This window comes from Kribbella sp. NPDC051936 (assembly GCF_040680955.1).
In the GTDB taxonomy this organism is placed as follows: Bacteria; Actinomycetota; Actinomycetes; order Propionibacteriales; family Kribbellaceae; genus Kribbella.
Genome location: NZ_JBFAXS010000002.1, coordinates 170,308 through 227,041, shown reverse-complemented (window position 1 = coordinate 227,041; position 56,734 = coordinate 170,308). Strand labels below are relative to the sequence as shown.

The window sequence follows — 56,734 nt, the reverse complement described above, 5'->3', positions numbered from 1 at the left end:
GCGCTCAAGAAGATTCCGGACGCGGTCCCCACGCCCTCGGGGTACAGCCGTTGGGCGATCGAGACGCCGAGGGCGCCGACACACGCCCACAACCCGGCGGTCAGCGCCTGGCCGACGAACAAGCCGACGACCGACGTACTGAGGGCGTAGGCGAGGTTCCCGGCCAGTCCGAGGACGGCGCCCGCCGTCATGGCACGGATCGCGCCGTACCGGTCGGCGAGCCGCGCCACGACGGGCAGCAGCAGGAGTTCGAGCAGTGGCTGGATGCCGATGACCGCACCCCGCACCGAGTCCGACACGTGTAACTGCTCGGCCATGTAGATCGGCAGGTACCCGAACTTGATGGTGTCGCCGGTCATCGCCAGCACACAGACCGCGGTGAAGGCCAGCAGCGGCATCATGTGGTCGATCCGCCGGCGCTCGGACGGTGCATCCGCGTCGGGGTCGTCGTACCGCTCGACGCGTTGCCGGCCGAGCGGGATCACCTGTGCGAACACGCAGACAGCTGTTGCCATCAGCAATGTACGCAGGCCGAAGACGCCGCCGAACCAGCTGCCGAACACCGGACCCAGGATCCAGCCGGTGGTGAACGCCATCCGGACCATCGCGACGACCCGGTTCTCGGCCCTGGTCGGGTGCCGGCTCAACTCGTCACGGCAGGCCGCGAACAGCTGTGCCATCGAGCCGCCGGCCACGCTCAACGCGAGCGCACTGATCACGAACGGCATCCAGACCGCCGTCGCCGACGCCATCGCGGCCCAGCCGAGCGCGCCGACCACCGAGCAGATTCGGAACCACAGCAGCCGGTCCTGAGTGCGGTCCGACCATCGCCCGACCAGGAACCCGGCGACCGGAGCGGCCAGGTTCGTCACGTAGTACAGACCGGCGACAGGCAGCGGTGTGTGCAGTTCCCGCACCAGGAAGAGCGTCAGTTGCGGGGTCGCGGCCGAGAGACCGACACCGGCGATCAGCAGGGACAGGAACGCCGAACGGTAGAACCGTGATCGGAGGACGATTCCCAGCGCGGACTCGGACCGGTCGAGCATCACTCCATGCCTCGGACAGCGAGGCGCACCGTGCCGGTGAGGACAGTCACCGGGTAAGTTCATCATGTCCCGATAAAGTCTGGACATGGACCTGCGCGCCCTGCCCGCCGCTGCCTCGTGGACGCACCGTGACGCCCGGGTCGGTTTCGAGGTGCTGTTCGCGGAGCCAGGCCGGTTGCGCGGCCGGACGTCGGCTCGCGAGGACGACTCGACCTGGTACGTCGGGTACGAGATCACCGTCGGCGCGGACTGGGCGACCGAGTCCGTGCACGCGGCGAACTCGACCGTGACCGGTGATCATCAGGTCGTGCTGACCCGCTCGGCGGAGGACCGCTGGAGCGTCGACGGTGTCGCCCGGCCGGATCTCGACGGCTGCCGGGACGTGGACTTCGAGTCGTCGGCGGTCACGAACACGCTGCCCGTCCACCGGCTCGCGTTCGTCCCCGGCGCGACCTTCGACGTACCGGCGGCGTTCGTCCGGGCCGACGACCTGAGCGTCGTGCGGCTCGAGCAGTGCTACACACTCACCAGCTCGGCCCCGGACCGGCACGTCTTCCACTACGAGTCCGCGACGTTCGGCTTCGAGTGCGAGTTGGTGTTCGACGGGTCCGGGTTGGTGGTGGACTACCCGGGGATCGCGACCCGGGACCGCTAACCCCAGATCGCTTCGCTGACGGCCACACCCAGGAACACGCTGCCGAGGCCGGCGACGATGCTCGCGGTCACGTTGGCGATCGCGAGGAACCGTGCCCGGTCCTCGTAGAGGCGGATGGTCTCGTAGGAGAACGTCGAGTACGTCGTCAGCGCGCCGCAGAAGCCGGTGCCGACGAGCAGCTGGAGGTCGTGGGGGAGGGCCGCCGCCGCGCCGGTCAGGAACCCCAGGACGAGGGATCCAAGGACGTTCACGCTGAACGTGCCCCACGGGAACAACGAGTCGTGCCGGGCCTGGACAGCACGGTCGGCGACGTACCGCAGCGGTGCGCCGACCAGGCCGCCGGCGATCACGAGCAGCAGCCGCGTCATCGGGTCCTCCAGGTGATCAGCGCCCGGGTCGCGGACACGGTCGCCCACACCGCGAGCAGCGCGCCGGCGACCGTCACCGTGAGGTAGAGCAGCGCGTTCGCGGCGTGGCCGGCCGTGACGAGTCGCTGGATGTCGACGGCGTACGTCGAGAACGTGGTGAACCCGCCGAGGACGCCCGTGCCGAGGAAGGGGCGCAGCAGGCGTTGCCGGGTGAAGACGTCGGACACCATCACCATCAGGATCCCGATCAGGCCGCAGCCGACCACGTTGATGATCAGCGTGCTGATCGGGAACCCGCCCGCCGGCGTGGGCCAGCCGAGCCCGATCAGGTACCGGGCCGACGCGCCGATCGCTCCGCCGGCCGCGATCGCGCCGAGGACCAGCGGGTCGTGCGCGCGCCCGGCGCGGCCGTCGATCCGCAGGTCGACGTCAGGGTCGACCGGCCCCTTGGGCAAGGGGTTGACGGGGTGCTGCTGCACAGACAGTCCTCCTACCGGAATCGACCTCGCGGCGCGGCGCCACGAGGTTCCTCGGGTAGGGACTGTTGGCCGCCGGACGGCGACAGTTGGATCCGGCGAGCCCCACCGCCGGTCGAACTCGCACCAGCATAGCTGCCGCCGCCACCGGCCGGCTCAGCGGTCCACGGGAACGCCGCCCCCGGCCGGAGCCGGAGGGCGGCGTTCGGGTGACAGGTCAGCCGCCGTTGAGGACGTCGTACTTCGGGGCGATCCGGAAGTACTGCGGGCCGGAGAAGGTCAGCGGGACCTTGCCCAGACCCTTGATGACGGTGCTCGTTCCGTTGGCGTGACCAACGGCGTACAGATAGCCGGATCTGGTGTCCCGGTCGATGCCGAGCAGCAGCGTGCCGGTCGCGCCGCACTTGGTCGCGATCAGCTGCTCGAAGCCCTGCCAGGTCGAGCCGCGGACGACCCGGCTGGTCGGGCCGGACATGTACTTCGTCGGCCAGGTGACCGTGACCAGCGTGCCGGTGCGGGTGTTGGCCAGGAACGTCTCCGAGGTCGCGGTGCGGCCGATCAGCGCGATGCCCTTGACGGTGCTGAGTCCGCCGGCGCCGGCATTGACGCGCCAGGCGGAGCCGTCCGAGATCCAGCGGTGCGTGGTGCCGTCGGTGCGCTGGCCGTACAGCAGCTTGCGGGCCGGCTGTCCGGCGTCCGACGGCTGCAGGATGGACTGCTCGATCCAGCGGTAGTTGGACCAGCCGCCGCCGATCCGGAGGTTGTTGTGCGGGTAGTGCGGGTCGAGCTGGCTCTGGCCGTCGACGACGAACGAGCTGGAGTACAGCGCGCCGCCCATCACGGTGAGGCCGGTCCGCGCCTCGCCGTTGGTGCCGACCGGCGTGCCGGTGAACGTGCTGATCTTCTGGACCTGGTTCGCCCCGAACACCCCGGCGGTGCCGCGGACGCCGCCGATCGTGATCGGCGCGGTGGCGTTGATCATCCTGCTGGTGAACGCGCCGGTCGACGTCACTGAGCCGAGCCGCAGCGAACATGCCGCGGTGGTCGCCGTCGTGCCGGCGGCTGCGGACTGTGCGGCCGGCCCGGCCTGCGCCTGCGGCATCATGGCCGCCCCCAGGCCGAGCGCGAGCACGCCGGCCGAGGCCAGACCTACGGTCTTTCGAAACATCTGGATCGTCCCTCCCCTTCACGCGGAGGCACCCCAGCCTCCGTCGTACCGCGTTGGAGTCCGGCCGCGGGAGAAAAGTTCGACGTCGATGTGACGTCCGCGACAGCGCTGCGCGGGCTCCGGTGGCGCTGCGTACTGGTAGACACGGGAGTACGCACGCGAAGTGGACTGGGGAAGCGGATTCGATGGTGATGGCCTGGCGGTTCGGCGCCGTCGACGTCGACGCCGTCATGACCGTGATCCGTGACCCGGCAACGTTCGCGGACTGGATGATCGCCGTACCGCCGGAGCTCCGCGCCGCGGCGAACTGGCCGCAGGCCGGCAGCGTCATCCAGCGGGACGACGGCCGCGCGCCGCGCGCACGCCACGCCCACAACCGGCAGCTGGTCGTCGCGATCGTCGAGACCTGGCGGCCCGATCACGAGCTGGTCGTCCGGCTGCGCAGCGGTCTGGGCGGCTGGGTCCGGATCTCGGTGAACGTCCAGCCGCGGCCCGGCGGGGCGCTGATCGAGGTCCGCGCCGATCCGCTGACCGCGACCGCGCGGCTGCGCTTCACCGGCTCGGCCCGTGGCCGCGCCGAGGAACGCTGCGCCGAGGTCGCCGAACGCCTGATCGAGCTCGCCACCACGCCTGAAATGTCGTGATCACCCTTCCTGCAGCAGGCGCCGCAGCCGATTGGTGGCGCGGAACTGCAGTTGTTTGACGGCGCCGTCGGTGCGGTCCATCGCGGCCGCGGTCTCGCTGATCGACAGGCCGGCGAAGAACCGCAGCAGCAGGCACTCGCGCTGGTCGTCGGGCAGGTGGGTGAGTGCGCCGCGCAGCGACGCCTCGCTCACCGACGCCAGCGCGGCCTGCTCGGGCCCGATGGCGTCGTCGATCTGCGGGTCGACCTCGTCGGTGACGATCGCCAGCCGGCTCCAGCCGGAGCGGTGATGGTCGATCACCACGTTCCGGGCGATGGTCGCCAGCCAGGCCGCGAAGTTCAGGTGCGCCCGCGGCCGGCGGGCGATCGCGCGGAACGCCCGCAGGAACGTCTCGCTGGTCAGATCCTCGGCCGCACTGCGCGACGAGGTCTTGGAGTAGGTGTAGCGGTAGATCGACGGCAGGTACCGATCGTAGAGCCGCCCGAAGGCTGCTCCGTCGCCCGCTTGCGCGAGCCTGATCAGTTCGTCCTCGTCGTCGGCATCGTTGGATACAGCGGCGGTGTGTGTGGACATGTGCCGGTTACGCACCGCCCGGTGCGAAGTGGTTGATGGCCATGCGCTTCCTAAGCCCCGTTCTCAGTCAGCTACGCCGTGAACATCACGAAAAGGTTACCGAATGTCGCTCACCGTGTCACCACCTGTCCGCACAGTTGCCGACGGCGCGGGCGGCCGGTAGCTGCAGGGGCGCTGACCGGTCGGTCACCGGCGGTGCAAGATGGGCGCATGGATCTGTCTCTCGCCACGTCGTACGACGCCTCTCCGGAGGAGGTCTTCGCGATGATCACCGACATCACGTTCCAGGAGCAGGTTTTCCAGCGGCTCCGGGCGCAGTCGTACGACGTGGTGGTGGGCGACGACGGCGACGACCTGGCGGTGCAGTTCCACTGGCAGACGCAACTGGCCGACGTACCGGTGGTGGCCCGGAGGTTCGTCGGGAACAGCTTGCAGCTGGAGCAGTCGAAGATCTGGCACCGGCCCGACAACGACGGGGCGCGACAGGCCGACGTCGACGGAGCGGTGACCGGGGTGCCGGTGAAACTGACCGGCACGACGCGAATCGTGCCGGAAGGCCGCGGGACGACGCAGGCGTTCGACCTGCGGGTGACGGCGTCGGTCCCGGTCGTCGGTGCGCGCCTCGAGCAACTGGTCGCGGACGCGGTCCGGTCCCGGCTGGAGAAGAAGTTCGAGGTCGCCTGGTCGTGGCTGTCGGGCTCACTCTGAGTCCCAGTCCCAGCCCGTGATCGCGGCGCGCAGGAGTCCGGCCGCGGCGGACAGGTGCGCGTCGGCGTTCCAGAGCAGGGTCAGCGTACGGCGGCACTCCGGGTGGTCGACCGGTACGGCCGCGACCGGGTAACTCGGGATCGCGCGACGGGCGAAGACCGGGTTGAAGCCGATGCCGAGACCCGAGCGGATCAGTTCCTGGATCGCGGCTGCCTCGTCGCTCTCGCACACGATCCGCGGAGTCGCGCCGGTCTCGGCGAACAACCGGTCGAGCAGGCGGCGCTGCCAGTGCCCCTTGCGGGCGATGACGAACGGCTCGTCGACGAGGTCCGCGACCGTCACCGACGGACGGCTCGCCAGCGGATGGTCGAGAGGTGTCACCACGAGCACGGCCTCGTCGAGCAGCACCGCCGATTGCAGGCCGGCGTTCGGCACCGGCTGGGACGCGACGCAGAAGTCGACGTCCTGGGCGCGCAACGAGCGCGGCATGTCCACCGCGGACAGCTGCTGAAGCTCGATCTCGACGGACGGGTGCTCGCGCTTGAAGGCTGCTATCGGCTCGGTGAGCGCGAGGAAGGTCTCCGCCGCGAGCCGCACGCTGCCCGAACCCTGCGCGGTCGCCTCCGCGACCGCGCGGCGGCCGGCGTCGAGTTCACCGAGCGCGCGCTCGACGTATCCGCGGAACAGTGCGCCGGCCGGATTGAGCCGGAGCCGCGCGGCCCGGTCGAACAACGGCGTACCGAGTTCGTTCTCCAGCCGGGCGATCGTGCGGCTCAATGACGGTTGCGCGACGTGGAGCTCGTCGGCCGCGCGGCTGAGGTGCTCGAGCCGGGCGACGACCGCGAACTGGCGGAGCATCGTCAGGTCCATCATGACCCTTCCGTCATCACGAGATAGCGATATTGGTCTTGGACGCTCATAACGCGTGAATCATAGTGTCGCGGCATGGTCAGTGGTTGGGCTCTGCGCGGGCTCGTGAGCGCGCATCTGGTGGCGATCGTCGGTCAGCCGGTGTTCGCCGGCGTCTATCTGAGCGGCGACTTCGACGGGTTGCGCCTGCACGCGGTCGGCGCGGACATCGTCACGTCGATCGGCTGTCTGCAGGTGATCGCCGCAGCGGTGGTCTGGGCGCGGCTCCGGCGGGTCTGGCCGTTCTTCGCGTCGCTCGGAGTGGTGGCGGCCGAGACAGTGCAGTACTTCGCCGGACAGGACGGCGCCCTGTGGTTGCACCTGCCGTTGGGCGTGCTGACCGTCGCGGCGGTGGTCGTGTTGTTCATCGCCGTCTGGCGGGAGGCCGCGCATGCGTGAGCGGATGAGCCGGCGTCAGGTGCTGGGCATCGGTGGCGCGCTCGGGCTGGTCGCCGCGGGCGGGTTGTCGAGCGCGGCCGCACTGTCGCGGCGCCCGGCGTCGACGGGGGCCGAGTTGCGCAGCGCCGTACCGTTGCCGCCCGCGTTCCAGGTGCCGTTGCCGTTGCCGCCGGTGCTGTCCGGTGCCGATCGGTACGAGATCGTGCAGCGGGAGGTCACCGCGGAGATCCTGCCCGGCGTGCCGACCCGGTTGTGGACGTACGGCGGCACGTTTCCCGGGCCGACGATCGAGTCCAGGCGAGGGCACGCGATCACGGTTGCCCACCGCAACGAGTTGCCGGTGCCGACGGTGGTCCACCTGCACGGCGGGCGGACGCCGGCGGAGTCCGACGGGTATCCGACCGACCTCGTGCTGCCGTCCGGCTGGGAGCACCACGCCCACGGCATGCACGATCCGCGGGCGGTGACGAGCAACGTCACGCGGGAGTACACGTTCCCGCTGGATCAGCGGCCGACGCTGCTGTGGTACCACGATCACCGGATGGACTTCACCGCGCCGGCCGTGTGGCGCGGCCTCGCCGGGATGCACCTCGTCCGCGACGACGCCGAGGAGTGCCTCGGTCTGCCGTCAGGGGCGCGCGAGCTGCCGTTGCTGATCGCGGACCGCGCGTTCGCCGCCGACGGTTCGTTGGCGTATCCGTCGATCGACCCGTCGTTGACGATGCGGCCTGGTGTCGAGGAACCTTACCTGGCAGGTGTTCTGGGCGATGTCGTCCTGGTGAACGGCGCGCCCTGGCCGGTGCACGAGGTCGATGCGGCGCGGTACCGGCTGCGCATCCTGAACGCGTCGAACGCGCGGCACTACGACCTCGAAGCGGTGCTCGACGACGGGCGCCGGCTCGACCTGATCCAGATCGGCGCCGACCAGGGTCTGCTCAGCACCCCGGTGACGCATCGCCACCTGCCCATCGCCCCGGCCGAGCGGTACGACGTGATTGCCGACTTCGGCCGGGTCGCCGTCGGCGGCCGGGTCCGGATCGTGAACCGCTCGGGCACCGGCCGGACCCGTGACGTGCTGGCGTTCCACGTCGTACGGAAGGCGGCCGATCCCAGCCGGATCCCCGACGTGCTGTCCGACGACCTGCCGCGGTGGCAGCGATCGGAGGCCGTCCGGACGCGGGACTTCGCGTTCCGCGCCGGGCAGCTGGGCGACGGCCACGGCTGGTTGATCGGTGGCCGGCCGTTCGCGCCGGACCGGACCGACGTCACCACCCGGCTCGGCGACGTGGAGCTCTGGCGGTTGGTTGCCGACGTCCACCATCCCGTCCACCTGCACCTGGCCGGCTTCCGGATCCTGTCACGCGGTGGCCGCGAACCCCTCCCGTCCGACGCAGGTCTCAAGGACACCGTGTCGCTGCGCCCGGGGGAGTCCGCCGAGATCATCACCCGCTTCGACGGGTACCGCGGCCGCTACCTCTTCCACTGTCACAACGCCGAGCACGAGGACATGGGGATGATGGCGAACCTGGAGATCACCTGATCACTCGCGCCAGCCGGCCAGGTCCACCGACTTGCCGGTGTCGACCCGGAACGCGAACTTGACGACAGTTTCGGCGCCGGGCCCGAGGTCGAGTTTCCAGGTGACGACGCCGAGGTCGGTGGTCTCCGCCGGCTCGGGGTCGGCGGTCAGCTGTTTGACGGTGATCTCGTGGTCGCGGGCGACCGGGAACTGGTCGAGCACCGTGACTCGGGCGGCCCGCGGGGTGTGGTTCTCGATCTTCGTCTCGTAGTCGACCTGCCGTCGGCGCGTCGATCCGAGCGTTGCCTTCGTCGCGCCGCGCCGGACCATCTTCCGCTCCACCCGGATGCGGTCGTCGAGGCCGAGGGCGAGTTCGACGTCCTCGCCGGGCGCCCACAGTGGCAGCGCGGCCGAGCCGACGAAGTCCGCGTCGTGGAAGACCGCGGCCTTCCCGGCCGGGAGGGTGTGGACGGACGAGTTCACCACGGTGGCCCGCAGGTGGACGTCGGTGGATCGAACCGGGGCCGTGATGTAGTCCAGTTCGGCGTCGAGGTCGATCGCGGCGATGGTCGCGCGGTGGGTCGCGCCGTCCGCGGGTACGGCGACGGGGCGCGGCGGGGTGTAGCTGGCCGCCGTCACGCCCTGCTCGACGATCGCTTGTTGCTCCACGAAGGCGGGCGCGGCCGACTGGAGGGTCTCGGCGAACGCGTCCGTCCGCGCCGCGCCGCGCATCATCGGGGCGGCGGCGACAGGCACCGGCGGGTGGAAGCGGTCGAGGTACCAGGGATCGAGCTCGGGGACCTTCGCCGTCACGGTCGGTCGCGCCGTCGACAGGGTGAGCTCGCACTCCGGCCAGTCCTCGCCGGTGGCCTGCGTGATCACCCCGTACCAGTTGAGCGTCAGCCGATCGCCCCGCAGACGGACGTCGTACGAGCTGGACCAGCCGGCCGCGGGCACGACGTACGAGAGCTCGACCTCGACCTCCGCCTCGGACTCGGCCTCGAGCGTGACGGCCGCGGACCGCCGGTCGGGTGTGCGTTTCTCCGAGAGCGCGGCGAGCTGCCGGCCGATCGCAGCGAGACGGTCGTCGACGTCCCGGCGCTGCGCGGTCAGCTCCCGGCGGGTCGCCCGTACGGCGGCCAGTCGGCTTGCGAGCGATTCGGTGAACCCGCCGAGCTCGGCGGTCGAGTCGCCCGCCGCGAGCGTCCGCGCGAAACTTCCGCCGGCCCGCTTGGCCAGCTGCGCGAGGAACGTCTCCAACTGGACCTGTACGTCGTCCGCGTCGGTCAGCGCAGCGATCTCGTCCTGCGCCGCACGCCGCTGCCGCTCGAGCTCGCCGACTGTCTCGTCCGGAGCCTGCGGATGGTGCTGAGTCGCCACGTCCACCCCGAGTACGGTCGCCGGCCCGCGCCCGGACACGCGCACCGAATCGTCCTGCAGCAACAGCGGCAGCGGCTCGACGTACACGGTCTGATCCCCGGCCAGCACCACCACCCGCCCACGCCGGGTGACCCGTGCCCGATCCGGATACACGGTCACCGCGACGATCGGCGCATCCACCAAAAGTTCGCTCATGTGTTGACAGTAGCCGCGAGGAGTTCGAGTTGGCGGCGGTAATCGTCGAGGCCCGCGGCCGCGAGCCTGCAGACGAGGTGCGTGGCGCCGGCTTCGACGTACGCCCGGAGGTGTTCGGTGACGTGGGACGGGGGGCCGGCGACGACCGCCTGGATCTTGCGGAGGTCTTCGAGGTCCATACCGTAATTGGTGCGGGCATAGCCGCGGAGGCGGTCCTCGCCTTCGGCACGTGAGTTGGTGATCGCGACCGAGACGAACAGCGCGGGCGTGACGGCGCGGCCCGACTGTTGCACGACCTTCAGGCCGGTGGCGTAGTCGTCGGCGCGTGGGGGATAGGGCAGCCAGCCGTCGTACAGCCGGCCGGTCCGTTCCAGCGCGGCCGGGGTCGATCCGCCGAGCCAGATCGGCGGTCCGCCCGCGGTGTGCGGCCGGATCGTCGGCGGTACGTTGTCCAGCCGCAGTACGTCGCCGTGGAACGTCACCGGCTCGTCCGCACTCCACAGCCGCCGCCAGAGCGCGACCGTCTCGTCGAGCCGCGCGAACCTGCGCTCCCACGGCACCTCCGACAACCGGTGCAGCGGTACGCCGAAGCGCCCGGGGAATCCCGCACCGACGCCGACCACCAGCCGGCCGCCTGACAGCAGGTCGAGCGACGCCAGGCTGTGCGCCGCGTTCACCGGACGGCGGGTGACCGGCATCAAAGTCGCCGTACCGATCGTCACGCGTTCGGTGGTCGCAGCCGCTGCGGTCAGCACCGTCAGCGCTTCGATCCGCGGTGTCAGCACCGAGTCGTTGGTCCACACCGAGTCGTACCCCAGCTCCTCGGCCGTGAGCGCCAGCCGCACCACCTGCCGCGGCTCGTCGCCCGCCGCCCACTGCGCTTTCACCGTCGGCAGCAACACGCCGACCTTCGCCTCCAAGTCCATACCGCCGATCGTCGCGAGCGCCGTCCGCCTGGGCAATTCCCGCCTGGGAATCGGCCGCTCGGAACGATAGGTAGTTCGCCGTTTCGCCTTGCAGGCATGGGATTTCGTGGGCTCGGTGGATTTGGCGAAATCGGCATGCGTTTCATAGAATCGAACACATGTTCGATAATGATCTGGGTGTGTTGCCGACCCGCGACCTGCTGGAGGCCGCGGCTGAGTGCCGTGCGGTGGCGAGCCGGGCCGACGCGCGGGTGCTGGAGTGTGCCCAGGTCTACGCTGACCGGTTTCATCCCGCGGTGTGTGGGGTGCGGCCGGGTCGGCGGGTGGGTGATGGGCGGGAGCGTGCGGTGGTGCTGGGTGGTGAGGGTTGCCCCGAGATTGCGGAGTTCGCGGTGGCGGAGTTCGGTGTCGTGGTCGGTGTCTCTCCTGGTGTGGGGCGTCAGATCATCGCCGATGGCCTGGCGTTGCGGCATCGGTTCCCACGGATCTGGGCGCAGGTTCAGACTGGTGAGGCGACTGCGTGGAAGGCCTGTCAGATCGTGCGGTGCTGCGGGAAGCTGGACCTCCAGGGGGCGGCGTATGTGGACCGGCGGGTGGCGCCGGTCGTTGACACGATCTCGCCGTACCGGCTGGACAAGATCGTGGCCGCAGCCAAGAAGCAGGCCGATCCGGGGCTCGCTGAAACCGACGCCGCGGAAGCAGCCGCCGAGCGTCGCGTGTTCGTCGGGCGCGGGGACGGGCACGGCAACAAGACGATCTACATCAAGGCCGCGGCCGGCGGGGTGAATCGGTACAACGCGGCCATCGCCGCGATCGCCGAGGCTTTGAAGACCTTCGGTGACACCCGCCCGGTCCAGCACCGCCGCGCCGAGGCCGTCGGCATCATCTCCGACCCCGCCTTCACCCAAGAACTCCTCACCCAAGCCCGAGCTCAAGGCGCCGCGGCAGGGCACGACAACGCCCCACCTCATGCCGCCCCACAGACCGAAGCCGACCCGACAATGGACGTTCGGGCCGGAGCCGACCCCGCAGCGGACGCCCAGGGCGAAGCCGACGCGATACTGGATGTCCGGGCCGGAGCCGACGTAGCGGCCACGAGCGAGGCCACGATCAAGGCTGCCGACGAGCGCGTGCGTTCGGGGAGCGGGACGTCTGTGACGGCCGACGGTGCCGGCGTCGCGTGGGTCGACGTCGCGTGTGCGGACGGCGAGGACGATCTGCTGGAGCCGTCTGATCCGCGGGAGCCGGTCGGGCCGATGGAGGATCCGTGGTTGGAGGCGTCGGGGCCACGCGACCTCGATCTGCCGGTTGATCCGTACGACGGCCGCTCGCCCGACCCGAGGACCCGGACCGCTGAGGCGCAACCGATGGACGCTGCCACGCTCCGGGCGCTCGACGCACGACTCGCGCAAATCGAACAGGACGCCTACTCGGCAGACCCGACCAGGGCCGGCCGAGTCAGGGGCCACGTGCGTCCAGGACAGACCGAGGTGATCGTGCATCTCACCGACAAGACGCTGGCGAGTGGTGCCGGCGTCGTACGGGCTGAGGGCATCGGGCCGCTGCTGGCCAGCCAGTTGGCCGAACTGGTCGGGCACGGTCCCTACACGGTGAAGCCAGTCATCGACCTGAACGACGCGGTCAGCGTCAACGCCTACGAAATCCCCACCCGGATTCGTGAGCGGGTGCGACTGATCCACCCGGTCGAACTCTTCCCGTACGGCACCCGCGAGACCAGCGACACCATCGACCTCGATCACATCGAGCCCTACGACCTTCACGGGCCAACAGGCCAGACCAGCACCACCAACCTCGCGCCGCTCGGACGGTTCGGTCACCGGGTGAAGACGCACGCCCGCGGATGGTCTGTGCACCGCATCGACCACAAGACGCTCGAATGGACCACACCGCACGGCTTCACCTTCCATGGAGACCCCGACGGCACCCATCGAATCCCGTCTGGGCGTGAGTTGCTGGAAGGGTTCGTCAGAACGTTGCTGTTCGCGGACGCCGACAGCGTGTGCGGTGCCGCGTCCGGGACGCGTGGTCCAGGTCGGGTGAACTCCCGCAACGGCTGTCGCCACCGCGAGCTTGAGACCCGGGTCGGCACGCTGACGTCGCCGTGTCCAAACTGCGCGAGAGCGCGAGCTCGTTTCCCGGACTGGCTGCTGGAACGCCGCCGCCAGGCGGAGGCGGCTCTGACGTCAGTGGTCAGGTCAGTGTGATGGCCAGGAACCTCGACGAGCTGGCACCGACGGGTTCCGCGAGATCCTCGGCCATCGACGTCACGGCCACCTCCGCCGCCGAGTCCGGGACCTGGCTGTAACAGCTCCTTCAAGGACCTGGTCGCCCGCGGTCTGAACGGCGTCGCGTTGGTGACCTCCGACGCCCACGCCGGGCTGGTCCTTGCGATCGGCGCCTCCCGCACAGATCCTCCTCGAGCCGCCTTTCTCGGCGATCTTGGGCATCGGCACATGCACCAGGCCCTCGATCGTCACCTGCACGTTGTGCTCCCAGCGACCTTCGTCAGCTCACCTAGCGTCCGCGGCTCGGCGGGCTGCGCCTCCTGCCCAGCGCGTCATGGCGGTGCTGCCGGACCCACTACACGGCCAACCTCACATCCATGTCCCAAGCACGCCTTGGGCAGGGACAAGGCCATGCTGCACTCGGTGTTCGGCCAGCTCGACGCCGCCGCCGTGCACACCCAGTACGACTGGCCCTGGTGGCCGCTAAGCCGCCCGGGGCACGAGGATCAGCTTGTCTCTCGACCCGTGCCGGCCGGGGTCCGGTTCGGTCTGCGGGGCGCGACCGACACCTGGTGTCGCTGCACTAGACCGGTCGGCTGCACCTGCACCTGTCGGACGACCAGGGCTGGCGGATCCAGATAAACCCTGGCCAGGCCTCACGGAGTATGGCGGCAGTCTGCAGGTCGGTGGCGGTGTGGGCGGGGCGTACACGAAGGAGGACTACGCCGAGCCGATCCGCTACGCCGGGGAGCACTACGTCACCGAGATCGACACCCAAGGGCACACCAACGCGGCGCTGGCGTCGTACCCGGGAGCAGAGCAGGGTGACCTCGCGCCGGACCTCTACACGGAGACCGAGGCCGGGTTCAGCTCGCTCGCCCTCGACACAGAGACTGCCCCGCCTGAACCGCCGGCGACCTGGGAGACCCTCGGGCGAGGCGCCCGCAGGGATCGGGCGATCATGCGGCCTTCGGGATGGCGTCCAGCTGCTCCAGGGCCTCGGTGAGTGGGGGGACCTCGTGGAGATGGAAGGTGCCGGTGGTGTAGTCGGTGACCTGGTGCCACTCGTTGTCGATCACGTAATACACGTGCGGGCTGACTGCGCCCGGGCTCGTGGTGAAGAGTTCGGCGGTGCGGCTCACCATGGCAGCCAGTGCGTTCAGCGCCGTCTGATCTCGCAGCACATGAATCACGAGCTGGTCGCGCGCGGGCATGGCGACAAGACAACCGTGGGCAGGGTCTTCGACCCGGAGCGATTCGCGCAGCACCGTGTCGAACACGAGCGCTCTCGACGCGGTGAACATGCCTCCGCCGACCACGGTCAGCTCGGCCCCGGCCAGCTGCACGGTCTCGACCTCGTCCTGGATCCGGCGAAGGTTCGCGAGGCCGATCCGGGTGGCCTGATCTCGTGTCAGACCGAGCCTGTCGACGTCGAAGTACATCGCTGCCGCGCGCCCCACGTAGACAGCCGGCACCACGACGACACCCGGCACGAATTCAGGCGTGTCGCGGACCATGTCAGGATCGTGGAACGCTGCACGCGCGAGCCTGAGACAGAGCTTGTTCTCCAGGTCGTCCGGCACCGTGATGACTTCGTCGGGTCTGGGCATCTGATCGAAGTGATCACTGACCTCGGCGTGCCACTGCTGTCGTGGCAGGTTCGCGACCTTGAGGGCGAGGTTGCCCAGACCGGCGGTCATTCCGTCGGCCGCGTCTGCAGACACATCCCCGGTTCCGACCGGCACCAGGGCCGCGACGCCGTCGTACCGCATCGCGAAGCCGCGCTTCGCCGCTGCTGCCTCTGCGAGGCGCACCAATCGCGCGGCCTGCCCGACGGTCAGCGGCCTGAGCTGCGGATGCGGGTGCTGGTCGGCTCCGAGCGTCTGCCGGCCACGCCGGCGGTGATTCCTGTGCTTGTTCATTCGAGCACCTCCTTGCCCCAAGAACGTACGGTTTTCCGCCGGCCGCGGACGGAGGAACCTCGCGGCCTGTGGATAACTGCCTGGGGATAGGCGGCTGTTAGCGTTAAAACCATTGACTCCGCTTCAGCTCTTGACGATGCCACTCGCGACTCAGTAGCTTGCAGGCAGTCTTTTTAACGTTAATATCCCGGGAGTGCCAATGCAGCACGCCAACCGTGGGCCGGCTCCGCACGGTCATGTCACGCTGGTGCAGGTCGCTCAGCGGGCGGGTGTGTCGGCGCAGTCGGTGTCGAACGCGCTGAACAACCCCGACCGGGTGGCGCCGGAAACCCGCAAGCGGATCCTGGCCGCGGTCGAGGAGCTCGGGTACGAGCCGAACCTGTCCGCCCGGGCGCTGCGCAACCGGAGCTCGTCGCTGATCGCCTTCAAGATGCGGCCGTCCCGGCCGGACAAGGCGTCGCTGCTGATGGACGACTTCCTGTACGTGCTGAACGCTGCCGCGGTCGAGGCGGGGTACCACCTGATCCTGTGCCACGCCGAGGACGGACCGGCCGGCGAGATCAAGGCGTACCGGGACCTGCTGAAGAAGACCTCCATCGACGCGTTCGTGCTGGCCGAGACGCATCACAACGACGACCGCGTTGCGGCGCTGCGTTCGTGGGGCGTGCCGTTCGCGTCGTTCGGCCGCTCTTGGGACGGCGACGACAGCCTGGCCTGGGTCGACGTCGACGGCCGCGCCGGAACCCGGGCGGCGACCGATCACGTGGCGGCCCAAGGGCACCGGCGGATCGGCCACATCGGCTGGCTCGCGGAGTCCGAGCTCGGCCAGGACCGCCGCGAAGGGTGGCTCGACGCCTGCCGCGCCCGGGAGCTGGAGACCGACCTGCAGGCCGCGGTCGCCGACTCCCTCGAAGCCGGCCGGCAGGCCGCGCACCGGATGCTCGACGCCTCCCGCCCCGCGACCGCCCTGGTCTGTGCGTCCGACACGCTCGCGCTCGGCGTGATGCGCGCGCTGCACGAGCGCGGGTTGCGGCCGGGCGCCGACGTCGCGATCACCGGGTACGACGACTCGCCGACCGCCGCCCTGGTGAGTCCGGGACTGACCACCCTGCGCCAGCCGATCGACGAGGTCGGACGGCAACTGATCCAGGCCATCGACAACCTGATGGCCGGCGATCCCCGTGAGCCGCAGCACGTGCTGCTCGAGCCGGAGCTGGTGGTCCGCGGATCCAGCCTCCCCGGGCCCCGCACGTCCGCTGTGCCAACCTCCTGAAGGGACACAAGATGAGGCACGGAACCAGAATGCTCGCGGCGGTCGGCGCCGCGGCACTCGTGGTGACCGCAGTGATCTCCGCCCCGGCCGCTCCGGCGGCCACCCCGCCCGCCGACCCGTTCGTGGTCGGCGTCGAGAACCTCCCCAACGGCCGCGGCGTCGGCGGCGCCATGGACCTGACGTCGTACGGCGACCTCGACTGGGTCCATGTGACAGGTTCAGGGGTCGACCGGAAGGCCGGCGTACCGCAGGCGCTCACCGTCGACGACCTGAACCCGGCGGGTGGCCGGACGACGCTCGACGACAGCCCGATCTCGTTCGGGTGGTCGGACGGCGCCTCGCCGGCGACCGGCGTCACCACCGGCGGCGTCTTCAACTACGACACGACGACGGTGGGGGACACGACCGCCCACGACGCCGGGTACCGGATCACGGTCCCGGCCGCAGACTCGCCACGACGCCTGGTGTTCGTGGGTGGGATCTGGCAGGCCCGTGGATCGGTGACCGTGACCGCGACCGACGGCAGCAGTCCGTACACCACGCAGATCAACGCGGGCGGCACCGCCGGGGCGAAGCGCTACACCGTGACGATCCGGCCGGGCCAGGGCGTTGTCGTGACCGGTCGCTTCGCGAGCAAACTCAATGCCGCCGGCAACCTGTCGTTGTCGGCCGCGACGCTCTCGACGCTGGGAACCGGGTTCTCGGCGACCGCTGCGCCGGTGTCGATGAACCTGACGGCCGAGGGGGTCAGCGACTGGATGCACCTCGACGGATCGACGATCAACCGCCGGGCCGGTACGCCGGTGCTCGCGGTCGCGAATCGGCAGTCCGGGGGAGCGATCGGCTCGCAGAACGACAACCCGGTGAGCTACTCGTGGACCGACGGTACGCCGACTGCCTCCGAGCCTGGCACCCGTCACGGCGGCATCTTCTTCGCCGACGGCGCGAACACAGGCGTGGACCTCACCGATCCGTACGGCTACGACCTTACGGTCCCGGCGGCAGCGGACCGTCGTACCCTGCACTTCGTCTCCGGCGTCTGGCGCGCCGCGGCGAAGATCTCGGTCTACCTCGACGGTGCGTCGACGCCGACCTACGTGAGCACCGAACTGGTCAGCACCGACCCGTCGGTCACCCGGGTGTTCGAGCTGAACCTCCAGCCAGGGCAGTCGGCCCGCGTCAGCGCACAGCTGACCCGCAAGACGCATGCCTCCGGCAACGTCACACTCGCGGGTGTGACTCTGGCGTCGGCCGGTAGCTACCGAGCTCTGGTGCAGAACATGCTCGACCAGGCCGCGGCGGCGGACGTGTATGCGGCGAGCGAGTCCGCGCAGCGGCAGCTGGACAACGAGATCGCGGCGGCGACCGCGACCCTCGCGGACGGCGGCGCGCAGGCGGACGACCTGCGGCTCGCGTACGACTTCCTCAAGGCGGCGTTCGACGAAGCGGTCTCGTCCGCGGCGAACGCGCAGTACACCTACGTCACCAACCCGGGTCTCACCTCCTCGTTCGGCTGGGAGGGTGACCTGAACGCGCCGATCGCCTTCATCGACGGCAGCTACCGGCTGCGCAGCCGGGGCGACGCGATGATCACCTTCGGGGTGCCGAACATCCCGGGCAAGATCAAATGGTCCAACGCCGAGGGATACCTGCCCGCGTTCATCAGCGAGTACTCCAAGGACGGGCTCGGCATCAAGGTCGAGAACTTCGCCGACCTCGTGGTTGTCAACGGCAACCGTTTTGAGATCGCGTACTCGCGGATGACCGTCACCAACACCACGTCGGCGCCGGCTCGTCTGCCGCGGGTGTCGAGCCTGCTGACGCCGCTGAACGATGCCGGTGAGACGGTCGGCGCCGGGCAGACCGTCGTCCGCGACTATGCGGTGGCAGCGGATCGGTTCGGCGGCACGTACGACTGGCCGACGGCTGAGCAGGTGCGGCCCCTTGGCGGCTTCGACGAGCACTACCGGCACATGCGGCAGTACTGGAACAACCGGCTGTCGGCGATCGCGGACATCACGGACCTGCCCCACCGGCGGCTGATCAACGCCTACAAGGCCGGGTACATCTACACGCTGATCATCCGCGACGACATCAACGGCGCCAAGGAACTGCACGTCGGCGAGAACGGGTACGACGAGATGTTCGACCACGACACGATCGGCATCGTGTCGACGCTGCTGACGGTCGGCGACTTCACCTACGCCCGGGACTACCTGTCCACGCTGCCGGCGCAACTGCAGTACGACGACGCGAAGTGGAAATACAGCTGGCCGTACGCGCTCTATCTGCAGCGCACCGGCGACAAGGACTTCATCCGCAACCGGTTCGAGACGATCAAGAAGAACACGCACACGATCGAGACCGACCGGATCGACGGCGGCACGGGCATCATCAAGCAGACCGACGCGATCGACTCCCACGGGTACTGGACGATCGACAACTGGTCGGCGCTGACCGGGCTCACGACATACCGCTATCTCGCCACGGCACTCGGCGAGACCGCGGAGGCGGCGTGGGCGAAGGCCGAGTACGACGATCTGCTGAAGGTGGCGACCGCGCGCATCGAGCAGACGATGAAGCAGTACGACCTGGACTACCTCCCGATCTCGATGGTGGAACCGAACGAGACCGGGCCGCGCAAGGACCCGCGGGACGCGAACTGGGCCTCGATGTTCCTGTTCGGGCGCTGGGCGTGGGACGGGTACCTGTTCGGCGCCGACCAGCACGGGACGATGTTCGACAAGATCGACGACACGTACACGCACGGGTTCGAGCGGCGCAAGGACGTCTCGGACACCATCTACAACTTCGGCGGGTACCCGCACGGGTACTTCTCGAGCGCGTACAACGCCGGGTACGGGAGTGCGGCGCTGCGGGGTGAGGAGTACCGCGACCTCGGGATCAAGTCGTACCAGTACATGATCGACAAGACGATGAGCGGGCCGTTCGGCTGGTGGGAAGGCGTCGACTACCCGAGCGCCGACTCGCCGTGGAACATCGACCACGCCCGGGGCGGCGGCGGTTCGAACCAGCACATGTGGGGCCAGTCCACCGCGACCAAGGTGCTGTTCGACTCGCTGATCGCGGAGAAGTCGGACGGGACCGTGATCATCGGCCGCGGTGTGCCGAACGAGTGGATCCGCAACCGGCAGCAGATCGCGCTGAACAGCTACCCGGTCACCGGGGGCCGCATCGGCTACCAACTCACCACGTCCGGCAGGACGGTGACGCTCCGGCTCAGCGGTGACACCGCGAAGCCGACCGGTTACAGTATCGAACTGCCGGTGCTGCGCGACAACATCGCCCACGTCTCGACCGAGGGCGCCGTCGTCGACCAGGTCACCGGCACCGTCCGCCTTCCCCGCGGCACCACCCAGGCGACCGTGGTGCTGCGCCGCGCCCCGTAGGTCGGCGAAACGGCTCCGGCTGGCGCATACTGGGGCCAAATGGAGACAACACGCGCGAAGCGCCGCCTAGCCACAAGTCCCTTCAAGCAGCCGGTGCCCGCACCGATCAAGACGTTCGAGGTCGGTGGCCGGGTTTCCCACGACAAGGAAGGCATCGGCCGGATCACCGCGGTCGAGGGCGCCGAAGCGGTGGTGGTGGACCTCGGGAAGGGCCGTCTCCTCCGGGTCCCGGCCCCCTTCCACAAGCTTCACCAGCTCTGACCGGATACCGAGGCGATCATCCGCTCGGCCGGACGACCTCCACCGGAGGCCGTCCGGCCGGGCGCGGGTCCGCACGCATCACGACCATCAGAAGCTGAGCTCGACGCGGGTCCCGGCGGGATCACCTGGATGGCGAAGCCACAGCACGCCGTCCTCGTACTTCGACTCGCTGACGCCCTGCACCGCCGTCGGCTCGGACGGCACGCGGAGCGCCGTCGTGACCTGTACGCCGCGCGGCGCCTCGCAGCTGAACCTGATCGTGGTCGCGTCCCGCTGCCAGTCCACGACGCGGCCCGCGGAGGCGAGGAGCGTCTCGTCGTCGTAAGTGAGGTCGCGCAGCCAGGCCAGCTGTCCGGGCCCGAGCTCGCGGCGCCGGACGATCGGCAACTGCGGGTCGAGCAGATCGAGGTAGGTGCCCTCGAGAAGCTGTGAGCCGCCCGCCTCCTCCAGCACGGCGCCGATCAGGTACGGACCGCGCTGCACCGACAGCCAGTTGCTCGACTTCCAGGTGTGCCCGCCCGCCTCGGCCAGCTCGCGGATCGCCGACACCAGCTCGGCCGCGCGCTCCGGCGACTCGGTGAACTCGGCCGGCCGGGACGCGATGAACCGCACCCGCCCCCGACCGCTCGCCTGGACGCCGTCACGCGAGCGGTCCGCCCCGAGCGCCTCGGCCAGATGGTCGGCGCAGGTGTCGTATCGCCCGGTCCACCACGAGCGGATCTCGTGGTACGGGTCCGCGCCGTCCCCGACGTACAGCAGGCTGCCGCCGCGACTGACCCATCCAGCCAGCGCGTAGTGGATGCCCGGCGCCAACGGCTTCTGGAACTCGTAGCTCAGAACGAGTACGTCGACGTCGTCCAGCGCGTCCGGAGTGTCGATGACGTTCTCCAGCTGGACCGGGCAGACCCGCTGCCCCTCGAACAGCGCGGGCAGCGCCAGTCCGTAGAAGTCGGAGAAGTGCAGCTGCTCACGGCCCTCGAGCGCCAACGCGTCCTGCAGACCGTCGTAGTGGCCGCTCTCACCACCGGGCGCCCAGCGCTGGAACATCGCGGTGTCGGACAGTGCGATCCCGATCCGCGGACCCTCCTGGGACCAACGCACGTCGGGCTGCTCGAGATCGCGCAGGCTGTTCATCGCGATCAGGTAGCTGGTCGCCGTGTCCGGCGGGATGAGCTCGCGCTCGGCGGATCCCTCCCGCAGGTACGGGCGGTTGAAGATCCGGTGCGGCCACGGCGCCACCTCGTACCGCGCGACGCCGGGGTGCAGCAGCGACGCGACCAGCGTGCGCCGGTAGTTGGCGAGGTAGTCCTCCCAGGTGCGGTCCGGGTGGTCCTCGATCGGGTCGTGCAGGAACCACATCCGCCGGTCCGTACCGCGGGTCAGGTCCTGCGCGATGCCGTACTCCAGGTACGCCGTCTCGAAGGTGCGCTCGGCGACCTTCCCGGCGTACACGTTCGGCGTCCGGGACGTGCCGGTCCACACCTGCGCGATCGCACCGTCGATCGACGGCAAGGTTCGCAGCCGCGATTCGGGGCTGATGATCTGCCACTGCGTGTAGTTCAGAAGGCTGTGTGTCGGGACGTAGAAGCGCACTTCGCGGCCCTGGGCGAGCGCCTCGTCGCGGAGCACGGACGTCACACGGTCCAGGCTGCGGGAGAGCAGGTGCTGCTTGAGTTGCCCGGAGCGGAAGTGCGCCTCGGGTGTGCTGTGCGGCGCCTGCCACGGCTCCTTGAAGAAGCCCTGCCACTCACGCTTGAACGACTCCGAGTAGCCGGCCCGCGCCCAGAACTCCGGCTCCTCGAGGTGGATGCCCTCGACCCCGAGCTCGATGATCGGGCGGAGCTTGTGCACCAGGTACTCGGTGAAGGCGAAGGTCGGCACCATGTACGGAATGTCGGTGCTCTCACCGTGCAGGATCGGCGAGCCGTCGCCCGCGGTCTGCGCGTCGGCCCAGTGGCCGGAGCCGTCCCATCGGCCGTCCAGGTAGTCCTGGTACGTGCCCCAGGAGATCCCTGTCATCAGGTGGATCCGGTACCCGGCGTCGCGCCACCGGGCGATCCGCTCCGGCGTGCTGTCGTTGAGGCCGTAGACCATCACGAAATCGGTGCGGAGGTCGATCGATTCGTCGTACGGCGCCTGCTCCTGGAAGCCGGTCGCCTCGCCGTGCTTGTCGGTGCTGTCGGTCATGCGCTCTTCCGTTTCCTCGACGTCCGACCACCCTTTCCCGCCGGAGCGGCCGGGCGCCAGGGTGCTGTCAGGAACTGGACAGCGCGCGCTAACCGAGCAGGTCCGCCTGCTGGAGTTGGCGCCAGATCTCGGACTGGTCCACGACCTCGACGCCGAGTTTCTCCGCCTTCGTGAGCTTGGCGGCGCCGACGTCGGCGCCGGTGATGAGGTAGTCGGTGCTCGCCGAGACGGAGGAGGCGATCGTCGCGCCTGCCTTCTCGCAGAGCCGCTGGAAGGCGGGCCGGGCCACCTTCTCGCCGGAGCGCGGGTCGCTGATCGCGCCGGTGACCACGACGGTCTTGCCGGCCAACGGCGCGCCGGCGGCGACGACCGGCGGCAGGTCTTCTTCGCGGACGTCGAGTGACACGCCGGCGGCGCGCAGCCGCTCGAGCTCGGGGCGCAGCCGGGTGAGGTGCTCGATCAGCGAGGCGGCGACCTTCGGACCGATGTCGTCCACGGCGACCAGGCCGTCGACACCCGCGTCGGCGACCTCCTCGAGGGAGCCGAACCCGGCCCGGCACAACCGGGCCGCGGTGCCCTCGGACGCCATCGGGATCGCGAGACCGATCAGCGCGCGGCGCAGGCCGACCTGCCGGCTGGTGTCGATCGACTCGATCATCCGGGCCGCCGAGATCTCGCCGATCCGGTCGAACTCCAGCAGCCCTTCGGCGGTCAGCCGGTAGAAGTCCGACGGGTTCTCCAGGATGCCGGACTCGGCCAGCCGCTCGATCCAGACGCCGCCGATCGCGTCGATGTCGGCGGCCGCGCGGGACGCCCAGTGGATCAGCCGCCGCACGGTCTGCGCCGGGCAGGAGACGTTGGTGCAGAACAGTTCGCGGCTGTTGCCCTGCTCGGTCAGCGGCTGGTCGCACGACGGGCAGGTGCCGGGCGGCACGATGTCGCGCTCCTGCCCGGTGCGCTTCGACGCGTCGAGCACGCCGGCCACGAACGGGATCACGTCACCGGCCCGGCGGACCAGCACCGTGTCGCCGATCTTGATGTCGCGGGCGCGGATCACCTCCTGGTTCGCCAGGGTGGCGCGGGTGACCGTCGTACCGCCGACGAAGACCGGCTCGAGCCAGGCGACCGGCGCGATCTTGCCGGTCTTGCCGACGTCCCAGACCACGTCGGCGAGCAGCGTGGTCTTCTCCTCGGCGGCGAACTTGAACGCCAGCGCGCCGCGGGGCGAGCTCGACCGGGTGCCGGCGGCGGCGAAGGCGTCCCGGTCGGCGAGCCGCAGCACGGCGCCGTCGAGGTCGTAGTCGAGCTCGTTGCGCTGCTGCTCGATCGTGGTGATCACCGCCTGCGCCGCGGCGGCGTCATTGCAGTGGCGCATGTCCGCGACCGTGAACCCCATGGTCTGCAGGGCGCGCTCGAGGTCGGCCTCGGCCTGGTCGCTGAGGAGGTCGAACGCCAGGAACTGCAGCCGCCGCTCGGCGACGGTGGCCGGGTCCTTCGCGCGCAACGTCCCGGCCGCCGCGTTCCGCGGGTTGATCAGCGGCTTGTCCGGATGTGCGGCGTTGTAAGCGGCGAAGGTGGAGCGCAGCATGACCGCTTCACCGCGCACCTCGGTCCGGTCCGGCACGTCGAGGCGGTCCGGGACGCCGTCGGCGAGCGCGCGCACGAGCGGGGTCACGTCGTCGCCGGTGGTGCCGTCACCTCGCGTGACTGCGCGGGCGAGGCGCCCGTCCTCGTACACCAAAGCCAGGGACAGGCCGTCCAGCTTCGGCATCACGACCACCGGCTGGCCGGGGAAGCGGGCGAAGAACGCCTCGACCTGCTCGGGGCGGGTCGCCTTCTCCAGCGACAGCATCGGTCGCGAGTGCCGGACCGGCGCGTGCAGCACCGCGGGCGCGCCGACCTGGTCCAGCGGGTTCGGGTCGGGGGTCAGCTCCGGGTTGGCCTGGACGAGCGCCCGCAGCTCGTCCTCGATCGCGTCGTACTCCGCGTCGGCGACCGACGGCGACCCGCGGTAATAGGCGTCACGCAGCACCACGATGCGATCGGCGAGTTCCTGAATCCGCTCCCCAATATCCACGCCAGGACCCTACCCGGGACGTCCGACAATCCGCGGGATCTCCTGTGCCGGGTGGGAATCGCCGGCGGTCACTCGATGACCGCGCTGCCCTCCGTCAGGTGCGTCTCCTCGCGTTTGCGGGGCAGCATCAGGGCGGGGATCAGGGTCAGCACGACCAGCACCCACGCCACCCAGAACGTGCTCGCGAACGCGGCGGCGGCGTCGGCGAGGCCGCGGGCGAGCGCGACGGGATCCAGGTGCAGCGCGGCGATGATGACCGGGCGGGTGTTGGCCAGGATGGCGGCCTGGGTCTCGCGGAGCCCGTCGCCCAGCCCGGGGATCTGGTCCGTCCCGGGGATGATCGGCGAGTCGTTGAGGTGGTTGGTGAGGATGACCGACATCGTCGCGACACCGCACGACGACGCGATCTGCTGGCTGATGTTGAGCAACGTCGAGCCGCGTGCCACCTGGGGCCCGGCCAGCGTCCGCAGCGCCGACGTGAACAGCGGCATCATCGTGCCGCCCATCCCGAAGCCCATCACGACCAGCATCACGATGATGATGCCGTACGGCGTCGTCGCGGTGAGCTGCGTCAGGCCGAACATGCCGATCACGATCAGCCCGAGCCCGAACGGCACGATCCGGCCCACCGGCACCTTGTCGACCAGCCGTCCCGCGATCGGCATCGTCACCATCGCGCCGATCCCCTGCGGCGCGACCAGCAGACCGGCCTGCAGCGTCGACTCGCCGCGGATCTGCTGGAAGTACGTCGGCACCAGGAGCAGCCCGCCGAAGAAGGCGGCCGCGAACAGGAACATCGTCACGATCGACACCGTGAGGTTGCGGTCCTTGAACAGCCTGAGGTCGAGCAGCGGATGTTTCGGCCGGAACGAGTGCCAGACGAACGCCGCCATCAGCAGCAGCCCGGCCAGGATCGAGACCCACACCCGGGGCGCACCGAAGTCACCGTTCTCGGCGGGCAGCGACGACACGCCGAACAGGAACAACGCCAGCCCGGGCGACATCAGCAGGACCCCGACGACGTCCAGGGTCTCCGAGCGGTGCGGCGTGTCCCGCTGCAGCGCGAACCAGGCGTAGACGATCGCGATCACGCCGAGCGGGACGTTGATCAGGAAGATCCAGTGCCAGCTCGCCACCTGGATCAGCCAGCCGCCCAGGATCGGGCCGAGGATCGGGCCGAGCAGCATCGGGACGCCGAGGATGGCCATCAGCCGGCCCATCCGGTGCGGTCCGGCGGCCCGCGTCATGATCGTCATGCCGAGCGGCATCAGCATGCCGCCGCCGAGACCCTGCAGGACCCGGAACGCGATCAGCATGTTGATGCTGGTCGCGGTGGCGCACAGCGCGGAGCCGGCGGTGAACAGGAAGATCGCCATCATGTACAGCCGCTTGGTGCCGAACCGGTCGGCGGCCCAGCCGGTCAACGGGATCACCGTCGCCAGCGCGAGCGTGTACGCCGTGACCGTCCAGGCGACCGTCGAGTAGGAGACCGGACTCTGGGGCGTGCCGAACTCGTCCTGGAACGTCGGCAGCGCGACGTTGACCACGGTGATGTCGAGGATCGACATGATCGCGCCCAGCACCACGACGCCGGCCACCTTCAGGACCGCGGCGTCGATGTGGTCGGGATACTCGGAACGGGTCGCTGCTGGATCGCTCACGGTCTGGCCCCCCTCGCACGATGCGCTCTGTGCAGACACTACGCCCCTCCACCCTCCGGATGGCCAGACTTTTCCCATGGCTACGCAGAGCGACGTCGTCAACGGCCCGTCTTCGGCCTGAAGCGGGCGATTGCCCGGGCGGCGGGGCGAGGCGGCCGGCCGGGCAGCGGATCGCGCAGGGCACACTGATCCTGTCGGTCCCCGCGAACAGATCTACTCGGCCACTGCCCGGCGCTTCTACCGGATTACGAGCGTTCCGTCGGCGGGTGCTGTTCGAACGAGGTCTTGATGTCGGCCAGGGCTTGTTCGAGTTCGCGGTCGACGTCCGTGGTGGCGGTGGTGTCCAGCTGGACGGTGAGTTTCGACGTACCGTCGGCGACGAAGTCGACGGCCAGTTCGCCGCGGTAGGCGTGCGGTCCCTCGATCTGCCAGCGGAGGATGCGGTCTTCGTCGAGGACGTCGATCCAGCCGTCGCGGTGACCGTCGCCGGCGGTGACATCGACCTCCTCGTGCACCGCCTGGTGCGGCCGGCGTGCTTCGGGGCCCTGCGCCTCGACAGGCATCGCCTCGGTACGCCGCAGCGAGGTCAGCCACGGCAGGTAGTCGGGGAGATGGTCCAGGTCGGACAGCCGGTCGAACAGGACGTTCGGCGCGACGTCGACGGTGGTCCAGGCTTGGTGGCTACTCATGGGACTGCTCCTTGCGGAGACGGAGTTCGGGGAGGACCTCGGTGCGGTAGAGATTCATCATGTCGACGCTGTGCGGGCCCATGTTCGCGACGTACACCTCGTCGAACCCGGCGTCGACGTACGGCGTGAACGCCGCGACGTGGGTCTCGGCCTTCGGCCCGCAGGCGACCGACTGCGCGGTGGACTCCTTCGTGACCAGCTCACTGGCCTGCTCGAAGTGCCGTGGGGAGGGGAGGACCTGGGCGAGCTCGCCGGGAAGACCGGAGTTGCGCCAGATCCGGTGCGCCTGCTCGACGCCCTCGTCCTCGGTCGGCGCGTAACTCACCTTGAACCCGGCCTGCGCCGGCTTGTCGAGGCCGCCGTGGTCGCGGAACCGCCGGAGCAGGTCCCGGTCGGGCGACGTCGTGATGTACCCGTCCGCGATCCGCGCCGCGACATCGGTTGCCTCGGGCCCGAATCCGGACATGTAGATCGGCAGCGGGTCCGGCGGCCGGGTGTAGATCCGCGCGGTGTCGACGGTGTAGTGCTTGCCGTGGTGGTTGACGAACCCGTCCTCGGTCCACAGCCGGCGCATGATCTCGACCGCTTCCTCGAGCATCTCCAGACGTACGTCGAGGGAGGGCCAGACCGATCCGAGGATGTGCTCGTTGAGCGCCTCGCCGGTCCCGACGCCGAGCGTGAACCGCCCGTTCAGCAGGACCGCGCTGGTCGCCGCCGCCTGGGCGATCACGGCCGGGTGGATCCGCACGGTCGGACAGGTGACCGCGGTCGTCACCGGCAGCTCGCACACCCGGGAGACCGCGCCGATCGTGGACCAGACGAACGCGCTCTCGCCCTGTTCGTCGTTCCACGGATGGAAGTGGTCACTGATCCACAAGGCGTCGAACCCGGCCTCCTCGGCCATCCGTGCCTGCTCGATCAACTCCGCCGGCGTGTACTCCTCGCTGGACAGGAAATATCCGATCTTCACGCGCACCTCCGCGTCGTCGCTTGGCTTTCGGGTGCCCGATGCGGCGTTGTCCAATCAGATCCGCTACCGCCGGCCCCGGGCGAAGTACAGGGTCACCGCGGTGACCCCGGCCGCTGCCGCGCCGATCAGGCCGCGATGCCTCGACGCCCACATCTGGTAGCTGCGCGCCGACGAGCGCTCGTCGAAGGCTCCGTGCGCGCCGTAGTCGCGACTGCGGTCGTCGGCCGGACCCCACAGGTTCGCGGCCTGTTCGTTGGGCATGTTCGTCTGCTGTGACTTGTAGCCGGTCCGGCCGAGGTAGTGGTCCAGCAAGCCCGGCGCGAACTTGTTGGCGATCAAGGTCGCGGCGGTCGGTGCGCCGACCCAGTACTCGCGCCGGCGCGGATGGTCGGCCGCGTACACGATCGCGTCCGCGGCCACCTCGGGCTGGAAGATCGGCGGCACCGGCTGCGGGTGTTTCGGCAGTCTGGACAGCACCCAGGAGAACTGCGGGGTGTTGACCGCCGGCAGTTGGACCATCGTCACGCGCACCCGGGACTTGTCGTGCAGCAGTTCGCAGCGCAGCGAATCGTGGAAGCCCTGGATCGCGTGTTTCGCCCCGCAGTACACCGATTGCAGCGGGATCCCGCGGTAGGCCAGTGCCGAGCCGATCTGCACGATCGTGCCGTGGTCGCGCGGTTTCATCCGCGTGAGCGCCGCCCTGGTCCCGTAGACGTACCCGAGGTAGGTGACCTCGGTGGCGCGCTTGAACTCGCTCGGCTCGATGTCCAGGAACGGCGCGAACACCGAGGTGAAGGCGACGTTCACCCAGACGTCGATCGGGCCGAGTTCCTTCTCGACCTGATCCGCGGCGGCCTCGACCCGCGCGGCGTCGGAGACGTCGACCGGGATCGGCAACGGCGTTCCACCGGCCTCGGTCACGTCCCGCGCGGCGGCCTGCAGGCCGGTCTCCCCGCGGGCCAGGAGTGCGACCTTGGCGCCGCGCCGCGCGAACGCGACCGCGGTCGCGCGGCCGACGCCGGCGCTGGCCCCGGTCACCACAACAACCTGTCCCATCGATGACTCCTCAGTTGGTTGCCCGGGGCCAGAACCCGATCCGTACCCAGGCGTGGTTGAACGTGCGGGGGAGCTCGCGGCCGAGCTTCGCGCGGGTGGCGGGATCGACGTCGAGGTCGTAGCGATCGGCGATATGGCTGACCGCGGCGCTGGCGGTGAGCAGGACGACGTTGCGCCCGGGACACTCGGCCGGACCTTCGCTGAACGGGATGACCGGCCACGCGCCGTCGGTGCGGCCGTCCAGCCACGCGCTCGGCTCGAAGCGGTTCGCGAAATCGAGCGCGTCGTCGTCGCGGTGGAACACCGAGCTCACGATCACGAACTCGGTACCGGCCGGTGCGGAGCGTCCCCGCCACTCGGTGTCCGCCGACGACTGGCGCAGCACGACCAAGGTGGTCGGCCAGAGCCTGAGGGATTCCTGCAGCGCGGCTCCGGCCTCGGCCAGCAGCGGCGAAGCCTCCGGGTGGCGGGCCTCGGAGACGATCGTCCGGAGAGCCGACGGATGAGTGCCGAGAACGGCGAGCAGCCGCCACAGCGCGATGCCGGCGGCGTCGAACGCGAACAGCCAGTGCGGCACCTGGCCCGCAGGATCCAGCGTCCCGGGCCGGTGGTCGAGCCCTTCGACGAGGCTGCCGGGTTCCGACTTGTCGACGTACTGCGACAGCGAGGCCAGGAACCGCGAGCGCTGCTCGTCGTGGCTCGGACCGAACTGGGCCCAGTTCGCGTCGGCGCGGAGCTGGTCGAGGTGTGCGGTGAGCTCTACGTCGTCGCGGGCGCCGTCGCCGAGCACGATCCGGCGTACGACCCGCGACCAGACCTCGCGGAACTCGTTCCAGCCGAGGGTCGCGTGCAGGTCGGACAGCTCCTCGCGGACCACCTCGACGAACCGATGGCCGTGGCGGTGCACAGGGCTGTGGCTGTCGAGCGCCTGTTCGTTCAGCTCCCGGCGCGCGGCGCGGAGCGGGGGATCGGTCACCAGGACCGCGTGCGGCTGGAAATGCTTCAGCGCGTCGACTTTCTCGTCGGTCGCGGCGGCGAACGGATCAGGTGTCTGCGCGAGCAGTCGATGGACGTCGTCCGCGGCGAGAACGAGCGCGAGCGTACGGCCGGGGATGCGGAACAGCACGGGTCCGTCACCGTACGTACGACGCAGGCGGCGGACACAGCGCAGTGCCCGATCGTCGACGCGCAGCCTCTCGGCGAGCGCGCCCAGAGCAGGTCTGCGCAGGATCGCCCCTTGGGCCACGACAGGTCCCAGGACGTCGCGCAGGATCCGGCCGCTGTCCGGCGCGGAGGCGGTCGGCAGGAGTGTCGGCATGCCTGTCCGGTGTCCGCCGGTCCGCCACCGAAACGGTCAGGTTTGCGCCCGGATCGCGCGGGCACCGAAAGGTCGCACGGGGATTTCAACTGCCGGGCGTGCCCGGTGTCGGAAAGGGAAGGGCCATGGAGTTTGTTCTGTGGATCATCGCTGTGATCCTCGTCGTGTCCGGAATCGTGTCGCTGTTCCGCGGTCAGATGTTGTGGGGCGCGGCGCTCATCGTCATCGGCCTGCTGGTCGGCCCGGGTGGCGTCAGCCTGTTCACCTGACCGAAGCCGGCGCGGCGTCACCCCCACGGAGTTCGTCGTGGGGGTGACGCGGCTGCCGTTCAGCCGTGCCCGCCGTCGAGCAGCTCATGGATCTGCTCGAGGGCCCGCTGGATGTCGGGGTGGTCGTACTGCGCGGCGCGCGACTCGGCGCTGATCACGCCGCAGCGGTGCACCCGCCGGAAGTCGCCGTACGGGAACTCGTAGTGGCCCTTGGTCTCCTCGTCCATCTCGGTGTCGATCCCGAGGAACCACAGCCCGTAGTCCTGCCAGCCGTGCTTGTCCAGGTACGCGTTCTGCTCGGCCGCGGTCGGGGCGTGCTGCCTCCAGTCGTCCCGCTCGTCCTTGGCCGTCTGCCCCTTCCGTACCAGGGATTTCGCGTGTTCGAAGGCCTTCTCGTTCAGCTTCACAGTCATGACCGGCCGGTGCCCGATCGGACGGCATGCACGCACCTCGATCGTGGTCAGTGGGTACGGAAGTCGATGCGGCGGGCCACGACGTGCTCCGCGATCTCGTTCAAGGTCGTGTCGTGGGCGAACGCGTGGGCGCGCAGCATGGCGAGTGCGTCGACGGGGGAGACCTGCAGTTGCACCGACACCATGCCGGTGGCCTGATAGACGACCGACCGGCTCGACCAGATGTCATCCGTCCCGGGGGCGGACGCCTCCCGCAGTACGGCGGTTCCGATGACGTCGGCCAGGAACTGTACGACGTCGTCCGGCTCGGTGAGTTCGTCGTACGCGTAGACGGCGTAGACACCGAACGGACGGCTCGCCGCACGCATCGGGAAGCAGTGCAGGGTGACTTCGCCCGCCGACTCGAGGGCCGAGCGGCTGAACTCCGGCCACAAGGTGCTGACGGCATCGTCCAGGTCCGTCACGATCGCCTCGTCCTGCCGGTACGCCTCCCGGCACGGCCCCTCGCCGAGGATGTCCTGCAGGCTCTCGAGCTCGGCCGCCACCTCGTCGGTCGCGGCCAGCGTCAACCGGGCCTCGGTGTCGTCGCTGTTCACACTGATCGAGCCGCCCCGGCCGCCCACGAGCCGCCGGCTCGCGTCGCACAGGCGGGTGGCGAACTGCTCTCGGCGATCAGTGGCAGCAAGCAGCCTCCCGAGTCGTCCGAGCACCGCCGCGCGATCCACTGCGTCTCCGTGGGGTCAGTTGGGCTTCTCCGGTCCCTTGTGCCTGACGTACGCCGGCAGCGCGAGCCACAACGCCAGGAACACGATCAGCACACCGCCGACCATAGCGCCCGCAGCAGGTCGGGGGAGTACGACGTCCAGCGCGATCAGGACGCCGCCGGACATCGAGGCGAGGAGCAGCGTCATGCCGCCGCGCGCCAGTCGGTCCGTGACGGTGACCAGACGATCACGCAAACCACGCCCGTACAGCACCCGGTGCAGTGCGACCGGAGCCAGGAAGAACGCCGCCGCCAGCGCGCACGCGACGAGAGTGCCCGCATACACCGCGTGCGTGAAGGCGTCCGCCGAGTGAAACTGATTCTGGAACGCGATCCCCAGCAAGAAGGCGAACAGGATCTGCGTCCCGGTCTGAGCGAGCCGCAACTCCTGCAGCAGCTCGTTCCAGTGCCGATCGAGGCGCTCACCGGAACTCTCGTCGTCCCGCACGTACGTCACGAGCGAGCCGGTACCCACCGAGACCAGCCACCACACGCGATTGCGCAGGCCAAGACGGGGCGCGCTATGGGACTACCGAGCCAGAGCGACGGCGATCCGGGCCGCGACGGCGGCGTTGTTGCGGGCCAGCGCGAGGTTGGCCGGGATGCTCTGGCCGTCGGTCTCTTGCTCGATTCTCGCGAGGACGTACGGCGTGACGGCGGGGCCGGTGATTCCGGCCTGGGCGCCGGCCTCCAACGCGGCTTTCATCTGGGCGTCGATGCGGGCCGCCGGGATCTCGTCCTCGACGGGGATCGGAACGGTCAGCAGTACGCCGGTGTCCTGCCTCGACCGGAAGCGCAGGACGTCGCAGACCGTGCGCTCGTCGTCGACGCGGTGCGGCACCGGCAGGCCGCTCGACCGCGTGTAGAACGCAGGGAACCAGTCGTGCTGCCAGCCGAGGACCGGGACGCCCGCGGTCTCGAGGTACTCCAGCGTCCGCGGCAGGTCGAGGAACGCCTTGGCGCCCGCGCAGACGGTGACGACCGGATGGTTGGCGAGGGCATCGAGATCGGCCGAGATGTCGCCGGTCAGTTCGGATCCGCGATGGACGCCGCCGATACCGCCGGTGGCGAACACCGAGATCCCGGCGACGTGGGCCAGAGCCACGGTGGCCGACACCGTGGTGACGCCGACGTCCCAGCGCTGCGCCTGCGCCACCGCGAGATCGCGTTCGGCGACCTTGCGGGTGCCGTTGAGCACCCGCTTCTCCTCGTCCGGCGACAGCCCGAGGTGTGGCCGGCCGTCGAGGATCGCCGTGACGGCGGGTACGGCGCCGTGGGCGACGACGGCCTGCTTGCACAGCTCGAGCGCGTCGGCGTTGGCCGGGGCGGGCAGGCCGAGGTTCGAGAAGATCGTCGACTCGAGCGCCACGACCGCGCGCCCGCCCGACAATGCTTGCGCCACGTCGTCGGACAGGATGGGTTCAATCACCTGTGGTTCCGTTCTTCTCGGCCTTCGCGGACACCATGGACAGGGTCGCGCCCGGTTCGGCGAGGACCCGCTGAGCCAGCCTATGACCTGCCGCGACCGCGTCGACGGCGTCGACCGTGCCGGCGTCAGCGAGGACGGCGGTGAGGAGGTGCGGCGGGGCACCGGGACAGTTGACGTCGAAGGAGGTTCGTCGTGCGGATCGGGTTCAAGTTGATGGCGGAGGCGTACTCGCCGGGTGACATCGTCGACCAGGCGGTGGCGGCGGAGGAGGCCGGGTTCGACTTCGTGGAGGTGAGTGACCACTTCCATCCGTGGGTGAGCGAGCACGAGCACTCGGGCTTCGCATTCTCGATGCTCGCCGCAATCGCCGTGCGGACCTCCGCGATCGAGCTGGCAACCGGTGTCACCTGTCCGTTCCTGCGCTACCATCCGGCGATCGTGGCGCAGGCCGCCGCGACCACCGCGCTGCTGTCGGACGGCCGGTTCACACTCGGCCTGGGCGCGGGCGAGCGGCTCAACGAGCACGTCGTCGGCCGCGGCTGGCCCGCGGTCGCGACCCGGCACGAGATGCTCCGCGAATCGCTGGAGATCATCCGTCTGCTGTGGAGCGGCGGCTACCACTCGTACGACGGCAAGCACCTGCGCCTGGAGGACGCCCGGGTCTTCGACCTGCCCGCCGAACCTCCCCGGATCGCGGTCGCCGCGGGTGGATCCGAAGCCGCGGAACTCGCCGCGCAGTACGGCGACGCGCTGTTCGCCACGGAGCCGAGCGCGGACCTCGTCACGGCGTACCGGCAGGCGGGCGGCGACGGACCGCGGTACGCCGAGGTCCCGCTGTCCTGGGCCGACTCGGTGGAGGCGGCGGCGGAGTCGGCACGGCGGCTGTTCCGGTTCGGCGTGACCGGGTGGAAGGTGCACGCGGAACTCCCGACCCCGGTCAACTTCGACGCGGCGACCGAACTGGTGACGGCGGCACACATGGCCGAACAGTTCGGGTGCGGTCCGGACGTCAAGCGGCACATAGAGGTTGCGAGTCGGTTCGCCGATGCCGGCTTCGACCGGTTGGCGCTGATCAACGCGGGGCCGGACATGGACGGCTTCTTCGACTTCGCGCGGACCGAGCTACTGCCGGTCTTGCAGGAGGTCTGAGCTCAGGTGCGGGGGAGCCGGCGGTTGTCGACGAGTTGCTGGGCGACCTCGCGGAGCTTGGTGTTGGTGTCTTGGGAGTAGCGTCTGAGGACCTGGAAGGCCTCGTCGCCGGTCAGGTTGTAGCGCTCCATCAGGATGCCCATCGCTTGGCCGACCAGCTTGCGGGCGTCGACGGCGACCGACAGGTTCTCCTCGCGCCGGGCGGTTGCGACCGCCACCGCCGCGTGGCGGGCCAGGATGTAGGCGATCGCCTCCTCGTCCGCCCCGAACGCGTTCGTCTGCTTGCTGTACAGGCCGAGGACGCCGACCGTGCCGCCGCCGGCCCAGAGCGGTACGTCGAGCACGCTGTGGACGCCGAGCTCGAGAACCTTCGCGGACCACTCGGGCCAGCGGAGTTCCTGCACCGTGTCCGGCACCCGAATGGTCGACCGGTCGCGCATGCACTGCACGAGCGCGCCCTCCGCACCCGCCAGCTGGAAGTTGTAGATCTCGGCGACCACCGGATCAGTGACTGCCGGAACTTCCGGCCTGCCGTCGGCAGTGCGCAGCGCCACGCCTGCGTAGTCGCAGTGCAGCGCGTGCAGAGCGAAGTCGACGACAGCCTGGACGGTCTCCTCCACACCCTCCGCCTTGTGCATCTCCATCGCCAGTTGCGCGAAGGTCGCCGCGGTCGGGGTGGCGTCACCGGCGTTGGTCCCGCTGATCTCGTCCACGTGTTCATGATGCATCGCCGTTGTCCCCGGCCACAGCAGATGAGCATCTGAACTCATCGAGCGTCCCCGCCGGTCAGGGCGTCGCGGAACTTGTCGATCATCCCGGTGCCCGAAGCCAGGACGAGGTCCTGCGGTGGGGTGTCCGGGGCGGACGGATGCGGCCGGGTCGGTGCCGCCGCGTTGGTGCGAGCAACGAGCTCGCCGAGCTCCCGCAGTTCGTCGGCGTCGCACGCGTCCTGCACGCGCGGGAGCACCTCGCGTTCCTCCTGCGCGACGTGGTCCTGGACGTCGACGTACAGCCTCCCGATCAGTTCGTCGAAGGTGCGATCGGCCGGGTCCACGCCTTCCAGGTCCTTGAGGATCCGCTCGATGTCGGCGTGCTCCTCGATCCCGCGGTCGGCGACGTCGTCGCCGTCCGGCAGCGCCCGGCGGGCCGCCGGGTACAGGTACAGCTCCTCGGCCACCGAGTGCCGGACCAGTTCGGTCGTCAGGTGGTCTGCCAGGTCCCGGCGATGCTGCGCGTCGCCCGCGCCGGCGATCAGCTCGGCGAACAGCCGCTCCGCCGCTCGGTGGTCGCTGACGATCAGTCCGATCAGGTCCTTGCGGTCTCCAGGGGAGACGGTAGCCATGTCATCTCCTCGTCATCTGCTCGAACTCGACGTGTACGAGCGGTGCCCCGGCGCTCGGTCCGCAAACGCGCCGCCGGTTCGGTGGACGGACCGGGCGTTGTGCGTTGCTGCGCGAATCTGCATCATTGGTTCCACGAATACGCAGGATCGGGAGAGGAGTGGTCCGGAGTGACCGCGAAGTGGGAGTTCGTGCTCTGCGATGCGCTGGCCAAGGTGCACCCGGTCCGGGAGCCGCGCCCGGTGTCCGCGCAGACCCGGTTCCAGGCGTTCCTCGGTGAGCCGGCGTCCTTCCAGCTGGCGTACCGCCCGCCGCTCGATCCGGCGTTCCGCAACCCGAGCCCGCTGCGGGTGCGGGTCGAGGGAGCGGCGGCCGACCTGGTCGCCGTGTCGTGCGTGGAGCTCGTGCCGTGCTCGTTCGTCGCCCTCCCGGGACACGACGACGGGTACGAGTACGACGAACCCGGCCTCTACCCGGACGTGCTGCGCCCGCTGCCGAACGGAGAGGTCCCGGTGCGGTTCGGCAGCTGGGGAGCGCTCTGGTTCGACGTCACGGCGACCGATCCGGCGCGGGCCGGCGTCCACGAGCTCACGATCGTGGTGGACGCGCCCGACGGCTCCGAGCTGCACCGCGCTCCCGTCACCGTCGAGCTCACCGGGATCCAGTTGCCGCCGCTCGACATCGTGTCCAGCCACTGGATGCACGTCGACGCGCTCGCGGATCATTACGGCCTCGAAGTCTTCGGCGAAGAGCACTGGGCCGTCGTCGAGCGGTTCATGGCGTCGGCGGCGGAGATGGGCGCGACATCATTGCTCGCGCCGGTCTGGACGCCGCCGCTCGACACCGCGATCGGCACGTACCGCACCGTGGTGCAGCTGATCGAGATCACCACGACCGACGACGGGTACCGCTTCGGGTTCGAGCGGCTGCGCCGGTGGCTCGACCTGTGCCGGCGTACCGGGATCACCGGGGTCGAGGTCGCGCATCTGTTCACCCAGTGGGGCGCGAAGGCCACGCCTGCCATCGTGGTGAACGAGGAGCGCGCCTTCGGCTGGGACGTCTCGGCCACCGACGCGCGGTACCGCGAACTGATGGAAGCGCTGCTACCGGCGCTGCAAGCTGTGCTGGACGAGGAGTGGGACCGTGAGCATGTGGTCTTCCACGTCTCGGACGAGCCGTCCGGTGAGGAAGGACTCGCCGGCTACCTCGCGGCGAAGGCCGTGGTCTGCGATCTGCTGAAGGGCTGGACGGTCGTCGACGCGCTCAGCGAGCACTCGTTCTACACGTCCGGCGCCGTCGCCGTACCCGTCGTCGCCACCGATCACGTCGAACCGTTCCTGGCCGAGCGACCCGAACGCCTGTGGGTGTACTACTGCGTCAGCCAGGATCGCGATGTCGCGAACCGCTTCGTCGGGATGCCCTCGGCCCGCAACCGGGCGATCGGGCACCAGCTCTTCGCGTCGGGTGTGGACGGTTTCCTGCACTGGGGATTCAACTTCTGGTACACCTGGCACGCGCTGCGCCGGATCGACCCGTTCGCGGACACCTCGGCCGGTGGCGCGTTCCCGTCCGGCGATCCGTTCGCCGTCTACCCCGGCCCGGACGGCACGCCCTGGCCGTCGCTCCGGCACCGCGTCTTCGCCCAGGCGATGTGGGACCACCGCGCGCTCCAGGCCGTCCGCGCCTCCCAGGGCAGCGCCGCCGCGCAGGACATCGTCGACCCCGACCGGACCTTGCGCTTCGACCGCCCGGTCCTCGACCCGAACCACTACTACGAAGCCCGTCGGCGCATGACCGCGGCGCTGACGGCCTAGCGCGGGGAAGGTCGCGGTCTAGGGACGGTAGCGGGCGATGAGCGTGTTCATCGCCTCGTCGACGGCCGGGTCGACGCGGCGGCGAGCCAGGTCCTCGTCGTACCAGGCGACGATCTCGCGGGCGCCGGTCTCGAACGGGATGGTGGCGACGTAGTCGGGGACGACGCTGCGCAGCTTGCTGTTGTCGAAGACCGCCGAGTGGGTCTTGTCGCCGAGCAAACCGTCGCCCCAGCCTTGATGGACCGCAGCGATGGCGTCCGAGGGGACGTGGACGATCTGTGCCGCCGTCCCGGCCGCGGCGGCCAGGGCGTGCGCGATCTGGTCCCAGGTCAGGACGTCGTCGGACGTGATCTGGAAGGTGTCGCCGTGGGCGCGGGGATGGCCGAGCAGCGGGACCAGACCGCGGGCGAAGTCGCGGTGGTGCGTCAGGGTCCACAGCGAGGTGCCGTCGCCGTGGACGACGACCGGCTGCCCACGGCGCATCCGCTCGACGATGGTCCAGCCGCCGTCGAAGGGGACCAGGGTGCGGTCGTACGTGTGCGACGGCCGGATGACCGTCACCGGGTAGCCCTCGTCGCGGTAGAGCGCGGTGAGCAGGTCCTCGCAGGCGATCTTGTTGCGCGAGTACTGCCAGAAGGGGTTCCGCAGCGGCGTCGACTCGGTGATCGGCAACCGGGCCGGCGGCGTCTGGTACGCCGATGCCGAGCTGATGAAGACGTACTGGCCGACGTGCCCGCGCAGCGCGTCGGTCCGGGCACGCACGTGACCGGGCGTGAACGCGATCCAGTCGACCACCACGTCGAAGTCCTGCGCGGCGATCTCGGTCAGCGTCGCCGGGTCGTCGAGGTCGGCGGTGATCACCCGCGCCTCGGGCGGGACCGGACGGCCGGCGGTCTTACCGCGGTTGACGACCGTCAGGTCGAGGCCCGACTCGATCGCTCGCCACGAGCAAGCTGAGCTGATGATTCCGGTCCCGCCGAGGAACAGGACACGCAGGCTACTCATACCTCGCAATCTACTCGCTATCTACTTGGCGTACGCCAGCGTGCCGAAGCCGGTCTGATCGAAGCCGCCGCTCGTGGATCCGTAATCGCCGCCACCGCCCTCGGGACGGACCTGCGCGGCCATCGCCGAGATGTACGGCACGGAGAGGTACTTCCGCCGGGTGTAGTGGTAGTGCAGGATCTCCCACACCGGCCGGAGCTGACCGCGGCTCGCGCTCGAGATCACGGTGTGCTCTTGGTAGGCGCAGTTCTGCCCGGTGCCCCAGGTGTACTTGGTGAACGGCACGTCCTCGCCGAGGTTGTACTTCGCGACGTACTGCGCGGCCTTCAGGAAACGGTTGTCGTCGTACCCGTACAGGTCCTCGCCCTGGTTCCACACCATCTCACAGAAGGCGCCCAGCTGGCCGATGCCCATCAGCGTGTGTCCCTGGTCCCGCCCGGATTCCTGCCACTGCGCGAGGCCCTGGTCGTCGTAGACGAACGGGATCGCGTGCCGGATCGAGCCGTTGCCGGCGCCGTTCTTGAAGTAGGTCACCGCCTGGTCGTACTTCGCGGCGTCGTCGCAGAGGACGCCGATGGCAAGGATCGAGTTCATCGAGCACAGGTCCCAGTTGGCCCAGTAGTTGGTGATGCACGCGTCGTTGTGGTTCAGCAGGAACGAGTTGTTGAGCGGGTAGAAGACGTTCAGCATCATGGTCTTGAACCGGGCCAGGTCGAAGCCGGAGTAGCCGCGCATGAGCTCGGCCACGTTCGCGAACTGGTACCCGTAGATGCCGGCCGCCAGGAACCGGTCTGCGTTACCTGTCACGGTCGTGAGCGTGGCCGACCAGGCGTTCAGGATGTTGCGCGCACAGTCGCCGTGCGCGGTCGAGCCTTGGACCCACCAGCGCAGCGCGTTCTGGTACGCGGCGTGGATGTCGTTGTAGAGGATGCCGTAGTTCTCACCGGTGCCGCCGCGGACGATGGTCGCCTGCGGATTCGGTTGCCAGGTGGACTGGGCGTGCGCGTTGGCGGTCAGCCGGTTCCAGCCCGACAGCCACGGGTCGTCACCGGCCGCGACCCGGACCTTCGCCCGGTTCAGATCACCCCAGTTGTGCAACCCACCGGGGTGGGTGAAGGTGGCCGGCGCCGCGTCGGCGCTTCGGGCGAAGGCGGTGGCGGCCAGCCCGGCGACGGCCGCACCTCCAGCGGCTGTGAGCAAGGTTCGTCGATCGATCTCCCTGTGTTTCATCGTTCTCCTTCGGGGCGGTGGTGTCAGGAAACGGTCAGGATGAGGCTCTTGGTGGTGGTCCCCGCGACGTTCGTGACAGTCAGCGTCACGTTGTGGACGCCGGGGCCGGCCGCGGTTCCCGAGACGACGCCGGTGACCGCATCGACGGTCAGTCCGGCGGGTAGGCCCTGGGCGGCGAAGCCGGTCGGGAAGCCGGTTGCGGTGATCGTGAGTACGACGGGTGCGCCCGCCGTGACCGCCGCGGTGTCCGGGGTCGTGAGCGTCGGCGGTGCCGTCGTCGGTGCCGTGGCCGCGTCCAGCCAGCGCAGATTGGTGACGTGTTCGTTGACGTGCATGTTCGCCATGTCGGCGACCGTGAACCAGCCGGGTTTGCGCATCGTCGACGCCATCACGGTGCCGTTCACGACGAGGTTCTGGAACGTGACGTCCTTGATGCCGCGCGACTCGTCGTACCCGAGCATCATCGCGGTCTCGGCGTTCCGGCCGGTGTAGGTGAGGTTCTTGACGTACACGCTCTCGATGCCGCGGCCCGGCGAGGTGTTGTACGACTTGTTGTAGGCGACGCGCAGGTGCAGGAACTGCCCCCAGCGGAAGTCCTCGACCCGGACGTTCTCGATCCGGACGTTCCGGACCAGATTGCTGTCGCCGGGGTTGAGCGCGATGCAGCCCTGGTACCACTTCTGCGGTTCGCGATGGTCGAGGATGTCGACGTTGCTGATCGTGAGGTTCTCCAGCACCTCGGGGTCGTCGGTGTTGCCGTGCGTCCCGACGTTGACCGGATGCGCGACGTCCGCCCACAGGCTGGAGTTCGCGACGGTGACGTTGCGGGTGTCGCCGTAGTAGTCCCAACGGTGCGTGTAGAGCGCCACGCAGTCGTCCGAGCAGCGCAGGAACGAGCGGTCGATCAGCACCTCGCTGCTGGAGAAGATGTCGATCCCGTCACCCCACTGCCCGGCGCTGAAGTAGCCGAAGTCGGTGATCGACACTTGGTCGGACATGCCGGCGGTGATGGCGTACCCGGTCGCCAGGTTGAGCATCGAGATGCCGTCGACGCTGATGTTCTTCGAACTCACGATCGTGCACCCGCCGCCGTTGGTGCCGTAGATGACGCCGCGTCCGCGCAACCGGGCGTCGGTGACGTTGCTGAAGATCACCGACGTCTTCAGTACGGCGCCGCCAGCCAGGTAGACGGTCTTGCCGCTCGGGACCATCAGCTGACCGGTCGCGGTCGTGTGCACGCCCGGGCCGAAGTAGATGACGTCCGGGTCGTCCGGAGCCGGCGCGGCGGTCTCGACCGGCCGGGTGAGCAGATGCAGGCAGTCGAAGATCTCGCCGTTCACCTCGACCACGATCTTGCGCGGCCCGGTCAGCGTGAACCGGACCGTGTCGTCTTCGATCCGCGGCTCGATGCCGTACGACAGGGGCCGGATCCGCGCGGTCTCGACGGTGCCTTTGGTGTACCTGACCATCACCTCGACCGCTCCGTCGATGTCGAAGTACGCGAGCGAGGACTTCAGCACCTGCCCCGCGCCGGTCGTGGCGTTGATCTGCTTGAGGTTGACCGAGTACGTCGCCACCGGTTGCCACCGGCCGCGCGGGGTGCGGACCTTGACCTCGAACGTGGTGGCCTGCGCGATCCCGTCCGGGATCGGGTACGTGACCACACCCGGTACGGCGGCAGTGGCGGTCGCTGTGCTCGCCTGCGTGGTGACGTAGCCGGCGGCGATGGTCGCGCCGGTGGCTTGCAGCAGCCGGCGGCGGGTGATGTCTGAGTTCATCGGCGGGGCGCTCCTTGGCTGATCGGCTAGCTGATCGACACGTTGTCGAACACAGTGGTGTTGAGGACGAAGGGATTGCGGGACACGACCGCCAGACCGGCGTGATAGGGCGCGTCGCCGAAGCCCGCGATCGCGGCGGGCTCACCGAGCGGCGTCCAAGTGGTGCCGTCGAGAGAGGTCTCGGCCGCGAACGTCTCGCCGGCTCTGCGGAGCCGCAGCCAGACCGCCGCCCCGCCGATTTCCGTGGTGACAAGTCCGGTCGCCACGCGCAGGCGTCGTACGAACTGCGTCTTGTCGCCGGTCACGATCGCACCGGCCTGCTGGTCGAACGGCGACAGCGACTTGGCCATGATCAGTCCGACCCGGCCGCCGGGGTCGGTGCTCACGATGCGCGCGGTGATGGTGTGGTCGCCGGTGAGCAGCACGGACGCGTACTGCGCGGTCATGCCCTGGTTGATCACGTTGAGGTCCGAGCCGGCGCCGCGAACGGTGAACCTCCCGTCGGCATGGCTGGTGATGCCGGGCGTCCGGATCGCGACGGCGCTGTAGGTGGCGAGCTCGCGCTCGTCGAGCACGTAGTCACCGATGTCGCGGTACGCCCACGGCTCGGGCGGCGGCGCGGCGACGGTCAGCGCGACCTGTGTGGTCGACGTACCCGCCCCGATGGTGATCGTGAAAAGTCCTTGTTCAACAGGTGTTCCCGAGATGACGCCGGTGCGCGGATCGAGCGAGAGTCCGCGGGGGAGTGCGGTCGCGGAGTAGGTCGCCGGGTCGTTCGTCGCCACGATCCGGTACCGGAACGGTTGGCCCGCGTTGGCGTACGCGACGGTCGCGCTGGTGATCTCGGGCGCGGCCCGGGTCGGCATCGTCGCACCGGCTTCCGCCGACCGTTCGCCGGATCCCGCGACGTTGGTCTTCGTGACCACGTAGCGATAGGTCGTTCCCGGTACGCCGGTCGCGTCGCGGTAGCGGGTCTCGACACCGAATCCGGTGACGTCGCGCGCGATCGTCTGGTACCGGCCACCCGCGCTGCGGTGGATCGCGTAGGAGGCCGCGACGTCCAGATCGGTCCAGGCCAGCTCGATCGCACTCGACGCGCTGCGTGCGGTCAGCGGGCCGGTGAGTCTGTCCGGCCGACGGACCGACCAGCCCGGCACGGTGACGTTGTCGAAGGCGGCGGTTGTCGTCTCCGTGTAGGTCGCGTCGAGCGAGGAGCATGCGGCGATTCCGACATACAGGGTGGCGCCGAGCTGGAGCTTCGACGAGCCGACTTCGGTCCAGGTCGTGCCGTCGGGGGAGATGAATCCGGTGTAGGTGCTGCCCTTGCGGACGACCCGGACCCAGTACGGTCTGCGCAGCCGGTAGCCGTCGCTCGCCGCCTCGACGTACGGCGCCTCGAGCGGTGTCGCGGACTGTGGCAGGGAGCCGAGGTTCGAGATCGGGAACCCGGCGCCGACGGTGATCGCGCTTTGCTGGGAAGGCGGGACCAGCGTGCTGCCGGTGCCCGTGGTCGGGGCGTGGGTATCAGGCCTGACCGTCCACACCCCGCTCCACGTGTGCAGCGGGAGACCCTTGATCAGCATGGATGCGTGCGCCGATCCGGGCTCGAGTGAACGCCGCAGCATCACGCCGACGCTCGCGTACTGCGAACTCACCGGCGCGACGACGCGCGCCGTCACGACGCCGTCGCCGGTCATCGGCACGGAGGCGAATCGGAAGCTGTCCCGCGTCCCGCCGATGTCGGAGCCGCCGGCCTCGAGCACGAAGGTACGGCCGTCGAAATCGGTCCTGCCGGGGCGCCGGACCGGCCCGATGTCCTGGCTGATCCACGGCGATCGCTCCGCCGCGACCGGCAGCGAGGCCGCGCTGGTGCCCGCCGCGTTCGTTGCCTCGACGAGGTAGTAGTACGTCCGGCCCGGCCGCACTGTGCTGTCCGTGAACACCGTGTCCGTCAGCCCGGTCGCGATCGTCGCGAACGAGTCGCCGGTCGCACGCTTGACGGTATAGCTCGCCGCGTCCGTACAGCTCAGCGGTTCGACGGATCGGGCCCAGCGCAGTACGACGCCGGCCGGTCCGGTCTGCGCGCTGAGGCCGTACGGCGTCCCGGGCGGGCGGCTCGGCGCCGTCTGCGGGATCTGCGGGTTGGCATGGGTGAGCGTGCCCCAACCGGGATGGTCGTCGTTGGTTCCTTCGACGAAGCGGCTGCCGTTGCGGAACACGACTTGTTCGAGGTACGGCGTGGGCAGTCCGCGACGTCCGGCGTAGTGGCCGTAGGCAAGCTCGTAGATCGGTTGGAACTGGCCGCGGTTGCCGGTGGCAATGACTGTCTTGATGTACTTCCCGGTGCGGTCGAGGTCGGGCGTGAACGGCACGCTGTCGTCGCCGAGGTTGTAGCGCGCGGTGTACTCGAAACCCTTCAGCAGGCGGTCCTCGGCGTGGCCGAAGAGATCGACTCCCTGGTTCCAGGCGACCGCGGCCGTATCGGCCAGCAGGCCGAGCGCGAGTTGCGCGTAGGCCTGACTGCGTCCGCTCTCCTGGCCCTGACCGGTCGCCTCGACCACGATGTGCTCGATCCGCCCGTTCCCCGCACCGGCGACGGCGTACCGGACGGCGTTCTCGAACAGCACCCGGTCGTCGCAGAACACCGCGATCGCGATGATCGTCTGCAGCGCGGCGACGTCCCAGTTGCCGTTCGCGAACAGCGCGTTGCCGGCGAACGAGCGGTACCAGACCTTGCGGAACGACTCGCGGCACCTGTCCACGGCCGCTGCCGGCCAGCCTGTGTAGCCGGTGTGACGGAGCAGCTCGGCCGCGTTGACGAGCTTGAAACCCTGCAGGCCGGAGCCGAGCTGCCCGTCCGCGCCGGTGATCGCCTCGAGACTCCCGGCCCAGGCGTCGAGGATGTCGCGCGCCTTGTCGGCGTACCGGACGTCGCCGGTGACGGCCCACATCAGCGCGTTCTGGTACGCCGCGCACGAATCGCTGACCGCCTCCGCCATGAAGTTGGCCGGACCGCGGCCCCAGGAGGTGATGTGACCGGTGTTGCGGACCACGTAGTCGTACGACGATCGGGGATGTGCGGCGAGCGCCAGGAAACCGTCGTACTGCGGGGCCTGGCGGCCGGCGACCGCGGCGCGCATCCGGTCCAGGTCCGCCGCGCTGTGCAGGATCCCTGGATGGGCGAATCCGGTGGTCGTCGCGGAGGCCGTTGCGAAGCGGAGTTGGGTGGCGAGGACGGATCCGCCGGTCGCGAGCAGGACGGTCCGGCGGCTGGGTCGTGGGTTCACGCTGGATTCCTCCGGTCAGGGGGCGTCGAGGAGCTGGACCTCGGCGAGATTGGTGAAGCCGCCGTGGCCGTCGTAGATCCGGAGCATCGGTTGCGAGGTGGGCGCCGCGAGCGGGAAGGCGTACCACTGGTTCCCGTCGGTGATGCCGGTGATGGTGGCGAGCGTCGTCCAGGTGGCGCCGCCGTCCGAGGACCCCTGCACGAGGTCGCCGTTGGCGCGGGCCGGGAAGTTGCTCCGCGGGTGCACCCGGACGGTGTCGAAATCGAGCGAGGTGCCGGCGGGCGGGGTGACAGTGACCCAGCCGTTGCCGCTGGTGGTGTCGGTGAAGGTGTTCAGGTCGCCGTCGAACATCCGCCGGCCGTTCGCCTCCGGCGTGCCGACCCCGGGGAAGGCCGGGCTGGATGCGGTCACCCAGCTCGGATCGACGGCGACTGTGCGAACGGCGGTGTTCCAGAGCTGGAGCGCGGTGCCGTCGGTGGTGTCGACGATCGTGGCGCCGGCACGTCCGGCGGCCGTCGTGTAGTCGACGGTGAAGCGCAGTGCCCGCCCGTACGCCACGTTGTCCGGCAGCGTCACGGATGCGGTCCACTGAGCCGGATCGGTGTGGTCGACCTGCGCGTCGGCGCCCTCGATGGTCGCGGTGACCGTGCCCAGCGGCTCGGTGGCGGCCAGGGTGAGCGTCACCTTGTCGCCGTTCTGCGCGACCTTGGGGTCGGTGTTGCTCGACGCGATCGAGACCGCGTTCAACGCCGTACTCATCTCGACGCGTTCGCCGTAGATCCGGAACTCGCTGAAGCTCGACAGCCCGGGGTACGCCGGGTCGGTCGGTACGCCCGGGTGGTCGACCTGAAGTTTCAGGAACCGGAAGCTCTGGTTCTTGACCTCGTCGCGGACCGGGATCCGTTCCAGGGCGAAGCCGTTGCCCGACGTGTCGGTGGTCTCGCGAGAGGTCAGCAGGGTCCAGGTCCGGCCGTCGTTCGAGCCGTACACGTTGGCGCCCTGGGACCGATTGGCGAAGTTGTAGCGCGCCTGCAGACCGAACGCGTCGGACCGGACCCGGAAGCCTGCCCCGTAGTCGATGACTGCCGGTGCCCGCAGGTCCCCGGAGAAGGTGTTGAAGTCACCGTCGAGCAGGTTGCCCAGGGCAATCTGGGAGAGTGCTGCCGAGGTGGCGCGTCCGTAGTAGTCGAACGACCCGTCGTCGGCCATGGTCGGCGTCAGCTTCTCCAACCCGGCGACCGCGGCCTGGACGGCGGTCAGATCGGCCGCGAACGTCGCCGCGTCCGCACTGTCCAGCTGCGACTCGGCGACCGACTTCGCGCGCTCGAGGGCGTTCTTCGTCGCCTCGACGTACTGGGCCGTGGGATCGTAGCCGTCCAGCGCGGCGTCGACGGCGCTACGCCGATCCGGGCTGACAGTGAGCCGGACCCGCAGCACGGCGTCGGTCGCGGCATCGGACGCCACGACGAGGGTCTGATGTTCGCCGGCCTGCTGCGACGTGGGCTTCCAGGTGAGCGTCCCGGTGCCGGCGTCGAGACTCGCGCCGGCGGGCAGCGTCGTGCCGGCCGCGTACGTCAGTGCGTCCTGGTCCGTGGCGGCCAGTGGAGCTGTCAGCTGCTCACCGGCGACGGCGAGCAGGCGTACGTCGGTGCCTTGCGGGAACTGCGGCGGCGTGAGTTGGGTCTTGGCCTGCAGGTTGACGGCATCGACGTCCACGTCGACGCCCGGCGAGCTGAGGATCGTGTAGTACGCGAGGTTCTCGCCGCCGGCGCTGCCCCGGAGCTTGCTGGTGCTCATGTCGTAGGTGATGTAGCGCCATTGCCCGTGCGTGTCCGGAAGCGTCACCGTCGAGTAAGGCGCGAGTGGTCGTTCCTTGCGGATCTGCAGCGTCGCCGTACCGTTCGTCCGGATCAGGACACCGACGGGGCTGTACCCGGTCCGGTCGGCGTACATCAAGGTGCGAACGGCGAGGGTGGCTCGAGTCTTCATCCGGACGAAGGTCCGCCCGTCCTCCCGCCGTACCGAGGTCCCGGGCGTGACCGGCACGGTGCGGGTCTCGGCCTGCACCAACGCGTCCTGCTGCACCGGCGGCAAGGCGGCCGAGGCGGGGAAGGACAGCCAGGCGTCGGGGTTGAAGTCCGGGTTGCTGTTCCAGTAGTTGTACGGCGACGTGCCCCAGAAGAACCGAGGGCCGCCCTCCTGGGTGGTCGCGAACTCGGTGATACTCGGCGCAAGTGTGGAGATCGCCGGCCCGAGCAGATCCTTGTACAGGTGGTACAGCTCGTTCGTCGGGTCGAACAGCCGCCCGCGATAGGCCTGCGAGAGCACACCGCCGCGCTGGGTGGTGTCGATCCACGGGACGTCCTTGCCCATCATGAACGCGAAGAACTGCTCGGACCCACGCAGCAGCCGGTAGCCGCCGAAGACGTACGGCGAGACCGCGTCGCGCCGTGTCGACGGCGTGCCGCGGACCGGGTCGAGACGGGTTCCCTGGACGTCGATCACCCGGGCCAGCTGGGTCAGCATCGTCACGTCGTCCCACGCGTGCGCCTGGTCGCGGCCCATCTCCTGGAGCTGGACGAACGTGCGGCGGTACGGATTGCGCGGATCGTTCGCGGCGATGACGGGCATCACCTTGCCGAGGGCGCCGTTGGTGTCGTCGTCCGGGTTGGTGGCGTTGACCGAGAACCACTCGACCGCCTCGCGGTAGCGGGGGAGGTTGTCGGTGAAGATGTAGCCGGCGATCGCGCCGACGAGCGAGTAGCTGTGCTGGTTCATGAAGTTGCGGTTGCGGTACAGGAACGTCTGCGTCATCGGCACGATCAGGTTCGCGGTCAGGTTCGCGGTGTCCTCGGCGTTCCAGCGCAGGTCGTAGCCGGTCGTCCCGGAGTTCACGCTCGTGAACCGCAGGATCTCCGCCGCCGCGAGCATCCGCATCAGTGGCGGTCCGCTGTGGATGTGCGCGTCCGGGTAGTAGGCGTACTCGGCCGGATCCATGTGACTCCAGATCCGGACCAGCCGCAGCCCGTTCTCGCGGTACGCCGGGTCGCCGGTGACGACGTACTGGATCGCCTGCGTGTACGCGCGGAACGCGTCGTCGATGAACAGCGACTGGACGCCCTGGGAGTTGAACGCGGCATTCGCCGGCTGGTCGGTGCCCGGGCCGGCGTTCCTCGAGCTGAACGCCGCCGACGCGTACGACGTCGCGACCATTGCGGCGTAGTACGACGCCCATGGTTCGGCGCCCTGCTGCACCTGTGTGCGGGCCCGTTCGAGCGCGGACGCGCTGACCGCGATACCGGGATGCACGAACCCGGCGGCCGACGTCACCCGCTCGATGGCCGGCAGCGGATACGATTCTGCGCGCGCCTGAGCGGACGGCGTGCCGAGCAGGCCGCAGAGGACCGCGATCACCGCCGTAGCGACCAGCAGGCTGCCGCGGAATCGGGTCGGTCGGGGCGGGGGAACTCGGTCCGGATCAGCCATCGCTGCACTCCCAGGTCGTCGGTCTCGGCGCGATCGGGAGCCTGGCATCGCCGTCGGCCGCGGCCAAGAACGCAGCCGGGTCCGAAATTTTCCGAACCTCAAAGACAACGTTTGCTATGCGACGCTGAGGCGCAGATTCTTGCGTGCTTCAGAAAGCGCTCTCGATGCGCTCAGACTCCTGGAGGTACCCGTGTCCGATCGACCGGCGGCCGTCATCGCCATGTCCGCAGTGCACTGGCCGTCGCTGTTCCCGGACCCCGTCCGCCGCCGGGTCGGCGACCTGGTCGCGTTCGACCCGGCGCTGATCGTGGACTGCTTCGACGACCCGCGGCTGGGGGCACGGCTGGCGGACGTGGAGATCCTGATCACCGGCTGGGGCTGCCCGGCGATCGACGGGCCGGCGCTCGACGCGATGCCGAAACTGCGTGCCGTGCTGCACGCGGCCGGCAGCGTGAAGGGCCACCTGTCCCCGCAGGTCTGGGACCGCGGCATCGCGGTCTCGTCGGCGGCCGCCGCCAACGCCGTACCGGTCGCCGAGTTCGCGCTCGCCGCGATCCTGCTGGCCGGCAAGGGCGCGTTCGGGTTCCGGGAACGCTATCGCCGGGAACGCTTCTTCGAGCTGGGGTTCATGCATCCCGGCGTCGGGAACTACCGGCGTACCGTGGGCATCATCGGCGCGTCGCGGATCGGCCGTCAGGTGATCGACCTGTTGCGGCCGTTCGACGTCGAGCTGGTGGTGTACGACCCGTACGCGGACGATCTCGACCTACCCCTCGTCGACCTGCGGACGCTGCTCGCCTCGAGCGACGTGGTCAGCGTGCACGCACCGGCGACGGCCGAGACGCACCGGATGCTCGGCCGTGCGGAGCTCGCCCTGATGCGGGACGGCGCCACGCTCGTCAACACCGCCCGCGGGCAGCTCGTCGACACGGACGCGCTGGTCGCGGAGTTGCGCTCGGGGCGGCTCTCGGCGGTCCTCGACGTCACCGACCCCGAACCGCTGCCGGCCGACTCGCCGCTGTTCGGGCTGCCGAACGCCTTCGTGACGCCGCACGTCGCCGGATCGCACGGCAACGAGCTGGCCCGGCTCGGCGCCTGTGTCGCGGACGAGCTGGCGCGGTTCCTGGCCGGCGAACCGCTGCGGCACCCGGTCGGGCTGGCCGACCTCGACCGCGGCGCCTGACCGGTAGGACAACGATGCCTACGCCGCCCAGGCCTTGACACCCTTCGATCGCCGCGGCTACGGTCACGGCCAGATGGAAAGCGCTTTCTATTCGAGAAAGGAGATCGCCGTGTCCGACCGGTCGAGAGATCGCCGTCGTGCGAATCTGCGGGGCAACCTGTGGCTCGCGGTGCTGGCGCTGCCCGCCGTGGCGTTCTTCCTGGTGTTCAGCTACGCGCCGATGGCCGGCCTGGTGGTGGCCTTCAAGGAGTTCGACATCAGCAAGGGCATCTTCGGCAGCGCGTGGAACGGCCTGGACAACTTCCGGTACTTCTTCAGCTCCGGCGACGCCCAGCGGATCCTGGTGAACACACTGCTGCTGAACGTGCTGTTCCTGGCCGCGACGCTGGCGGCCGGCGTGACGCTCGCGATCATGCTGAACGAGCTGCGCGGCCGGTACTTCAAGCGCGTCGCCCAGTCCACGATCTTCTTCCCGTACTTCGTGTCGCCGGTCGTGATCGCGATCATGCTCCAGGTGCTGCTGTCCGGCCCGGCCGGATCGGGCGGCGCGGTGAACGACGCGCTGGCCGGCTTCGGTCTGCCGACCGTCAGCTGGTACACCGAGCCCGGGCCGTGGCCGTGGATCCTCACGGTGGTGAAGGTCTGGCAGCTGGGCGGCTACCTGAGCGTCATCTTCCTGGCGGCGATCACGTCCATCCCCGAGGACGTCTACGAAGCCGGTCAGATCGACGGCGCGAGCCGGGCCCAGATGGCGCTGCGGATCACACTGCCGCTGCTCAAGCCGACGGCCGCGGTGCTGCTCGTGCTCGGCGTCGGCCGGATCTTCTACGGCGACTTCGGCACGATCTACGCGATCGTCGGCGACAACGGCACGTTGTTCCCGACCACCGACGTCATCGACACCTACGTCTTCCGCTCGCTGCGCCAGATCGGCGACTTCGGCACCACGGCCGCGATCGGCCTGTTCCAGTCGGTCGTCGGGTTCGTCCTGGTGGCGACGGCGGTGCTGATCCAGCGCAAGTACTCGAAGGAAACGAGCCTGCTGTGACCCCTGTTGCTACCGAGGCCCTGACCTCGAGCCTCGCCAAGACGTCCGCCCGGACGGCGACCCGCCGGCGGCGGCGGCCGGAGGCGTTCACCGTGTTCAGCGTCATCGGCGTGACCGCGTTCATGATCGTCTGCCTGGTGCCGTTCTGGATGATCGTGTCGGGGTCGTTCACCGACGAGCAGACGCTCGCGACCACCGGCTACAGCGTCGTCCCGCGACCGTTCTCCACCGCGGCGTACGACCTGATCTTCACCGGCCCGACGCTGCTGAGCGCGTACGCCGCGAGCGTGTTCATCACGCTCGTCGGTACGGCGCTGGCGCTCGCCTGCACGTCCGGACTGAGCTGGGTGATCGCGCGCCGGCTGCCGTACATCAGCAGGCCGCTGTCGGTGTTCGCCTACATCCCGATGCTGTTCAGCGGCGGACTCGTACCGCTCTACCTGCTCGTCACGCAGTACCTGAAGCTCCAGAACAGCTACTTCGCCGTCATCCTCCCGTTGCTGGTGGCACCTTTCCTGGTGTTCATCCAGGTCTCGGCGTTCCGGCAGTTGCCGGAGGAGATCCTCGACTCGGCGCGGGTCGACGGGGCGGGGGAGCTGCAGATCTTCTTCCGGATCGGGCTGCCGCTGTCGAAGCCGATCCTCGCGGTGGTCGGCCTGTTCTACGCGGTCCACTACTGGAACGAATGGTTCACCGCGCTGCTGTTCATGTCGGACATCCACAAGTACCCGCTCCCGCTGTTGCTGCAGAACCTCATCTCGAACGTGTCGTTCTCGCAGATGCTGCCGACGGCCGCGGAGCAGTCGACGCCGGTCTACCAGCTCCGGCTCGCCCTGACGGTCGTGACCATCGGCCCGATCCTGCTCGCGTACCCGTTCGCGCAGCGCTACTTCGTCAAAGGCATCACCCTCGGAGCCACGAAGGGCTGACGGCTCCCTCCCTCACCTCAGGCACTACTTTTCTGGAGGCATCGTGCCCGCCACATCCCCAGCCGGCCTCAGCAGGCGCGGCTTCCTGGCCGCGAGCGGCGGCCTGTCCATCGCGGCCCTGCTCGGGCTGAACGGCTGCGGCGACTCGTCGTCCGGTACCAAGAACAGCGCCGACACGCTGACCGTGCTGCTCCCCGGGGACGCGAAGCCGGGCTGGGACACCGTCCTGGCCAAGGTCAACGAGAAGCTGAAGAACGACCTCGGCTTCACCATCGCGCCGCAGTTCGTCGCCTGGTCGAACTACCAGCAGCAGTCGCTGCTCAAGTTCACCGCGGGCGACACCTTCGACACGGCCCTGCAGGCCCGCTGGCTGAACATGCTCCAGCTGGTCGCGAGCAAGTCGCTGGTCCCGGTCGGCGACCTGATCGGCAAGTACCCGAACCTGAGCAAGACGCTCGATCCGCAGCTGCTCGAGCAGAACAAGTGGTCCGGCAAGCTGTACGGGATCCCGCAGGTGAACTCGGCCGCCCGGTTCCACCACTTCACCGTCCGCCAGGACCTCGCCGACAAGCTCGGCATCGGCGAGATCACGACGTTCGACCAGCTGGAGAAGTACTGGTACGACGTCAAGCAGAAGGAGAAGGTCACGCCGGTCGGCATCTCCTCCAACATGCCCAAGCTGCTCGTCGCGTTCGCGCCGGTCGGCTGGCTGAACCAGCACGACTGGGAGAACCCGCACGTCAGCGTGCAGTCGTTCAGCGGCGGCTCGTTCCCGTTCTACCTGGCGCAGGACGGGAAGACGACCGGCTCGGCGCACCCGATCCCGTTCTGGGAAGCGCCCGGTGTCGTCGACGCCCTGCGGCGGGTACGTAAGTACTACCTGGACGGCATCATCAACAAGGACGCGCTGAACGTCGACTCCTCGACGATCGGCACCCAGTTCGAGTCCGGCCGGATCGCGACCCGGTGGGCGATGACCGACGGCCTGTCGTCGCAGTCGCTGACCTCGCTCCGCAAGGCGGTGCCGGCCGCACAGATCGCGAACGTCATGCCGCTGGCCGGCGGCAAGAGCGCGAAACCGAACCAGACGTTCCAGGCCGACAACTTCGTCGTCCTGAACGTCAAGGGCAAGAGCAACGAGCGGGCGATGCAGCTCGAGGACTGGGTCTCGATCAAGGAGAACCACGATCTGATCAGCTACGGCATCGAGGGCACCGACTGGAAGCCGGTCGGCGAGGACAAGTTCCAGCAGCTGTCGCAGTACGGCTTCCCCGGGTACGCCCTGTGCTGGCGGCAGAAGCTCGAGTTGAAGATCAAGGACATCACGCCGACCGAGGAGGCGTGGTTCGACTGGGCGCAGGACTACAACAACTTCACGGTCGACCCGTACGCGTCGTTCGTCCCGGACGTGACGCCGGTGAAGCGGCAGGACAGCCAGGTGAGCGCGGCGATGACGCAGTACGGCAACCCGCTGTGGATCGGCGCGGTCGACGTGGACAAGGGGCTCGACGCGCTGAAGAAGGCGGTCGAGAAGGCCGGTCTGGCCGATCTCCAGGCGGAGCTCGAGAAGCAGGCGAACGCGTACCTCAAGGGTCAGTGAGCGTCGATGACCGCCCCACGGAGGAAGCTCGCGGTCGTCGCCCGGGAGGCCGGCGTCTCGGTGTCGACGGTGTCGAAGGTGCTCCGGGCCTATCCGGACGTCGCACCGGCGACGCGGGCCCGGGTGCGCGAGGCGCTGCGGCGGTTCGGGTACCCGGTGGAGCAGGCCGCGGCCGGCGTACGGCGGGAGGAGTCGGCGCTGGTCGACGTCGTCGTCGCGGATCGTGAGCGGAGCTGGGCCGGCGAGGTTCTCGCCGGCCTCGCCGAGCGGGTCCGGGAGCCCGGGCTGGCCGTCGTGGTCACGACGGTCGCTCCGGGATCGCCGGTGCCGAGGGCTTGGCTGGAGCAGGTGTTCGCGCGCGGCACGCGCGGTGTGATCGGGCTGGGCGCCGAGTTCACCGCCGCGCAGCTCGGCTATCTCACGGCGCACGACATCCCGTGCGTGCAGGTCGGACCCGACACCGAGGACGCGGTCGGCCCGGCGCTGGCCGTCGTCCTGGACGGATCAGCCGCGGTTCCCGTCGACCTGGCGGGGTGATTCCGCCCGGGTGACCGAGCTCCGGATCACCACGTGGGTCTTGAACAGCCGGTGGTCGCCCGTCCAGCCCGGCTGCAGGTGCTGGTCGTCGACGGCGATCTGCGCGGCCGTCCGCCCGAGATCCTCGTACGGCACGTGCACCGTGGTCAGCCGGGGGCGCAGGTCCTGGGCGAGCTCTACGTCGTCGTACCCGACGACGGACAGGTCGCCGGGGATCGTCAGCCCGTGCTCGGCCGCCGCGGCGTACACCCCGGCGGCCACGACGTCGGTGGCCGCGAACACGGCGGTGAAGTCGGTGCCGGCGGCTACGACACGGCGCATCGACTGGTAGCCGGACGCGCGGGTGAAGACGCCGTGCTCCACGAGCTCGGGTGCGTCCGGTACGCCGAAGTCGGACAGCGCCCTGCGATGTCCGGCGAGCCGCTCGTTGCTGGTGCTCTGCCGCTCCGGTCCGGCGAGGAACAAGATGCGCCGATGGCCCTGTGACAGCAGATGACTCGTCAGCGCGTAGGCGCCGTTCTCGTTGTCGTACTCGATCACCGCGGCGGGTACGTCGTCGCCGAGGGACGGGCGTCCGCACAGCACGAGCAGCGAGCCGGCCGCGTGCAGCGACCGGGCCAGCTCGGTCAGCTTCTGCCGGTAGTCGGCGGCGTCCTCCATGATGCCGCCGATCAGCACGACCGCACCGGCCCGCTGTTCGCGCATCAGTTGGACGAGGGCGAGCTCCCGGTCCGGATCGCCCTGCGTGGTGCCGATCAGACTCAGCCAGCCCTGCTTGGCGGCCTCCTGCTCGACACCGTGGGCGGCATCGGCGAAGGACTGCCCGCGAACGTCGGCGAGGATGAACGCGATCGTCTTCGACCGGGCTCCCGCGGCGAGCGCTCGCGCGTGCGTGTTCGCGGAGTAGTTCAGCTCCCGGACGGCGTTCATGACGCGTTGCCGTGCCGACCGGGAGACCGGGTAGTTGTCGGCCAGGACGCGGGAGACGGTCGCGGGGGAAAGGCCTGCGTGGGCCGCGACGTCGGCGAGCGTCGGGCCGGTGGAGGGCCGGCGGCGCCCCGGCGTTGACTCTGTCATGACTCCCTCTTGGCGGTGGACGACCGGATGACGACATGGGTGCCGAGCTTCAGGTGCTGGTCGAGCGCGTACTCGTCGCGGTGCAGCGCGAGCCGCACGGCGGCCCGGCCGAGTTCCTCGTGGGGGAGGTGCACGGTCGTCAGGTCGAGGTCGCCGCTGAGCGGGATGTCGTCGTACCCGACGACCGAGACGTCCTCCGGGACGCGGACTCCGGCGTCCCGGAGCGCGGCCAGCACGCCGCTGGCAACCACGTCCGTAACGGCGACCACCGCCGTCATTCCCGCGCCGCGCTCGAGGAGCAGCCTGGTCTGCCGATAGCCGGACTCGCGATCATAGTTGCCGCTGACAACCAGCTCGTGGTCGACCTCGAGTCCGCGGGTGGCGTGGGCGTCGAGGAAGCCGTTGAGTCGCGCCCCGGTCGTGGTGTGCTCGGGCTCACCGGCGCCGACGAACGCGATCCGGCGGTGCCCGAGCGAGATCAGGTAGTCGGTGACCGCGAAGGCGCCGCCCTCGTTGTCGTACTCGACGACGGTCGCCGGGACGTCCGCGCCGATCGGCGGCCGGCCGCACAGCACCAGGCGCGACCCGGCGCGGTCGAGCGAGTGCGCGATCTCGGCCATCCGGCGCACGTGCGCCTCGGTCCGCAGCCCGCCGCCGACCAGGACGACCGCCTCGGCGCCCTGCTGGCGCATCAGCTCGATGAGTTCGAGCTCGCGATCGGGGTCGCCGTGATGGGTGCAGACCAGGCAGACCCGGCCCTCGGCAGTCGCCTGCAGCTCGACGCCCTGGCCGATGTAGGCGAACAGCGGGCCGACGAGGTCGCGGACGATGAAGGCGACCGTGCGGGTCGAGCCGCCGACGAGAGCGCGGGCCTGGGCGTTGATGACGTAGTCGAGGTCGCGCACCGCCCGCAGCACCCGGTTCCGGGTGGAGGCGCTCACCGGGTAGCTGCCGCCGAGGACCCGGGACACGGTGGTGGCGCTGACGCCGGCGGACGCGGCGACGTCCTTGACGGTCGGCCGTCGGCCGGAGGTCGTTCGGGCCACCTGGACGTGCTCCTCCCGGATCGAAACTTTCTGCCGTGGCAGCGGACAGCTGAGGATAGAAAACGTTAACTATGCTGCCATCCATGCAGCCCGATGTCGAAACCCTGCACTGTGTCGTGACCGGCGGCGACGACCGCGACGCGATGCTGCTGGTGCACGGGTGGGGTGGGGACGGCCGCGCGTGGCAGCCCGTCCGGTTCGCCGGCCGGCGGGTGATGACGGTCGACCTGCGCGGGCACGGGCGGTCGCCGGTTCCTGCCGACGGCTACCGGCCCGCTGACTACGCCGGGGATCTGGCCGCACTGGTGCGCGCATCGGGGCTTGCGCCGGTGGTCGCGGTCGGTCACTCGATGGGCGGCCAGATCGTCGTACGGCTGGCCCTGGATCATCCCGACCTCGTTCGCGCGCTGGTGGTCGTCGATCCGGCGTACGGCGCTGACGAGACCGAGGCCGCGACGTTCCACCGGCGGCTGGCCGAGCTCCGGCGCGACGGCGCGGCCGCCGCCGTACGGCAGCTGGGCCCACTGCCGACCGGCGTACGCGAACAGTTGTCGCGTACGCCGGGTCACGTTCTGGCTGCCAGCTACGCCGGGATGTACACCGATCCCGGTGCGTTCGGTGCTCGCCCGGCCGCCGCGAGGACGGTCGCGCCACTGACGCAGCCGGTGTTGTGCATCCGGCCGACGCCGTCGATGGCGGCGTGGGACCTGACGTGCGCCCTTCCTCCTGGATCCCGCGTCGTCGTCTGGCCCGGCACCAGCCACTTCCTGCACCACGACCGTCCGGACGCTTTCGTCCGGCTCGTCGAGAGCTGGCTCCAGGATCTGTTGCTCAGATGACTTGGAAGCGCCCGAGACCGAGGTTGGTGAGGTCCTTCGGGCCCGGGATGCCGTCGATGAACTTGGGCGCGCTGCCGATCGCCTTCTGGTGCTTCTTGTAGGCCTCCCGGGTGAACTTGCCGGCCTTGCCGTCGACGAGCAGGGTCAGCTTGAGCCGGGCGTTGAGTGCCAGCTGGATGGTCTTCACGTCAGGCAGTGCTTTGGTGCCTCCGGCCCGGAACTGCGCCTGCACCGACGCCAGATGCACGACAGGTCGTGCGGTGCGCACGGCCGGGGCGATGCTCGAAGGCATGGTCAACGGGAACACCGTGATCTTCACCCGTGGCCCGTCGAGCGGTCCGTTGCCCTTCAGCCCGTCGCGGCCGTTCTTGTACGCCTCCACCTGCCGAGCGGCGGACGGGTCGAGACCGGGATCACCGATCGCCACCGCGTGGATGTGGTCGGCGAAGCCCTGCTTCGTCGTCCGGTGGAACGCC

Annotated in this window: 49 protein-coding genes and 1 pseudogene (2 of these 50 running past the window's edge); 20 read left to right on the top strand and 30 right to left on the bottom strand. The window is 69.6% G+C overall.

Annotation, left to right across the window (positions count from 1 at the left end):
- Positions 1-1,046, bottom strand: the 5' portion of a protein-coding gene (locus tag AB0L64_RS06740) for an MFS transporter (RefSeq protein WP_363708503.1). Its footprint begins 148 nt before the window's first position; 1,046 of the gene's 1,194 nt are visible here — the first part of the coding sequence; its start codon is at positions 1,044-1,046; its stop codon lies off the left edge, out of view.
- 85 nt (positions 1,047-1,131) lie between these two features.
- On the opposite strand from AB0L64_RS06740, the gene AB0L64_RS06735 reads away from it, so the two are divergent.
- Entirely contained in the window at positions 1,132-1,701 is a 570-nt protein-coding gene (locus tag AB0L64_RS06735; protein ID WP_363708501.1) for a putative glycolipid-binding domain-containing protein, read from the top strand.
- Here AB0L64_RS06735 and crcB (AB0L64_RS06730) read toward each other — a convergent pair.
- The 3 genes from crcB (AB0L64_RS06730) to AB0L64_RS06720 all read right to left on the bottom strand — a co-directional run bounded on the left by crcB (AB0L64_RS06730) (position 1,698) and on the right by AB0L64_RS06720 (position 3,713).
- Positions 1,698-2,069 (bottom strand): fluoride efflux transporter CrcB, encoded by a 372-nt coding sequence (crcB, locus tag AB0L64_RS06730; RefSeq protein WP_363708499.1) that lies wholly within the window; start codon positions 2,067-2,069, stop codon positions 1,698-1,700. The two genes, AB0L64_RS06735 and crcB (AB0L64_RS06730), sit on opposite strands and share 4 nt — an antisense overlap.
- Positions 2,066-2,548: a fluoride efflux transporter CrcB gene (gene crcB, locus AB0L64_RS06725; RefSeq protein WP_363708497.1), complete on the bottom strand. Its 483-nt coding sequence runs from the start codon at positions 2,546-2,548 to the stop codon at positions 2,066-2,068. Before crcB (AB0L64_RS06725) ends, crcB (AB0L64_RS06730) begins: the two co-directional genes overlap by 4 nt.
- 214 nt (positions 2,549-2,762) lie before the next feature.
- The gene (locus tag AB0L64_RS06720; protein ID WP_363708495.1) at positions 2,763-3,713 is read right to left on the bottom strand and encodes a hypothetical protein; all 951 of its coding nucleotides are present in this window, start codon (positions 3,711-3,713) and stop codon (positions 2,763-2,765) included.
- 185 nt (positions 3,714-3,898) lie between these two features.
- On the opposite strand from AB0L64_RS06720, the gene AB0L64_RS06715 reads away from it, so the two are divergent.
- Complete coding sequence (locus tag AB0L64_RS06715) at positions 3,899-4,357, top strand: hypothetical protein (protein WP_363708493.1); 459 nt, start codon at positions 3,899-3,901, stop codon at positions 4,355-4,357.
- On the opposite strand, the gene AB0L64_RS06710 is transcribed toward AB0L64_RS06715, so the two are convergent.
- Complete coding sequence (locus AB0L64_RS06710) at positions 4,358-4,930, bottom strand: sigma-70 family RNA polymerase sigma factor (protein ID WP_363708491.1); 573 nt, start codon at positions 4,928-4,930, stop codon at positions 4,358-4,360.
- 210 nt (positions 4,931-5,140) lie between these two features.
- Here AB0L64_RS06710 and AB0L64_RS06705 point away from each other — a divergent pair, with 210 nt between their 5' ends.
- Entirely contained in the window at positions 5,141-5,638 is a 498-nt protein-coding gene (locus tag AB0L64_RS06705; protein ID WP_363708489.1) for a DUF2505 domain-containing protein, read from the top strand.
- Here AB0L64_RS06705 and AB0L64_RS06700 read toward each other — a convergent pair.
- Positions 5,630-6,511: a LysR family transcriptional regulator gene (locus AB0L64_RS06700; RefSeq protein ID WP_363708487.1), complete on the bottom strand. Its 882-nt coding sequence runs from the start codon at positions 6,509-6,511 to the stop codon at positions 5,630-5,632. The genes AB0L64_RS06705 and AB0L64_RS06700 overlap by 9 nt on opposite strands.
- Before the next feature lie 72 nt (positions 6,512-6,583).
- Here AB0L64_RS06700 and AB0L64_RS06695 point away from each other — a divergent pair, with 72 nt between their 5' ends.
- Both AB0L64_RS06695 and AB0L64_RS06690 read left to right on the top strand, forming a co-directional pair.
- Positions 6,584-6,946: a hypothetical protein gene (locus AB0L64_RS06695; protein ID WP_363708485.1), complete on the top strand. Its 363-nt coding sequence runs from the start codon at positions 6,584-6,586 to the stop codon at positions 6,944-6,946.
- A complete protein-coding gene (locus tag AB0L64_RS06690; RefSeq protein ID WP_363708483.1) occupies positions 6,939-8,486 on the top strand; it encodes a multicopper oxidase family protein in 1,548 nt (515 codons plus the stop codon). Before AB0L64_RS06695 ends, AB0L64_RS06690 begins: the two co-directional genes overlap by 8 nt.
- On the opposite strand, the gene AB0L64_RS06685 is transcribed toward AB0L64_RS06690, so the two are convergent.
- A complete protein-coding gene (locus tag AB0L64_RS06685) occupies positions 8,487-10,040 on the bottom strand; it encodes a mucoidy inhibitor MuiA family protein (RefSeq protein ID WP_363708481.1) in 1,554 nt (517 codons plus the stop codon).
- Complete coding sequence (locus tag AB0L64_RS06680) at positions 10,037-10,966, bottom strand: LLM class flavin-dependent oxidoreductase (protein WP_363708479.1); 930 nt, start codon at positions 10,964-10,966, stop codon at positions 10,037-10,039. Before AB0L64_RS06680 ends, AB0L64_RS06685 begins: the two co-directional genes overlap by 4 nt.
- Positions 10,967-11,124: 158 nt before the next feature.
- Between AB0L64_RS06680 and AB0L64_RS06675 the strand changes: the two genes are divergently transcribed.
- The 3 genes and pseudogenes from AB0L64_RS06675 to AB0L64_RS06665 all read left to right on the top strand — a co-directional run bounded on the left by AB0L64_RS06675 (position 11,125) and on the right by AB0L64_RS06665 (position 14,218).
- Positions 11,125-13,191 carry a transposase gene (locus AB0L64_RS06675; protein ID WP_363708477.1) on the top strand — a complete coding sequence of 689 codons (2,067 nt, stop codon included), beginning with the start codon at positions 11,125-11,127 and terminating at the stop codon, positions 13,189-13,191.
- Between the two features lie 341 nt (positions 13,192-13,532).
- A pseudogene (locus AB0L64_RS06670) lies at positions 13,533-13,680 on the top strand (transposase); the annotation flags it as partial.
- Positions 13,681-13,906: 226 nt separating this feature from the next.
- Entirely contained in the window at positions 13,907-14,218 is a 312-nt protein-coding gene (locus tag AB0L64_RS06665) for a family 20 glycosylhydrolase (protein ID WP_363708475.1), read from the top strand.
- On the opposite strand, the gene AB0L64_RS06660 is transcribed toward AB0L64_RS06665, so the two are convergent.
- Positions 14,172-15,134, bottom strand: coding sequence for a hypothetical protein (locus AB0L64_RS06660; protein ID WP_363708473.1), 963 nt, complete (start codon positions 15,132-15,134; stop codon positions 14,172-14,174). The genes AB0L64_RS06665 and AB0L64_RS06660 overlap by 47 nt on opposite strands.
- 199 nt (positions 15,135-15,333) lie before the next feature.
- Here AB0L64_RS06660 and AB0L64_RS06655 point away from each other — a divergent pair, with 199 nt between their 5' ends.
- Genes AB0L64_RS06655 through AB0L64_RS06645 form a run of 3 tightly spaced genes read left to right on the top strand, consistent with a single transcriptional unit; the run spans position 15,334 to position 20,078 of the window.
- Positions 15,334-16,407 (top strand): LacI family DNA-binding transcriptional regulator, encoded by a 1,074-nt coding sequence (locus tag AB0L64_RS06655; RefSeq protein ID WP_363708471.1) that lies wholly within the window; start codon positions 15,334-15,336, stop codon positions 16,405-16,407.
- Positions 16,408-16,418: 11 nt separating this feature from the next.
- Positions 16,419-19,817, top strand: a complete 3,399-nt coding sequence (locus AB0L64_RS06650; RefSeq protein ID WP_363708469.1) for a sugar-binding protein — start codon at positions 16,419-16,421, stop codon at positions 19,815-19,817.
- Between the two features lie 39 nt (positions 19,818-19,856).
- The gene (locus tag AB0L64_RS06645) at positions 19,857-20,078 is read left to right on the top strand and encodes a hypothetical protein (protein WP_363708467.1); all 222 of its coding nucleotides are present in this window, start codon (positions 19,857-19,859) and stop codon (positions 20,076-20,078) included.
- Positions 20,079-20,165: 87 nt separating this feature from the next.
- On the opposite strand, the gene AB0L64_RS06640 is transcribed toward AB0L64_RS06645, so the two are convergent.
- The 7 genes from AB0L64_RS06640 to AB0L64_RS06610 form a co-directional block, all read right to left on the bottom strand.
- Positions 20,166-22,265 (bottom strand): hypothetical protein, encoded by a 2,100-nt coding sequence (locus tag AB0L64_RS06640; protein ID WP_363708465.1) that lies wholly within the window; start codon positions 22,263-22,265, stop codon positions 20,166-20,168.
- An 88-nt stretch (positions 22,266-22,353) separates the two neighbouring features.
- On the bottom strand, positions 22,354-24,342 hold the full coding sequence (gene ligA, locus AB0L64_RS06635; protein WP_363708463.1) for an NAD-dependent DNA ligase LigA: 1,989 nt from the start codon (positions 24,340-24,342) through the stop codon (positions 22,354-22,356).
- Positions 24,343-24,410: 68 nt separating this feature from the next.
- Positions 24,411-26,003, bottom strand: a complete 1,593-nt coding sequence (locus AB0L64_RS06630; RefSeq protein ID WP_363708461.1) for a DHA2 family efflux MFS transporter permease subunit — start codon at positions 26,001-26,003, stop codon at positions 24,411-24,413.
- A gap of 245 nt (positions 26,004-26,248) precedes the next feature.
- Positions 26,249-26,692: an SRPBCC family protein gene (locus AB0L64_RS06625; RefSeq protein WP_363708459.1), complete on the bottom strand. Its 444-nt coding sequence runs from the start codon at positions 26,690-26,692 to the stop codon at positions 26,249-26,251.
- A complete protein-coding gene (locus AB0L64_RS06620) occupies positions 26,685-27,662 on the bottom strand; it encodes a TIGR03557 family F420-dependent LLM class oxidoreductase (RefSeq protein ID WP_363708457.1) in 978 nt (325 codons plus the stop codon). Before AB0L64_RS06620 ends, AB0L64_RS06625 begins: the two co-directional genes overlap by 8 nt.
- Before the next feature lie 63 nt (positions 27,663-27,725).
- Positions 27,726-28,718 carry an SDR family oxidoreductase gene (locus AB0L64_RS06615; protein ID WP_363708455.1) on the bottom strand — a complete coding sequence of 331 codons (993 nt, stop codon included), beginning with the start codon at positions 28,716-28,718 and terminating at the stop codon, positions 27,726-27,728.
- A 10-nt stretch (positions 28,719-28,728) separates the two neighbouring features.
- Positions 28,729-30,036, bottom strand: coding sequence for a cytochrome P450 (locus AB0L64_RS06610; protein ID WP_363708453.1), 1,308 nt, complete (start codon positions 30,034-30,036; stop codon positions 28,729-28,731).
- Positions 30,037-30,161: 125 nt separating this feature from the next.
- Between AB0L64_RS06610 and AB0L64_RS06605 the strand changes: the two genes are divergently transcribed.
- On the top strand, positions 30,162-30,305 hold the full coding sequence (locus AB0L64_RS06605; RefSeq protein WP_355692203.1) for a GPGG-motif small membrane protein: 144 nt from the start codon (positions 30,162-30,164) through the stop codon (positions 30,303-30,305).
- Between the two features lie 59 nt (positions 30,306-30,364).
- On the opposite strand, the gene AB0L64_RS06600 is transcribed toward AB0L64_RS06605, so the two are convergent.
- The 4 genes from AB0L64_RS06600 to AB0L64_RS06585 form a co-directional block, all read right to left on the bottom strand.
- Complete coding sequence (locus tag AB0L64_RS06600) at positions 30,365-30,718, bottom strand: hypothetical protein (protein ID WP_363708451.1); 354 nt, start codon at positions 30,716-30,718, stop codon at positions 30,365-30,367.
- A 47-nt stretch (positions 30,719-30,765) separates the two neighbouring features.
- Positions 30,766-31,443, bottom strand: coding sequence for a GAF and ANTAR domain-containing protein (locus AB0L64_RS06595; RefSeq protein ID WP_363708449.1), 678 nt, complete (start codon positions 31,441-31,443; stop codon positions 30,766-30,768).
- A gap of 15 nt (positions 31,444-31,458) precedes the next feature.
- Positions 31,459-31,938, bottom strand: a complete 480-nt coding sequence (locus tag AB0L64_RS06590; protein WP_363708447.1) for a DUF6328 family protein — start codon at positions 31,936-31,938, stop codon at positions 31,459-31,461.
- Between the two features lie 72 nt (positions 31,939-32,010).
- A complete protein-coding gene (locus AB0L64_RS06585; protein ID WP_363708445.1) occupies positions 32,011-32,910 on the bottom strand; it encodes a pseudouridine-5'-phosphate glycosidase in 900 nt (299 codons plus the stop codon).
- 192 nt (positions 32,911-33,102) lie between these two features.
- Between AB0L64_RS06585 and AB0L64_RS06580 the strand changes: the two genes are divergently transcribed.
- On the top strand, positions 33,103-34,059 hold the full coding sequence (locus AB0L64_RS06580; protein ID WP_363708443.1) for a TIGR03557 family F420-dependent LLM class oxidoreductase: 957 nt from the start codon (positions 33,103-33,105) through the stop codon (positions 34,057-34,059).
- A gap of 2 nt (positions 34,060-34,061) precedes the next feature.
- On the opposite strand, the gene AB0L64_RS06575 is transcribed toward AB0L64_RS06580, so the two are convergent.
- Both AB0L64_RS06575 and AB0L64_RS06570 read right to left on the bottom strand, forming a co-directional pair.
- Positions 34,062-34,703, bottom strand: a complete 642-nt coding sequence (locus tag AB0L64_RS06575; RefSeq protein WP_363709795.1) for a GAF and ANTAR domain-containing protein — start codon at positions 34,701-34,703, stop codon at positions 34,062-34,064.
- A gap of 122 nt (positions 34,704-34,825) precedes the next feature.
- Complete coding sequence (locus AB0L64_RS06570; protein ID WP_363708441.1) at positions 34,826-35,401, bottom strand: hemerythrin domain-containing protein; 576 nt, start codon at positions 35,399-35,401, stop codon at positions 34,826-34,828.
- Positions 35,402-35,569: 168 nt separating this feature from the next.
- Between AB0L64_RS06570 and AB0L64_RS06565 the strand changes: the two genes are divergently transcribed.
- On the top strand, positions 35,570-37,213 hold the full coding sequence (locus tag AB0L64_RS06565; RefSeq protein WP_363708439.1) for a DUF4091 domain-containing protein: 1,644 nt from the start codon (positions 35,570-35,572) through the stop codon (positions 37,211-37,213).
- 18 nt (positions 37,214-37,231) lie between these two features.
- Here the strand turns inward: AB0L64_RS06565 and AB0L64_RS06560 are convergent, their stop codons facing one another.
- From AB0L64_RS06560 to AB0L64_RS06540, 5 genes are read right to left on the bottom strand one after another with little or no spacing between them, the layout of a single operon-like run.
- Positions 37,232-38,218, bottom strand: a complete 987-nt coding sequence (locus AB0L64_RS06560) for an NAD-dependent epimerase/dehydratase family protein (protein ID WP_363708437.1) — start codon at positions 38,216-38,218, stop codon at positions 37,232-37,234.
- A 21-nt stretch (positions 38,219-38,239) separates the two neighbouring features.
- The gene (locus tag AB0L64_RS06555) at positions 38,240-39,448 is read right to left on the bottom strand and encodes an alginate lyase family protein (protein WP_363708435.1); all 1,209 of its coding nucleotides are present in this window, start codon (positions 39,446-39,448) and stop codon (positions 38,240-38,242) included.
- 23 nt (positions 39,449-39,471) lie between these two features.
- Positions 39,472-41,226, bottom strand: a complete 1,755-nt coding sequence (locus AB0L64_RS06550) for a glycosyl hydrolase family 28 protein (protein WP_363708433.1) — start codon at positions 41,224-41,226, stop codon at positions 39,472-39,474.
- A 26-nt stretch (positions 41,227-41,252) separates the two neighbouring features.
- Positions 41,253-44,513 (bottom strand): alginate lyase family protein, encoded by a 3,261-nt coding sequence (locus AB0L64_RS06545; protein WP_363708431.1) that lies wholly within the window; start codon positions 44,511-44,513, stop codon positions 41,253-41,255.
- Between the two features lie 15 nt (positions 44,514-44,528).
- A complete protein-coding gene (locus AB0L64_RS06540) occupies positions 44,529-47,999 on the bottom strand; it encodes a putative Ig domain-containing protein (protein WP_363708428.1) in 3,471 nt (1,156 codons plus the stop codon).
- Positions 48,000-48,189: 190 nt separating this feature from the next.
- Between AB0L64_RS06540 and AB0L64_RS06535 the strand changes: the two genes are divergently transcribed.
- The 5 genes from AB0L64_RS06535 to AB0L64_RS06515 all read left to right on the top strand — a co-directional run bounded on the left by AB0L64_RS06535 (position 48,190) and on the right by AB0L64_RS06515 (position 53,296).
- A complete protein-coding gene (locus AB0L64_RS06535; protein ID WP_363708426.1) occupies positions 48,190-49,182 on the top strand; it encodes a hydroxyacid dehydrogenase in 993 nt (330 codons plus the stop codon).
- A gap of 109 nt (positions 49,183-49,291) precedes the next feature.
- Positions 49,292-50,230, top strand: a complete 939-nt coding sequence (locus tag AB0L64_RS06530) for an ABC transporter permease subunit (protein ID WP_363708424.1) — start codon at positions 49,292-49,294, stop codon at positions 50,228-50,230.
- Positions 50,227-51,159 (top strand): carbohydrate ABC transporter permease, encoded by a 933-nt coding sequence (locus tag AB0L64_RS06525; RefSeq protein ID WP_363708422.1) that lies wholly within the window; start codon positions 50,227-50,229, stop codon positions 51,157-51,159. Before AB0L64_RS06530 ends, AB0L64_RS06525 begins: the two co-directional genes overlap by 4 nt.
- 43 nt (positions 51,160-51,202) lie before the next feature.
- Positions 51,203-52,759 carry a DUF3502 domain-containing protein gene (locus tag AB0L64_RS06520; protein ID WP_363708419.1) on the top strand — a complete coding sequence of 519 codons (1,557 nt, stop codon included), beginning with the start codon at positions 51,203-51,205 and terminating at the stop codon, positions 52,757-52,759.
- Between the two features lie 6 nt (positions 52,760-52,765).
- On the top strand, positions 52,766-53,296 hold the full coding sequence (locus AB0L64_RS06515) for a LacI family DNA-binding transcriptional regulator (RefSeq protein ID WP_363708417.1): 531 nt from the start codon (positions 52,766-52,768) through the stop codon (positions 53,294-53,296).
- On the opposite strand, the gene AB0L64_RS06510 is transcribed toward AB0L64_RS06515, so the two are convergent.
- The gene (locus tag AB0L64_RS06510) at positions 53,264-54,373 is read right to left on the bottom strand and encodes a LacI family DNA-binding transcriptional regulator (RefSeq protein ID WP_363708415.1); all 1,110 of its coding nucleotides are present in this window, start codon (positions 54,371-54,373) and stop codon (positions 53,264-53,266) included. The genes AB0L64_RS06515 and AB0L64_RS06510 overlap by 33 nt on opposite strands.
- Positions 54,370-55,419, bottom strand: a complete 1,050-nt coding sequence (locus tag AB0L64_RS06505; RefSeq protein WP_363708412.1) for a LacI family DNA-binding transcriptional regulator — start codon at positions 55,417-55,419, stop codon at positions 54,370-54,372. The genes AB0L64_RS06510 and AB0L64_RS06505 overlap by 4 nt, the downstream gene beginning before the upstream one ends.
- Positions 55,420-55,502: 83 nt before the next feature.
- On the opposite strand from AB0L64_RS06505, the gene AB0L64_RS06500 reads away from it, so the two are divergent.
- Positions 55,503-56,258 (top strand): alpha/beta hydrolase, encoded by a 756-nt coding sequence (locus tag AB0L64_RS06500; protein ID WP_363708410.1) that lies wholly within the window; start codon positions 55,503-55,505, stop codon positions 56,256-56,258.
- Here AB0L64_RS06500 and AB0L64_RS06495 read toward each other — a convergent pair.
- Positions 56,251-56,734, bottom strand: partial view of a peptidoglycan-binding domain-containing protein gene (locus AB0L64_RS06495; RefSeq protein WP_363708408.1) — the 3' portion only. It continues 275 nt past the right edge of the window; only the last 484 of its 759 coding nucleotides appear in the window; its start codon lies off the right edge, out of view; its stop codon occupies positions 56,251-56,253. The genes AB0L64_RS06500 and AB0L64_RS06495 overlap by 8 nt on opposite strands.

Excerpts from the sequence above, each read along its gene's own strand:
- AB0L64_RS06735 (WP_363708501.1), top strand. The coding sequence starts at position 1,132 with ATGGACCTGCGCGCCCTGCCCGCCGCTGCCTCGTGGACGCACCGTGAC.
- crcB (WP_363708499.1), bottom strand. The coding sequence starts at position 2,069 with ATGACGCGGCTGCTGCTCGTGATCGCCGGCGGCCTGGTCGGCGCACCG.
- AB0L64_RS06720 (WP_363708495.1), bottom strand. The coding sequence starts at position 3,713 with ATGTTTCGAAAGACCGTAGGTCTGGCCTCGGCCGGCGTGCTCGCGCTC.
- AB0L64_RS06715 (WP_363708493.1), top strand. The coding sequence starts at position 3,899 with ATGGTGATGGCCTGGCGGTTCGGCGCCGTCGACGTCGACGCCGTCATG.
- AB0L64_RS06710 (WP_363708491.1), bottom strand. The coding sequence starts at position 4,930 with ATGTCCACACACACCGCCGCTGTATCCAACGATGCCGACGACGAGGAC.
- AB0L64_RS06705 (WP_363708489.1), top strand. The coding sequence starts at position 5,141 with ATGGATCTGTCTCTCGCCACGTCGTACGACGCCTCTCCGGAGGAGGTC.
- AB0L64_RS06700 (WP_363708487.1), bottom strand. The coding sequence starts at position 6,511 with ATGATGGACCTGACGATGCTCCGCCAGTTCGCGGTCGTCGCCCGGCTC.
- AB0L64_RS06695 (WP_363708485.1), top strand. The coding sequence starts at position 6,584 with ATGGTCAGTGGTTGGGCTCTGCGCGGGCTCGTGAGCGCGCATCTGGTG.
- AB0L64_RS06690 (WP_363708483.1), top strand. The coding sequence starts at position 6,939 with ATGCGTGAGCGGATGAGCCGGCGTCAGGTGCTGGGCATCGGTGGCGCG.
- AB0L64_RS06685 (WP_363708481.1), bottom strand. The coding sequence starts at position 10,040 with ATGAGCGAACTTTTGGTGGATGCGCCGATCGTCGCGGTGACCGTGTAT.
- AB0L64_RS06680 (WP_363708479.1), bottom strand. The coding sequence starts at position 10,966 with ATGGACTTGGAGGCGAAGGTCGGCGTGTTGCTGCCGACGGTGAAAGCG.
- AB0L64_RS06675 (WP_363708477.1), top strand. The coding sequence starts at position 11,125 with ATGTTCGATAATGATCTGGGTGTGTTGCCGACCCGCGACCTGCTGGAG.
- AB0L64_RS06660 (WP_363708473.1), bottom strand. The coding sequence starts at position 15,134 with ATGAACAAGCACAGGAATCACCGCCGGCGTGGCCGGCAGACGCTCGGA.
- AB0L64_RS06655 (WP_363708471.1), top strand. The coding sequence starts at position 15,334 with ATGCAGCACGCCAACCGTGGGCCGGCTCCGCACGGTCATGTCACGCTG.
- AB0L64_RS06650 (WP_363708469.1), top strand. The coding sequence starts at position 16,419 with ATGAGGCACGGAACCAGAATGCTCGCGGCGGTCGGCGCCGCGGCACTC.
- AB0L64_RS06645 (WP_363708467.1), top strand. The coding sequence starts at position 19,857 with ATGGAGACAACACGCGCGAAGCGCCGCCTAGCCACAAGTCCCTTCAAG.
- AB0L64_RS06640 (WP_363708465.1), bottom strand. The coding sequence starts at position 22,265 with ATGACCGACAGCACCGACAAGCACGGCGAGGCGACCGGCTTCCAGGAG.
- AB0L64_RS06625 (WP_363708459.1), bottom strand. The coding sequence starts at position 26,692 with ATGAGTAGCCACCAAGCCTGGACCACCGTCGACGTCGCGCCGAACGTC.
- AB0L64_RS06615 (WP_363708455.1), bottom strand. The coding sequence starts at position 28,718 with ATGGGACAGGTTGTTGTGGTGACCGGGGCCAGCGCCGGCGTCGGCCGC.
- AB0L64_RS06610 (WP_363708453.1), bottom strand. The coding sequence starts at position 30,036 with ATGCCGACACTCCTGCCGACCGCCTCCGCGCCGGACAGCGGCCGGATC.
- AB0L64_RS06605 (WP_355692203.1), top strand. The coding sequence starts at position 30,162 with ATGGAGTTTGTTCTGTGGATCATCGCTGTGATCCTCGTCGTGTCCGGA.
- AB0L64_RS06600 (WP_363708451.1), bottom strand. The coding sequence starts at position 30,718 with ATGACTGTGAAGCTGAACGAGAAGGCCTTCGAACACGCGAAATCCCTG.
- AB0L64_RS06575 (WP_363709795.1), bottom strand. The coding sequence starts at position 34,703 with ATGGAGATGCACAAGGCGGAGGGTGTGGAGGAGACCGTCCAGGCTGTC.
- AB0L64_RS06570 (WP_363708441.1), bottom strand. The coding sequence starts at position 35,401 with ATGGCTACCGTCTCCCCTGGAGACCGCAAGGACCTGATCGGACTGATC.
- AB0L64_RS06560 (WP_363708437.1), bottom strand. The coding sequence starts at position 38,218 with ATGAGTAGCCTGCGTGTCCTGTTCCTCGGCGGGACCGGAATCATCAGC.
- AB0L64_RS06555 (WP_363708435.1), bottom strand. The coding sequence starts at position 39,448 with ATGAAACACAGGGAGATCGATCGACGAACCTTGCTCACAGCCGCTGGA.
- AB0L64_RS06550 (WP_363708433.1), bottom strand. The coding sequence starts at position 41,226 with ATGAACTCAGACATCACCCGCCGCCGGCTGCTGCAAGCCACCGGCGCG.
- AB0L64_RS06540 (WP_363708428.1), bottom strand. The coding sequence starts at position 47,999 with ATGGCTGATCCGGACCGAGTTCCCCCGCCCCGACCGACCCGATTCCGC.
- AB0L64_RS06515 (WP_363708417.1), top strand. The coding sequence starts at position 52,766 with ATGACCGCCCCACGGAGGAAGCTCGCGGTCGTCGCCCGGGAGGCCGGC.
- AB0L64_RS06510 (WP_363708415.1), bottom strand. The coding sequence starts at position 54,373 with ATGACAGAGTCAACGCCGGGGCGCCGCCGGCCCTCCACCGGCCCGACG.
- AB0L64_RS06500 (WP_363708410.1), top strand. The coding sequence starts at position 55,503 with ATGCAGCCCGATGTCGAAACCCTGCACTGTGTCGTGACCGGCGGCGAC.